Source organism: Escherichia sp. MR, assembly GCF_005280595.1.
Lineage (GTDB): Bacteria > Pseudomonadota > Gammaproteobacteria > Enterobacterales > Enterobacteriaceae > Escherichia > Escherichia ruysiae.
This window is the reverse complement of sequence record NZ_SZVK01000005.1, coordinates 57,672-115,342: the sequence shown is the minus strand read 5'-3', so window position 1 is coordinate 115,342 and position 57,671 is coordinate 57,672. Positions and strand designations below refer to the sequence as shown.

The window sequence follows — 57,671 nt, the reverse complement described above, 5'->3', positions numbered from 1 at the left end:
GCGGTCAGACCCCGCTGAAACTGGCACGTGCGCTGGAAGCCGCTGGCGTACCGGTTATCGGCACCAGCCCGGATGCTATCGACCGCGCGGAAGACCGTGAACGCTTCCAGCACGCGGTTGACCGTCTGAAACTGAAACAACCGGCGAACGCTACCGTTACCGCTATTGAAATGGCGGTTGAGAAGGCGAAAGAGATTGGCTACCCGCTGGTGGTGCGCCCATCTTACGTTCTCGGCGGTCGGGCGATGGAAATCGTCTACGATGAAGCCGACCTGCGCCGTTACTTCCAGACGGCGGTGAGTGTCTCTAACGATGCGCCGGTGCTGCTGGATCATTTCCTTGATGACGCGGTAGAAGTTGATGTGGACGCCATCTGCGACGGCGAAATGGTGCTGATTGGCGGCATCATGGAGCACATCGAGCAGGCAGGTGTGCACTCCGGCGACTCCGCGTGTTCTCTGCCTGCGTACACACTGAGCCAGGAAATTCAGGATGTGATGCGCCAGCAGGTGCAGAAACTGGCCTTCGAATTGCAGGTGCGCGGTCTGATGAACGTGCAGTTTGCAGTGAAAAACAACGAAGTTTACCTGATTGAAGTTAACCCGCGTGCGGCGCGTACCGTTCCGTTCGTCTCCAAAGCCACCGGTGTACCGCTGGCAAAAGTGGCGGCGCGCGTGATGGCTGGCAAATCGCTGGCTGAGCAGGGCGTAACTAAAGAAGTTATCCCGCCGTACTACTCGGTGAAAGAAGTGGTGCTGCCGTTCAACAAATTCCCCGGCGTTGACCCGCTGTTAGGGCCAGAAATGCGCTCCACCGGGGAAGTGATGGGCGTCGGTCGCACCTTCGCTGAAGCGTTTGCTAAAGCGCAACTGGGTAGTAACTCCACCATGAAGAAACACGGTCGTGCGCTGCTCTCCGTGCGTGAAGGCGACAAAGAACGCGTGGTTGATCTGGCGGCAAAACTGCTGAAACAGGGCTTCGAGCTGGATGCGACCCACGGCACGGCGATTGTGCTGGGGGAAGCGGGTATTAATCCGCGTCTGGTGAACAAGGTGCATGAAGGTCGTCCGCACATTCAGGATCGTATCAAGAATGGCGAATATACCTACATCATCAACACCACGTCAGGTCGTCGCGCGATTGAAGACTCCCGCGTGATTCGTCGCAGCGCGCTGCAATATAAAGTACATTACGACACCACCCTGAACGGCGGTTTTGCTACTGCGATGGCACTGAATGCCGATGCGACCGAAAAAGTTATTTCGGTACAGGAAATGCACGCGCAGATCAAATAATAGCGTGTCATGGCAGATATTTTTTATCCGCCAATTTGATCGAATAACTAATACGGTTCTCTGATGAGAACCGTTTTTTTTACCAGTAAGGATAATCTTTCCGGGAAACTCTATTTTTGATGATGTAAGCAGGATTTAGCTCACACTTATTGACAGGGAAGTTGCATACTATCGATATATCCACAATTTTAATATGGCCTTGTTTGATTGCTTCAAAACGAGTCATAGCCAGACTTTTAATTTGTGAAACTGGAGTTCGTATGTGTGAAGGATATGTTGAAAAACCACTCTATTTGTTAATCGCCGAATGGATGATGGCTGAAAATCGCTGGGTGATAGCAAGAGAGATCTCTATTCATTTCGATATTGAACACAGCAAGGCGATTAATACCCTAACTTATATTCTGTCGGAAGTCGCAGAAATAAGCTGCGAAGTTAAGATGATCCCTAATAAGCTGGAAGGGCGGGGATGTCAGTGCCAGCGACTGGTTAAAGTGGTCGATATTGATGAGCAAATTTACGCGCGCCTGCGCAATAACAGCCGGGAAAAATTAGTCGGCGTAAGAAAGACGCCGCGTATTCCTGCCGTCCCGCTCACAGAACTTAACCGTGAGCAGAAGTGGCAGATGATGTTGTCGAAGAGTATGCGTCGTTAATTTAATTTCGTTGATACCGTGCGGCCTGGTTGCCGGATGCGATGCTGGCGCATCTTATCCGGCCTACGGTTGCGCTCCTGGTTGGTCGGATAAGGCGTTTACGCCGCATCCGATGATGTTACCGCTTTGGCGTCACATCCGTCGTCCCCTGCAAACGGGGACGATTTTCCTCCATTTGCCTCAACGGTTGCGTTTCATGTAACGCTGCATGGCAGCGCCCGACAAGATCCTGATACTCTTTGGTATTCAATTGCTTCCAGTGCAACTCGTCATCGCTGACGCTGCGCACGGCACGGGCTGGCGTGCCCATCAACAACTGGCGTTTCTCGCCGCGAAAGCCTGCTTTGACAAAGCTCATGGCGGCAACAATGCTCTCTTCACCAATGACCGCGCCATCCATAATCACGCTGTTCATCCCGACCAATGCATCACGACCGATCACACAGCCATGCAGGATCGCGCCATGACCGATATGACCGTTTTCCCCGACAATGGTGTCAGTATCGCTGTAGCCATGCATAATGCAGCCATCCTGAATATTGGCTCCCGCTTGCACAATCAGTCGTCCGTAATCACCACGCAGCGAGGCGAGGGGACCGATGTAGACACCGGCTCCCACAATTACATCGCCAATCAATACCGCACTGGGATGGACAAACGCCGTCGGGTGAACCACCGGAATTAATCCCTCAAAGGCGTAATAGCTCACGGTTATTAACGCCCTTTCCACACCGGATCGCGCTTCTCAGCAAACGCCAGCGGCCCCTCAATGGCATCTTCCGAATGCAGAACTGAGGGATAGTTTTTCAACACACCGCTGCGAATATAGCGATATGCCTCTTCAACCGGCATTTCGCTGGTGGTGCGATAGATCTCTTTCAGTGCCGCAATCGCCAGCGGGGCGCTGTTAACCAGCTGCTGCGCCAGTTCGCGGGCGTTATCCATCAGTTCGGTCTGGCTAACCACGCGGTTGACTATCCCCCAACGCAGCGCCTCTTCTGCGTCCATTCGTCTGCCGGTCATCACCATTTCATTGACGATGGCAGGTGGCAGGATCTTCGGCAGACGCAGCACGCCGCCGCTGTCCGGGACAATACCCAGTTTGGCTTCCGGCAGGGCGAAGCTGGCATTATCGGCACAAACAATAAAATCTGCCGCCAGCGCCAGTTCAAAGCCGCCGCCAAAGGCGTAGCCGTTCACGGCTGCGATAACCGGTTTATCGAGATTGAAAATTTCGGTTAACCCAGCAAATCCGCCTGGCCCGAAATCAGCATCCGGCGCTTCGCCTTCTGCTGCCGCTTTTAAATCCCAGCCGGCGGAAAAGAATTTCTCTCCGGCTCCGGTAATAATAGCGACGCGCAATTGCGGATCGTCACGGAAATTAAGAAATACTTCGCCCATCTCAAAGCTGGTTTTTGCATCAATAGCATTGGCTTTTGGACGATCAAGGGTAATTTCCAGAATTGATCCATTGCGGGTCAGATGTAATGATTCACTCATTCCTTTTCTCCATTTTTATTTTTTCAGGGACGACAACATCCCTGCAAAGAATGCATTTTTTTTTAGAGCGTGATTATTAGCTGGCAGGATAATTCCCTGCCATTATGTTTATTTCAGATTCTTTCTGATTATTTTCCCCGAGCAATTACGCGGCAGATCTTTTCTGATCTCCAGATAAGAAGGCACTTTAAATTTCGCCATATTTTGTTCACAGAAGCAGAAAAATTCTTCCTCGCTCAATGTTTCACCTTCATTCAGCACCACAAAGGCCTTGATAGCTTCATCGCGAATAGAATCTTTAATACCAACAACCACGATATCCTGAATTTTCGGATGGGTGGCGATGATATTTTCCAGCTCCACGCAGGAAACATTCTCGCCACCGCGTTTGATCATGTTGCAGCGACGATCGACGAAATAAAAAAAGCCCTCTTCGTCGCGGTATCCGGTATCGCCAGTATGAAGCCAGCCATCGGCTTCCAGGACTTTGGCGGTGGCTTGCGGGTTGAGAAAGTACTCTTTGAAGATGGTTTTCCCCGGTTCGCCTTTAATGCAGATTTCGCCGATCTCTCCCGCCGGGAGCGGACGATTGTGATCGTCGCGGATCTCCGCTTCGTAGCAAAATCCCGCCCGGCCAATCGACGGCCAGCGCCGTTTATCGCCAGGACGGTCGCCGATAATGCCAACGATGGTTTCCGTCATCCCATAAGACGTCAGCAAACGAACGCCGAAGCGTTCACAAAAAGCGTCTTTTTCCTGCTCCGACAGGTTGAGATAAAACATCACTTCCCGCAGGCAGTGTTGTCGGTCGTTCGCAGAAGGCGGCTGCACCATCAACGTACGAATCATCATCGGAATACATTCGGTAACGGTGACATGGTACTTCTGTACCTGTCCCCAGAAGGCGCGGGCGCTGTATTTCTCGACCAGCACAAAGGTGGCTCCGGCAGAAAACGCCGCCATCGCCGCAGTGCACTGGCAATCGATATGAAATGCAGGCATTACCGTCAGGTAGACGTCATCGTCACGCAGGGCGCACTGCCAGGCGGAGTAATATCCGGCGAAGCGCAGATTGTAATGGGTAATCACCACCCCTTTCGGTCGGGAGGTGGTGCCGGAGGTAAAGAGAATTTCCGCCGTATCGTCGGTCGATAGCGGCGGCGCATAGCACAAGGTGGCAGGTTGTTGCTCTTTCAGTTGAGTAAACGAACTGACGCCATCATCAGCGGGAAGCGCCACATCGGTCAGGCAAATGTGCCGTAGCTGCGTGGTATCTTCCTGCTGAATCTGTTGATACATGGAGTAGAATTGCGCACTGGTCACCAGCAGGCACGCCTGGCTGTTTTGCAGGATCCACGCACTTTCTTCGCGCAGCAGGCGGGCGTTAATCGGCACCATAATCGCGCCAATTTTTGCCAGCCCGAACCAGCAAAAGAGAAATTCCGGGCAGTTGTCCAGATGCAGCGCGACCTTGTCGCCTTTGCGGATCCCCAGCGTATAAAACAGGTTTGCCGTGCGGTTAATCTCCTGATTTAACACAAGATAACTGTACCGGTTAACGACTCCGCCGCTGGATTCACAAATCAGCGCCGTTTTATGACCGTAAACGTCCGCCAGATCGTCCCACATTTGACGTAGATGTTGTCCGCCAATGATATCCATTGCACCTCTATCCATTTTGTTCGTTTGTTATTGAGCGGGCGCTAGTCGGGTAACCCGACCTACGCCACGCGTTTAATCCTCAACTTTGGCCAGACCTTTGCTGATCAACTCCTGAATGTCGTTTTCGCTGTAGCCGATATTTTTCAAAATGGCAGCCGTGTCCATGCCGTGCGATGGCATTCCGCGCCAGATTTGGCCGGGGTTATTTTTGAATTTCGGCATGATGTTCGGTCCTTTGCAGGTGCGACCATCCATCGTTTGCCACTGGGTGATTGATTCGCGGGCAACGTACTGTGGATTGCTTTCCAGTTCCGGTACGGTCAGTACTTTGGCACAGGCGATATTCAGTTCGGCAAAGCGTTCTTTAACTTCTGCGATGGTGTGTGCTGCCAGCCAGGTATCGAGTTTCTCTTCAACCAGCGGGCCGTAAGGGCATTCGATACGGTGGATAAGCTGAGTGCCTTCCGGGATTTCCGGCGTACCAAGCAGATGCGCAAGACCAATATCTTTAAAGCACTCTGCGATCTGAGTAATACCCACCAGTTCCATCACAATGTAGCCGTCGGCGCATTTGTACAGACCGCAACCGGCGTAGTAGGGATCTTTACCTTTGGTCATGCGCGGGCACATTTCGCCACCGTTGAAGTAATCCATCATGAAGTACTGACCCATGCGCAGCATCACTTCATACATGGCGATGTCGATACTTTCGCCTTTACCGGTTTCGCGCACTTTGTGCAGTGCCGCCAGCGCCGCCGTGGTGGCGGTCAGGCCGGAGAAGTAATCGGCGGTATACGGGAAGGCAGGCATTGGCTGGTCAACATCACCGTTCTGAATCAGGTAACCACTGAAGGCCTGGGCGATGGTGTTATAGGCCGGAAGGTTGGTGTACTCCTCGGTGCCGTACTGACCAAAACCGGACAGGTGAGCGATAACCAGTTTCGGGTTGTGCTGCCACAGGACTTCATCAGTAATGCCACGGCGGGCAAAGGCTGGGCCTTTACTGGCTTCGATGAAGATATCGGTGGTTTCCATTAATTTCAGAAACGCTTCGCGGCCTTCATCTTTGAAGATATTTAATGACAGCGCGTGCAGGTTGCGACGAGAAAGCTGCGGGTAGTTTGGTTGAACGCGAATGGTGTCGGCCCAGGCGACGTTCTCGATCCAGATAACTTCCGCACCCCATTCTGCGAACATTTGCCCGGCGAATGGCCCGGCGATTTCGATACCGGAGAAGACAACCCGTAATCCGGCTAGCGGCCCGAATTTCGGCATGGGTAGATGATCCATATTAGCTCCTGAAAAATTTATGTAGCGCATGACTGCCGGATGCGGCGTAAACGCCTTATCCGGCCAACCGTAGGCCTGATAAGACGCGGCAAGCGTCGCATCAGGCAGCGCACGGACTTAGCGGTATTGCTTCAGCACCGCACGACCCAGCGTCAGGATCTGCATTTCGTCAGATCCCCCGGAGACGCGGTCTACACGCAGGTCACGCCAGAAGCGGCTGATGCGGTGGTTACCCGCAATCCCGACGCCGCCCAGCACCTGCATTGCGCTGTCCACCACTTCAAATGCCGCATTGGCGCAGAAGTATTTGCACATCGCAGCATCGCCAGAGGTGATGGTGCCGTTGTCTGCTTTCCACGCTGCTTCATACAGCATGTTTTTCATGGAGTTTAATTTGATCGCCATGTGGGCGAATTTTTCCTGAATCAACTGGAAACGACCAATAGCCTCGCCAAACTGCACTCGCTGATTGGCGTAGCGCGCCGCATCTTCAAAGGCGCACATCGCCGTACCGTAGTTGGTGAGGGCTACCAGGAAACGTTCGTGGTCGAACTCTTCTTTCACGCGGTTAAAGCCGTTACCTTCCCGACCGAACATGTCTTTCTCGTCCAGTTCCACATCGTCAAAGGTGATTTCACAGCAGCTATCCATACGCAGACCGAGCTTCTCAAGTTTGGTCACTTTGATGCCCGGTTTGCTCATATCAACAAACCATTCGGTGTAGACAGGTTTGTCCGGAGAAGCCCCGTCGCGCGCCATCACCACGATGTACGGGGTGTAGGCGCTGCTGGTAATAAAACACTTACTACCATTAAGATAAATCTTACCATTTCTACGGGTATAAGTCGTTTTCAGGCTACCCACGTCGGAGCCCGCGCCCGGTTCGGTAATCGCTGAGTTCCACATCTGCTTACCCGTGCCACGGAACGCCATAATCTTGTCGATCTGCTCTTGTGTGCCTTCGCGCAGGAAGGTGTTAAACCCACCCGGCAACTGGTACAGCACGTAGGTTGGCGCCCCCAGACGCCCCAGTTCCATCCACACGGTGGCGAGGGTGACGAATCCTGCGTCCAGACCACCGTGTTCTTCGGGGATCAGCAGGCTATCGATACCCATATCCGCCAGTGCTTTAACAAATCGTTCCGGGTAGACGCTGTCACGGTCGCACTCGGCAAAATAGGCTTCCCAGTTTTCACTGGCCATCAGTTCACGGATACCGGCGACAAACAGTTCCTGCTCATCATTTAAATTAAAATCCATCTTTCAACCTCTTGATTTTTTTGGGGATTAATTAATCTTTCCAGTTCTGTTTCGCGTCTTTAATAAAGGAGAGCGTCACCATAATGTTGACGAAGAACAGCGGGCATCCTCCGGCGATAATGGCGGTTTGAATCGGTTTCAGGCCGCCGAGCGCCAGCAGAACAATGCCGATAATGCCAACCAGAATTGACCAGCCGATACGCACCAGCAGCGGCGGCTCTTCGCCGTCGCGTACTTCGCGGCAGGTGGACATCGCCAGGGTATAAGAGCAGGCGTTAACCAGCGTAACGGTGGCAATAAAGCAAAGAATGAAGAAGCCCCACATGGTGGCTGTGCTGAGCGGCAGAGCGGCCCAGGTTTCGATGATGGCGCGCGCCACACCGTACTGTTCGATCAGATTTGGAATGTTGATGATGTTTTTATCCATCAACAGCAGAGTGTTACTACCGAGTACAGTCCACAGGATCCACGTTGACGCTGTCAGCCCCAGCACCATGCCGAAGCACAGTTCACGCACGGTACGACCACGGGAAATACGCGCCAGGAAGATACTCATCTGGATAGCGTAAATCACCCACCATGCCCAGTAGAAAACCGTCCAGCCCTGCGGGAAGCCGCCTTTGGCGATAGGATCGGTATAGAACAACATGCGCGGCAGATACATCAGCAACATCCCCACCGAGTCGGTGAAGTAGTTCATGATGAAGCTGGCACCACTGACGATAAACACCCAACCCAGCATTAGGAAGCTCAGGTAGCTACGCACATCACTGGCGATACGTACCCCTTTTTGCAGGCCGCAGGCGACGCAAATGGCGTTGAGGATAATCCAGCAGGTAATGATGATGGCGTCCAGTTGCAGGGTATGCGGAATGCCAAACAACCACTGCATACACTCGGTCACCAGCGGTGTGGCAAGGCCGAGACTGGTGCCCATCGCGAAGATCAAGGCGACGAGATAGAAGTTGTCGACGATAGTGCCGAACAACCCTTTGGCGTGTTTTTCACCTACCAGCGGCACCAGGGTGGAGCTGGGGCGAATCACTTCCATTTTGCGGACAAAGAAGAAGTAAGCGAAGGCGACTGAAAGGAAGCTGTAAGTGGCCCACGGCAGAGGCCCCCAGTGGAACAAGCTGTAAGCCAGCCCCAGCTCTTTCGCGCCGGTTGAGTTAGGTTCTAAGCCAAACGGCGGGGTGGAGATGTAGTAGTAGATCTCAATAGAGCCCCAGAACAGTACGGCAGCAGACATACAGGAGGCGAACATCATAAAGATCCAACTGGCGGTACTAAATTCAGGCGGTTCGTTACCTAAACGCTTTTTGGCATACGGGCCAAACACCAGCCAGAACCAGCCGAAAAGCATCACCACCATATACCATTCAAATGCCCATCCCCATACATTGGTGACGTAACTGAATACAGCATTAATAACGACATTCGCCGCATCAAGATCTCTGACTGTAAGCCAGCAAAGTATGCCAACGATTATTAACGGCGGAAAGAATACCTTCGGTTCTATTCCCGTTTTTCTCTTTTTATCTTTCATGAGTTAATTCCACTGTGAAAACGAATATTTATTTTGCGTTCCCGTTTGTTTTATTTTTGTTAACATTTAATATAATTATTATTAACCTCGTGGACGCGTTAATGGCTAACTCATAATGGGTATTCAATTGGCTGTATTCTGTGATTTGAATCACATTTTTCTATCGGGTAAAAACAAGAGCTTTTGATGTTAATATTATTTATTAATCAATTAGTTATGTTTGGTTGTGCGTAAAAAAATAGCATCTGACTTTCAATATTGGTGATCCATAAAACAATATTGAAAATTTCTTTTTGCTACGCCGTGTTTTCAATGTTGGTGAGGAACTTAACAATATTGAAAGTTGGATTTATCTGCATGTGACATTTTCAATATTGGTGATTAAAGTTTTATTTCCAAATTAAATAGCGTGATATCTGTAATTAACACCACCGATATGAACGACGTTTCCTTCATGATTTCTGGAGATGCAATGAAGATTATTACTTGCTATAAGTGCGTGCCTGATGAACAGGATATTGCGATCAATAATGCTGATGGTTCATTAGACTTCAGTAAAGCCGATGCCAAAATAAGCCAATACGATCTCAACGCTATTGAAGCGGCTTGCCAGTTAAAACAGCAGGCGGCAGAGGTGCAGGTGACGGCCTTAAGTGTGGGTGGTAAAGCCCTGACCAACGCCAAAGGGCGTAAAGATGTGTTGTCGCGCGGCCCGGATGAACTGATTGTAGTGATTGATGATCAGTTCGAGCAGGCACTGCCGCAACAAACTGCGACCGCACTGGCTGCGGCTGCCCAGAAAGCAGGCTTTGATCTGATCCTCTGCGGCGATGGTTCTTCCGACCTTTATGCCCAGCAGGTTGGTTTGCTGGTGGGCGAAATCCTCAATATTCCGGCAGTTAATGGCGTGGGCAAAATCCTCTCCCTGACGGCAGATACCCTCACCGTTGAACGCGAACTGGAAGATGAAACAGAAACCTTAAGCATTCCGCTGCCTGCGGTCGTTGCGGTTTCCACTGATATCAACGCCCCACAAATTCCTTCGATGAAAGCCATTCTCGGCGCGGCGAAAAAGCCAGTTCAGGTGTGGTCGGCGGCGGATATCGGTTTTAACGCAGAGGCAGCCTGGTCAGAACAACAGGTTGCCGCACCGAAACAGCGCGAGCGTCAGCGCATCGTGATTGAAGGCGACGGCGAAGAACAGATCGCCGCATTTGCTGAAAATCTTCGCAAAGTCATTTAATTACAGGGGATGCTATGAACACGTTTTCTCAAGTCTGGGTATTCAGCGATACCCCTTCTCGTCTGCCGGAACTGATGAACGGTGCGCAGGCTTTAGCTAATCAAATCAACACCTTTGTCCTCAATGATGCCGACGGCGCACAGGCAATCCAGCTTGGCGCTAATCATGTCTGGAAATTAAGCGGCAAACCGGACGATCGGATGATTGAAGATTACGCCGGTGTCATGGCTGACACTATTCGCCAGCACGGCGCAGACGGCCTGGTGCTGCTGCCGAACACCCGTCGCGGCAAGTTACTGGCGGCGAAACTGGGTTATCGCCTCAAAGCGGCGGTGTCTAACGATGCTAGCACCGTCAGCGTACAGGACGGTAAAGCGACAGTGAAACACATGGTTTACGGTGGTCTGGCGATTGGCGAAGAACGCATTGTCACGCCGTATGCGGTACTGACCATCAGCAGCGGCACGTTCGATGCGGCTCAGCCAGACGCGTCACGTACTGGCGAAACGCACACCGTGGAGTGGCAGGCTCCGGCTGTGGCGATTACCCGCACGGCAACCCAGGCGCGCCAGAGCAACAGCGTCGATCTCGACAAAGCCCGCCTGGTGGTCAGCGTCGGTCGCGGTATTGGCAGCAAAGAGAACATTGCGCTGGCAGAACAGCTTTGCAGGGCGATAGGTGCGGAGTTGGCCTGTTCTCGTCCGGTGGCAGAAAACGAAAAATGGATGGAGCACGAACGCTATGTCGGTATCTCCAACCTGATGCTGAAACCTGAACTGTACCTGGCTGTGGGGATCTCCGGGCAGATCCAGCACATGGTTGGCGCTAACGCGTCGCAAACCATTTTCGCCATCAATAAAGATAAAAATGCGCCGATCTTCCAGTACGCGGATTACGGCATTGTTGGCGACGCCGTGAAGATCCTTCCGGCGCTGACCGCAGCTTTAGCGCGTTGATCCACTCTGGCAGGGCTGCATTTCGGCCCTGCCGCTGACAGGGAGCTCTTATGTCCGAAGATATCTTTGACGCCATCATCGTCGGTGCAGGGCTTGCCGGTTCGGTTGCCGCACTGGTGCTCGCCCGCGAAGGGGCGCAAGTGTTAGTTATCGAGCGTGGCAATTCCGCAGGTGCCAAGAACGTCACCGGCGGGCGTCTCTATGCCCACAGTCTGGAACACATTATTCCAGGTTTCGCCGAATCCGCCCCCGTAGAACGCCTGATTACCCATGAAAAACTCGCGTTTATGACGGAAAAGTCAGCGATGACTATGGACTACTGCAACGGTGACGAAACCTCGCCATCCCAGCGTTCTTACTCTGTTTTGCGCAGTAAATTTGATGCCTGGTTAATGGAGCAGGCCGAAGAAGCGGGCGCGCAGTTAATTACCGGGATTCGTGTCGATAACCTCGTACAGCGCGATGGCAAAGTCGTCGGTGTAGAAGCCGATGACGATGTAATTGAAGCGAAAACGGCGATCCTTGCCGACGGGGTGAACTCCATCCTTGCCGAAAAGCTGGGGATGGCAAAACGCGTCAAACCGACGGATGTGGCGGTTGGCGTGAAGGAACTGATCGAGTTACCGAAGTCGGTTATTGAAGACCGTTTTCAGTTGCAGGGTAATCAGGGGGCGGCTTGCCTGTTTGCGGGTTCCCCCACCGATGGCCTGATGGGCGGCGGTTTTCTTTATACCAATGAAAACACCCTGTCGCTGGGGCTGGTTTGTGGTCTGCATCATCTGCATGACGCGAAAAAATCGGTGCCGCAAATGCTGGAAGATTTCAAACAGCATCCGGCAGTTGCACCGCTGATTGCAGGCGGCAAGCTGGTGGAATATTCCGCTCACGTAGTGCCGGAAGCAGGCATCAACATGCTGCCGGAGTTGGTTGGTGACGGCGTATTGATTGCGGGTGATGCCGCCGGAATGTGTATGAACCTCGGTTTTACCATTCGCGGTATGGATCTGGCGATTGCCGCCGGGGAAGCAGCAGCAAAAACCGTGCTTTCAGCGATGAAAAGCGACGATTTCGGTAAGCAAAAACTGGCGGAATATCGTCAGCATCTTGAGAGTGGCCCGCTGCGCGATATGCGCATGTACCAAAAACTACCGGCGTTCCTTGATAACCCACGCATGTTTAGCGGCTACCCGGAACTGGCGGTGGGCGTGGCGCGTGACCTGTTCACCATTGACGGCAGCGCGCCGGAACTGATGCGCAAGAAAATCCTCCGCCACGGTAAGAAAGTGGGCTTCATCAATCTAATCAAGGATGGCATGAAAGGAGTGACCGTTTTATGACTTCTCCCGTCAATGTGGACGTCAAACTGGGCGTCAATAAATTCAATGTCGATGAAGAGCATCCGCACATTGTTGTGAAGGCCGATGCCGATAAACAGGCGCTGGAGCTGCTGGTGAAAGCGTGCCCCGCAGGTCTGTACAAGAAGCAGGATGACGGCAGTGTGCGCTTCGATTACGCCGGATGTCTGGAGTGCGGCACCTGTCGCATTCTGGGGCTGGGGTCGGCGCTGGAACAGTGGGAATACCCGCGCGGCACCTTTGGTGTGGAGTTCCGTTACGGCTGATGTTGGTTTGATACGTAACGCCGTACTGACTCTCATTGCAAAAAAACAGGAATAATCCATGCAACCGTCCAGAAACTTTGACGATCTTAAATTCTCCTCTATTCACCGCCGCATTTTGCTGTGGGGAAGCGGTGGTCCGTTTCTGGATGGTTATGTACTGGTAATGATTGGCGTGGCGCTGGAGCAACTGACCCCGGCACTGAAACTGGATGCAGACTGGATTGGCTTGCTGGGCGCGGGAACGCTCGCCGGGCTGTTCGTCGGCACATCGCTGTTTGGCTATATCTCCGATAAAGTCGGACGGCGCAAAATGTTCCTCATTGATATTATCGCCATTGGCGTGATATCGGTGGCGACGATGTTTGTCTCATCCCCCGTCGAACTGCTGGTGATGCGGGTACTCATCGGCATTGTCATCGGCGCGGATTATCCCATCGCCACCTCGATGATCACCGAGTTCTCCAGCACCCGTCAGCGTGCGTTTTCCATCAGCTTTATTGCTGCCATGTGGTATGTCGGCGCAACCTGTGCCGATCTGGTCGGCTACTGGCTTTATGATGTGGAAGGTGGCTGGCGCTGGATTTTGGGCAGCGCGGCGATCCCCTGTTTGTTGATTTTGATTGGTCGATTCGAACTGCCTGAATCTCCCCGCTGGTTGTTACGCAAAGGGCGAGTGAAAGAGTGCGAAGAGATGATGATCAAACTGTTTGGCGAACCGGTGGCTTTCGATGAAGAGCAGCCGCAGCAAACCCGTTTTCGCGATCTGTTTAACCGCCGCCATTTTCCGTTTGTCCTGTTTGTTGCCGCCATCTGGACTTGCCAGGTGATCCCAATGTTCGCCATTTACACCTTTGGTCCGCAAATCGTTGGTTTGTTGGGATTGGGTGTTGGCAAAAACGCGGCACTGGGGAACGTGGTGATTAGCCTGTTCTTTATGCTCGGCTGTATTCCGCCGATGCTGTGGCTAAACACTGCCGGACGGCGTCCATTGTTGATTGGCAGCTTTGCCATGATGACGCTGGCGCTGGCGGTTTTGGGGCTGATCCCGGATATGGGGATCTGGCTGGTGGTAATGGCCTTTGCGGTGTATGCCTTTTTCTCTGGCGGGCCAGGTAATTTGCAGTGGCTTTATCCTAATGAACTTTTCCCGACGGATATCCGCGCCTCTGCCGTGGGCGTGATTATGTCCTTAAGCCGTATTGGCACCATTGTTTCGACCTGGGCACTGCCGATCTTTATCAATAATTACGGTATCAGTAACACGATGCTAATGGGGGCGGGGATCTCGCTGTTTGGCTTGTTGATTTCCGTAGCGTTTGCCCCGGAAACACGTGGGATGTCACTGGCGCAGACCAGCAATATGACGATCCGCAGGCAGCGAGCGGGGTAATTTATTCAGATTTCTCTCTTTTCTGAATCAATATTATTGACTATAAGCCGCGTGAATATGTGACTACACTTTGTGGGAAAATAAAGGCGTAAACACGCGGGCTAATAACTATGATCCTCATAATTTATGCGCATCCGTATCCGCATCATTCCCATGCGAATAAACGGATGCTTGAACAGGCAAGGACGCTGGAAGGCGTCGAAATTCGCTCTCTTTATCAACTCTATCCTGACTTCAATATCGATATTGCCGCCGAGCAGGAGGCGCTGTCTCGCGCCGATCTGATCGTCTGGCAGCACCCGATGCAGTGGTACAGCATTCCACCGCTCCTTAAACTTTGGATCGATAAAGTCCTCTCGCACGGCTGGGCTTACGGTCACGGCGGTACGGCGCTGCATGGCAAACACTTGCTGTGGGCGGTGACGACCGGCGGCGGGGAAAGCCATTTTGAAATAGGTGCGCATCCGGGCTTTGATGTGCTGTCGCAGCCGCTACAGGCGACGGCAATCTACTGCGGGCTGAACTGGCTGCCGCCGTTTGCCATGCACTGCACCTTTATTTGTGACGACGAAACCCTCGAAGGGCAGGCGCGTCATTATAAGCAACGTCTGCTGGAATGGCAGGAGGCACATCATGGATAGCCATACGCTGATTCAGGCGCTGATTTATCTCGGTTCGGCGGCGCTGATTGTACCCATTGCGGTACGCCTCGGTCTGGGATCGGTACTTGGCTACCTGATCGCGGGCTGCATTATTGGCCCGTGGGGGCTGCGACTGGTGACCGATGCCGAATCTATCCTGCACTTTGCTGAAATCGGCGTGGTGCTGATGCTGTTTATTATCGGCCTCGAACTCGATCCACAAAGGCTGTGGAAGCTGCGTGCGGCAGTGTTCGGCGGTGGCGCATTGCAGATGGTGATTTGTGGCGGCCTGCTGGGGCTGTTCTGTATGTTACTTGGGCTGCGCTGGCAGGTAGCGGAATTGATCGGCATGACGCTGGCGCTCTCCTCTACGGCGATTGCTATGCAGGCGATGAATGAACGTAATCTTATGGTGACGCAAATGGGCCGCAGTGCCTTTGCGGTGCTGCTGTTCCAGGATATCGCCGCGATCCCTCTGGTAGCGATGATCCCACTACTGGCGGCGAGCAGTGCCTCGACGACGATGGGCGCATTTGCTCTCTCGGTGTTAAAAGTGGCGGGCGCGCTGGTGCTGGTGGTACTGCTTGGGCGCTATGTCACGCGTCCGGCGCTGCGTTTTGTTGCCCGCTCTGGCTTGCGGGAAGTGTTTAGTGCCGTGGCGTTATTCCTCGTGTTTGGCTTTGGTTTGCTGCTGGAAGAGGTTGGCTTGTCGATGGCGATGGGCGCGTTTCTGGCGGGCGTACTGCTGGCAAGCTCGGAATACCGTCATGCGCTGGAAAGCGATATCGAACCATTTAAAGGTTTGCTGCTGGGGCTGTTTTTCATCGGTGTTGGCATGTCGATAGACTTTGGCACGCTGCTTGAAAACCCATTGCGCATTGTCATTTTGCTGCTTGGTTTCCTCATCATCAAAATCGCCATGCTGTGGCTGATTGCCCGACCGTTGCAGGTGCCAAATAAACAGCGTCGCTGGTTTGCGGTGTTGTTAGGGCAGGGCAGTGAGTTTGCCTTTGTGGTATTTGGCGCGGCGCAGATGGCGAATGTGCTGGAGCCGGAGTGGGCGAAATCGCTGACCCTGGCGGTGGCGCTGTCGATGGCGGCAACGCCGATTCTGCTGGTGATCCTCAATCGCCTTGAGCAATCTTCTACTGAAGAAGCGCGTGAAGCCGATGAGATCGATGAAGAACAGCCGCGCGTGATTATCGCCGGATTCGGTCGTTTTGGGCAGATCACCGGACGTTTACTGCTCTCCAGTGGGGTAAAAATGGTGGTGCTCGATCACGATCCTGACCATATCGAAACGTTGCGCAAATTCGGCATGAAAGTCTTTTACGGTGATGCCACGCGGATGGATTTACTGGAATCTGCGGGAGCGGCGAAAGCGGAAGTGCTGATTAACGCCATCGACGATCCGCAAACCAATCTGCAACTGACGGAGATGGTGAAAGAACATTTTCCGCATTTGCAGATTATTGCCCGCGCCCGCGATGTCGATCACTACATCCGTTTGCGACAGGCTGGCGTTGAAAAGCCGGAGCGTGAAACCTTTGAAGGTGCGCTGAAAACCGGGCGTCTGGCGCTGGAAAGTTTAGGTCTTGGGCCATATGAAGCGCGAGAACGTGCCGATGTGTTCCGTCGCTTTAATATTGAGATGGTGGAAGAGATGGCAATGGTTGAGAACGACACCAAAGCCCGCGCGGCGGTCTATAAACGCACCAGCGCGATGTTAAGCGAGATCATTACCGAGGATCGTGAACATCTGTCATTAATTCAACGGCATGGCTGGCAGGGAACCGAGGAAGGAAAACATACCGGCAACATGGCGGATGAGCCAGAAACTAAGCCATCGTAATCAGAAAGTGTGGTGTAGCACGCACTTTACAACTAACTGTTTGTTTTTGCGCAACTGTAATGAGGCGAGTCCACGGACATAGCGTGGACTCGCCAGCAGAATATAAAATTTTCCTCAACATCATCCTCACACCAGTCGACGACGGTTTACGCTTTACGTATAGTGGCGACAATTTTTTTTATCGGGAAATCTCAATGATCAGTCTGATTGCGGCGTTAGCGGTAGATCGCGTTATCGGCATGGAAAACGCCATGCCGTGGAACCTGCCTGCCGATCTCGCCTGGTTTAAACGTAACACCTTAAATAAACCCGTGATTATGGGGCGCCATACCTGGGAATCCATCGGCCGCCCGCTGCCAGGACGCAAGAATATTATCATCAGCAGCCAGCCGGGTACGGACGATCGCGTAACGTGGGTGAAATCGGTGGATGAAGCCATCGCGGCGTGTGGTGACGTACCGGAGATTATGGTGATTGGCGGCGGTCGCGTTTATGAGCAGTTCCTGCCCAAAGCGCAAAAACTGTATCTGACGCATATCGACGCGGAAGTGGAAGGCGACACCCATTTCCCGGACTATGAGCCGGATGACTGGGAATCGGTGTTCAGCGAATTCCACGACGCCGATGCGCAGAACTCTCATAGCTATTGTTTTGAGATTCTGGAACGGCGGTAAGTTTGTATAGAATTTACGGCTAGTGCCGGATGCGACGCCGGTCGCGTCTTATCCGGCCTTCCTGTATCAGGCTGTGTTTAAGACGCCGCCGCTTCGCCCATATCCTTATGCCGGTTCGATGGCTGGACGAAATACTGCTTATCTTCCCAGCGCAGGCAGGTTAATGTCCCACCCCAGCAGCATCCGGTATCCAGCGCGTAAATACCTTCCGGCGTACCTTTTCCTTCCAGCGATGCCCAGTGACCAAACACAATATTGTATTCTTCGCTAACTGGCCCTGGAATGGTAAACCACGGTTTCAATGGTGCTGGCGCGTCTTCTGGCGACTCTTTGCTGTACATATCCAGTTGACCGTTCGGGAAGCAAAAACGCATACGGGTAAAAGCGTTGGTGATAAAACGCAGTCGTGCCAGTCCGCGTAACTCTGGCGTCCAGTTGTTTGGCATGTCGCCGTACATGGCGTCGAGGAAGAAAGGATAGGAGTCACTCGACAATACTGCTTCTACGTCGTGAGCACACTCTTTAGCAGTCTCTAAGTCCCACTGCGGCGTGATCCCCGCGTGAGCCATCACCAGCTTTTTCTCTTCGTCGATTTGCAGCAGAGGTTGGCGACGCAGCCAGTTAAGCAGCTCATCAGCGTCGGGCGCTTCCAGCAGCGGTGTCAGGCGGTCTTTCGGTTTATTACGGCTGATCCCGGCGAATACCGCCAGCAGATGCAGATCGTGATTACCCAGCACCAGACGCACGCTGTCGCCTAAGGATTTTACATAGCGCAGAACATCAAGCGAACCAGGCCCGCGAGCGACCAGGTCACCCGTCAGCCAGAGGGTATCTTTCCCAGGGGTAAATTCTATTTTATGCAGCAAAGCGATCAGTTCATCGTAACAACCATGAACGTCGCCAATAAGGTATGTCGCCATATTATTTTAATGAATGAGTATTGGAACGGAGAGTCGAAATACAGGAATGTCGATGCTGAATGGAACGCCATTTTCATCGATCATTTCGTAGTGACCCTGCATGGTGCCCATCGGTGTTTCGATTATCGCACCGCTGGTGTACTGGTACTCTTCGCCAGGGGCGATATGCGGCTGAACGCCCACCACACCTTCGCCCTGGACTTCGGTTTCACGGCCATTGCCGTTGGTGATCAGCCAGTAACGCCCCAACAACTGCACTGGCGCTCGCCCCAGGTTGCGTATGGTTACGGTATAAGCAAAAACGTAACGTTCATTATCAGGTGAAGATTGTGCTTCAATGTAAACACTTTGAACCTGAATACACACTCGGGGCGAATTGATCATCGTTAACTCTCCTGCAAAGACGCGTTCTCCGCCAGATAGTTCGCCATCTGGCAATATTGCGCGACAGAGATATTTTCCGCTCGCATCGCCGGGTCGATGCCCATTCCCGTTAACACCTCGACGCTAAACAGGTTGCCGAGGCTGTTACGAATGGTTTTACGACGCTGGTTAAAGGCTTCGGTGGTGATACGGCTTAACACGCGAACATCTTTAACCGGGTAAGGCATCGTTGCATGAGGAACCAGGCGCACGACGGCGGAATCCACTTTTGGTGGTGGTGTAAAGGCCGATGGCGGTACTTCCAGCACCGGGATCACGTTGCAATAATATTGCGCCATGACGCTTAATCGACCATACGCTTTGCTGTTCGGTCCTGCAACCAGACGATTCACCACCTCTTTTTGCAACATAAAGTGCATGTCGGCAATGGCATCAGTATAGCTAAACAGATGGAACATCAACGGCGTGGAGATGTTATACGGCAGGTTACCGAAAACTCGTAGCGGCTGACCCATTTTCTCAGCCAGCTCACCGAAGTTAAAGGTCATCGCATCCTGCTGATAAATCGTCAGTTTCGGGCCTAAGAATGGATGCGTTTGCAGACGTGCCGCCAAATCGCGGTCAAGTTCGATGACTGTCAGTTGATCCAGACGTTCGCCGACTGGCTCGGTCAACGCTGCCAGACCGGGGCCGATTTCGACCATCGCCTGGCCCTTCTGCGGGTTAATGGCAGAAACAATGCTGTCGATCACGAACTGATCGTTGAGAAAGTTTTGCCCGAAGCGTTTACGGGCTAAGTGGCCCTGGTGGACTCGTTTATTCATTGGGTATTAACAATCATTTTGATGGCGAGATTAAGCGCCGTAATAAAACTGCCGACATCGGCTTTGCCACGTCCCGCCAGTTCCAGCGCGGTGCCGTGGTCCACTGATGTGCGAATAAAGGGCAGGCCCAGCGTAATATTCACACCGCGCCCGAAGCCCTGGTATTTTAGCACGGGAAGACCCTGATCGTGGTACATCGCCAGCACCGCGTCGGCGTTGTCGAGATATTTAGGCTGAAACAGGGTATCGGCAGGCAAAGGCCCGTTGAGTTTCATACCCTGCGCCCGTAACTCGTCGAGCACCGGAATGATGGTGTCTATCTCTTCCGTGCCCATATGACCGCCTTCGCCCGCGTGCGGATTCAGGCCACAGACCAGAATGCGCGGCTCAGCAATACCAAATTTGGTTTGCAAATCGTGATGCAAAATAGCAATCACTTCATGCAGCAGGGGCGGGGTGATGGTGTCAGCGATATCGCGCAGCGGTAAATGCGTCGTTGCCAGCGCCACGCGAAGTTCTTCGGTTGCCAGCATCATCACGACTTTTTTTGCCTGCGAACGCTCTTCGAAAAACTCGGTATGACCGGTAAACGGAATACCAGCGTCGTTAATGACGCCTTTATGCACGGGGCCGGTAATCAGCGCGGCAAATTCACCGTTCAGACAGCCATCACACGCTCGCGCCAGCGTCTCTACCACGTAATGCCCATTTTCAACCGTTAATTGCCCCGCAGTCACAGGTGCACGTAGCGCGACAGGAAGTAGCGTTAATGTGCCCGCAGTTTGCGGTTGTGCAGGGGAGTCTGGGGAGTAAGGGCGGAGAGTAAGCGGCAAACCGAGCATCGCTGCCCGGTCAGTAAGGAGAGTGGCATCGGCACAAACAACCAGTTTGACCGGCCACTCACGCTGTGCAAGCTGGACAACTAAGTCCGGGCCAATCCCGGCTGGCTCGCCGGGAGTGATCACAACACGTTGGGTTTTAACCATTAGTTGCTCAGGATTTTAACGTAGGCGCTGGCGCGTTGTTCCTGCATCCAGCTTGCTGCTTCTTCCGAGAACTTACGGTTCATCAGCATACGATAAGCACGATCTTTCTGCGCAGCGTCGGTTTTATCGACATTACGGGTATCCAGCAGTTCGATTAAATGCCAGCCGAATGAAGAGTGAACCGGTGCGCTCATTTGACCTTTGTTCAGGCGGGTCAACGCGTCACGGAAGGCCGGATCGAAAATATCTGGCGTAGCCCAGCCGAGATCGCCGCCCTGGTTGGCAGAGCCTGGATCTTGAGAGAACTCTTTCGCCGCAGCGGCAAACGTGGTTTTACCACTCTTGATGTCCGCTGCAATTTGCTCCAGTTTTACGCGAGCCTGTTCGTCAGTCATGATCGGCGACGGTTTCAGCAGAATATGGCGAGCATGAACTTCGGTTACCGAAATATTTTTGCTTTCGCCGCGCAGATCGTTAACTTTCAGGATATGGAAGCCAACGCCAGAACGAATCGGACCAACAATATCGCCTTTCTTCGCGGTGCTTAATGCCTGGGCGAAAATTCCCGGCAGTTCCTGAATGCGACCCCAGCCCATCTGGCCGCCGTTCAGCGCCTGCTGATCGGCAGAGTGAGCGATCGCCAGTTTACCGAAATCAGCGCCATTACGCGCCTGATCGACAATGGCACGCGCCTGTGTTTCCGCTTCGTTTACCTGCTCAGAAGACGGGTTTTCCGGCAGCGGGATCAGGATGTGGCTTAAGTTCAGCTCAGTGCTGGCATCGTTTTGATTACCGACTTGTTGCGCCAGAGCTTCAACTTCCTGCGGCAGGATGGTGATGCGACGACGCACTTCGTTGTTACGCACTTCAGAGATAATCATCTCTTTGCGGATCTGGTTACGATAGGTGTTGTAGTTCAGACCATCGTAGGCCAGACGGCTGCGCATCTGATCCAGCGTCATATTGTTCTGTTTGGCAATATTGGCAATCGCCTGATCGAGCTGCTCATCGGAGATTTTCACTCCCATTTTCTGCCCCATCTGCAAGAGGATTTGATCCATGATCAAACGCTCCATGATTTGGTGGCGCAGCGTCGCGTCATCAGGAAGTTGCTGCCTTGCCTGGGCGGCATTCATTTTTACCGACTGCATTAATCCATCAACGTCGCTTTCCAGCACGACGCCGTTATTGACGACGGCTGCGACTTTATCGACTACCTGGGGGGCAGCGAAACTGGTATTCGCGATCATGGCGATACCGAGAAGCAGCGTTTTCCAGTTCTTCATACTTTTTCCATTTCAATTAACCGCACTGCGGATTACGTGGTAAATCAACAAATCACAAAGTGTTTTGATACGGCAGAATGTTCGAACGCAGCATCTCTTGCGTACCCAGACCGTAGTTGGAGCTCAGGCCGCGAAGTTCGATGTTAAAGCCGATTGCGTTGTCATATACCGCATGTTGTTTATCGTTATCCCAACCGTTCAGCTTCCGCTCGTAACCGACGCGAATCGCATAGCAGCAGGAGCTGTATTGCACGCCTAACATTGAGTCGGCTTGCTTGTTCGCATTGGTGTCGTAGTAGTAAGCCCCGACAATTGACCAACGATCGGCGATTGGCCAGCTGGCGACTGCGCCTACCTGCGAAATACCGTTTTTGTACTGCTCGGCGGTGGAATAGTACTTAGGCAGCGTAGCCTGAATATATTCCGGGCTGGCGTAGCGGTAGTTCAGCTGTACCAGACGGTCTTCATCCCGACGGTATTCAATGCTGGTGTTACTGGTGGCTACGTTATCCAGACGAGTATCGTACTGAATGCCGCCACGCAATCCCCAGCGTTCGGAGATGCGCCAGTAGGTATCGCCTGCCCATACCAGTGAGCCCGTTTTGTCGTCATTCTCCCATGTTATGTTGTCATCGCCGGTGCGAGACTCCGTGAAGTAGTAGATTTGACCAACGGAAATATTAAAACGTTCAACGGCTGCGTCATCATATACGCGAGTTGTGACGCCGGTCGTTACCTGGTTAGCCGAAGCAATACGGTCAAGACCACCGTAAGTCCGGTCCCGGAACAGGCCAGAGTAGTCAGATTGCAGCAGAGACGAGTCGTAGTTGTAGATATCGCTCTGATCGCGATACGGCACATACAGGTATTGTGCGCGCGGTTCCAGCGTCTGGGTGTAACCCGGCGCCAGCATTTCCATATCGCGTTCAAAGACCATTTTGCCGTCAACTTTGAATTGCGGCATTACACGGTTAACAGAATCTGCCAACTTATTGTTTTGTGGGTTGCTGTTATACCAGTCAAGATTGGTCTGTTGATAATGCGTCGCCATCAGTTTGGCTTCGGTATTCAGACTCCCCCAGTTATTCGACAACGGAAGATTGATTGTCGGTTCAAGGTGCAGACGTGTGGCTTCTGGCATATTGCTATTGGTATTTACAAAATGCACAGCCTGACCATAGATGCGGGTATCAAACGGACCGAGATCGTTATGGTAGTAATTGACGTCTAACTGCGGTTCAGCGGCGTAGCTGTTGCCACTGGTATCATCAAAAACCTGGAATTGTTTATGCGAAAGCGTGGCGTCAAAGTTCTGCACTGCATAGCCAACGCTGAATTTTTGCGTTGCGTAGCCGTCAGTACTGGAACCGTACTTGTTATCGAAGTCATTGAAATAGCTGGGATCGCTGACTTTGGTGTAGTCAATGTTAAAGCGCCAAACCTGGTCCATCACTCCGGAGTGTTGCCAGTAGAACAACCAACGGCGTGAATTGCTATCTTCTGGATGTTCATCTTCATAGACTTTATCCGAAGGCAGATAATCCAGTTCCATCAAGCCTGCGCCTGCCTGGGTGAGATAACGGAATTCGTTCTCCCACATGATGTTGCCACGACGATGCATATAATGCGGCGTGATGGTGGCATCCATATTTGGCGCGATGTTCCAGTAATATGGCAGATAGAACTCAAAGTAGTTGGTGGTGGTGTATTTGGCGTTCGGGATCAAGAAACCAGAACGGCGTTTATCACCCACCGGCAACTGCAAATACGGGCTGTAAAAGATCGGAACCGGACCCACTTTAAAGCGGGCGTTCCAGATCTCCGCAACTTGTTCTTCGCGGTCATGAATAATTTCGCTACCTACCACGCTCCAGGTATCGGAACCTGGCAAACAGGAAGTAAAGCTACCGTTATCCAGAATGGTGTAGCGGTTTTCGCCACGTTGTTTCATCAGGTCCGCTTTACCACGACCCTGGCGACCCACCATCTGGTAATCACCTTCCCAGACGTTGGTATCTTTGGTGTTCAGATTCGCCCAGCCTTTCGGCCCTTTGAGGATCACCTGGTTATCGTCGTAATGGACATTACCGAGCGCATCAACAGTACGTATCGGCTCCGGTTGTCCTGGTGCCTCTTTTTGATGGAGCTGCACTTCGTCGGCCTGCAGACGGCTGTTACCCTGCATGATATCTACGCTGCCAGTAAACACGGCGTCATCGGGGTAATTCCCCTTTGCGTGGTCAGCATTAATCGTCACGGGTAAGTCGTTAGTCTCGCCCTGTACCAGAGGACGGTCATAGCTTGGCACGCCCAACATGCACTGTGAGGCGAGGTCGGCTGCCAGTCCCTGTTGACTATAAAGGGCGGTGGCAATCATGGTGGCCAGGAGAGTGGGGATACGTTTTTTCATACGTTGATTTTATTGTTCCATCATCGGTAACGTTGCGCGTGACAAACGGTCAGAGACTAACGTACTCGTCATCTCTACGCTAGTGTTAATCCTGTCCGAATAGCGTCAGTGGTGTTAGGCACGGCATTGAATGACAGGTATGATAATGCAAATTATAGGCGATGTCCCACAATTGACCGCAGCCGGAAAACGGTAAAAGCATCTTTATATTGTGGGAGATAGCCCTGATATCCGTGTGTCGATTTGGGGAATATATGCAGTATTGGGGAAAAATCATTGGCGTGGCCGTGGCCTTACTGATGGGCGGCGGCTTTTGGGGCGTTGTATTAGGTCTGTTAATCGGCCATATGTTTGATAAAGCCCGCAGCCGCAAAATGGCGTGGTTCGCCAACCAGCGCGAGCGTCAGGCGCTGTTTTTTGCCACCACTTTTGAAGTGATGGGGCATTTAACCAAATCCAAAGGACGTGTTACTGAGGCTGATATTCATATTGCCACATTGCTCATGGATCGGATGAATTTACACGGTGCTTCCCGTACTGCGGCGCAAAATGCATTTCGGGTGGGAAAATCAGACAATTACCCGCTGCGCGAAAAGATGCGTCAGTTTCGCAGTGTTTGCTTTGGTCGTTTTGACTTAATTCGTATGTTTCTGGAGATCCAGATTCAGGCGGCGTTTGCTGATGGTTCACTTCACCCGAATGAACGGGCGGTGCTGTATGTGATTGCTGAAGAGTTAGGGATCTCCCGCGCCCAGTTTGACCAGTTTCTGCGCATGATGCAGGGTGGGGCGCAATTTGGCGGCGGTTATCAGCAGCAATCTGGCGGTGGTAACTGGCAGCAAGCGCAGCGTGGCCCGACACTGGAAGATGCCTGTAACGTGCTGGGCGTGAAGCCGACGGACGATGCAACCACCATTAAACGAGCCTACCGTAAGCTGATGAGCGAACACCATCCGGATAAGCTGGTGGCGAAAGGTTTGCCGCCAGAGATGATGGAGATGGCGAAGCAGAAAGCGCAGGAAATTCAGCAGGCGTATGAGCTGATTAAGCAGCAGAAAGGGTTTAAATAAGTTTCAGAGCGAGTAAGAAATTGTAGGCCGGATAAGACGCGCCAGCGTCGCATCCGGCGATCAGCATCCGGCGGCACAAATTGCCGGATGCGGCGTGAACGCCTTATCCGGACTACCGGACTGCGCCGTCGTCACTATCAAAAATCCGCTGGCGCCTTAAACGTCATACTATTGCCATATGCCGGATGGGTAATCGTCAACATCTCTGCATGTAGCAGCAAACGCGGTGCCATCGCCCTGGCTTCTGGTGAAGCATAAAAACGATCGCCGAGAATCGGATGCCCCAGCGCCAGCATATGCACACGTAGCTGATGCGAACGTCCGGTAATCGGCTTTAACACCACTCTTGCCGTGTTATCCGCCGCATAATCCACGACTTCATATTCTGTCTGCGCAGGCTTACCCGTTTCGTAACAGACTTTCTGTTTCGGGCGGTTTGGCCAGTCGCAAATCAACGGCAGATCCACCAGACCTTCCGCAGGGGATGGATGCCCCCAGACGCGAGCCACATACTGTTTTTTCGGCTCGCGCTCGCGGAACTGGCGTTTTAATTCCCGCTCCGCAGCTTTAGTCAGCGCCACTACAATCACGCCGCTGGTGGCCATATCCAGACGATGCACCGATTCCGCCTGCGGATAATCACGCTGAATGCGCGTCATCACGCTGTCTTTGTGCTCTTCCAGGCGCCCCGGCACAGACAACAAACCGCTCGGCTTGTTGACCACTATAATGTGATCATCCTGATACAGGACAACCAGCCAGGGTTCCTGCGGCGGATTGTAGTTTTCCATCCCCATCTTCGGCTCCGTTACTGATGCGTCACAACGATTAAACGCAGGGCATCCAGACGCCAGCCTGCCTGATCCAGACTTTCCATTACCTGCTGACGGTTGCTTTCAATGGCGGCCAGTTCGTCGTCACGAATGTTCGGGTTCACTGCGCGCAGTGCTTCCAGACGCGACAGTTCCGCAGACAGTTTTTCGTCAGCTTCGTTACGCGCCGCATCGATCAGTGCACGGGCAGACTTCTCAATCTGCGCTTCACCCAGTTGCAGGATAGCGTGAACCTCTTGCTGTACGGCGTTAACCAGCTTGCTACCGGTGTGGCGATTCACTGCGTTAAGCTGACGGTTAAAGGTTTCAAACTCTACCTGTGCCGCCAGGTTGTTGCCGTTTTTATCCAACAGCATACGTACCGGCGTCGGCGGCAGGAAGCGGTTAAGCTGCAACTGCTTCGGCGCTTGTGCTTCAACCACGTAAATCAGCTCCACCAACAGCGTACCTACCGGCAACGCTTTGTTTTTCAACAATGAAATCGTGCTGCTACCAGTATCGCCAGAAAGGATCAGATCCAGACCGTTGCGGATCAGCGGATGTTCCCAGGTAATAAACTGCGCATCTTCACGCGCCAGCGCCACTTCACGGTCGAAGGTGATGGTAATACCGTCTTCCGACAGCCCCGGGAAGTCCGGCACCAGCATATGATCGGACGGCGTCAGCACGATCATGTTGTCGCCGCGATCGTCCTGATTAATACCGATAATATCGAACAGGTTCATGGCGAAGGCGATCAGGTTGGTATCGTCATCCTGCTCTTCAATGCTTTCTGCCAGTGCCTGGGCTTTTTCGCCACCGTTGGAGTGGATCTCCAGCAGGCGGTCACGACCCTGCTCCAGTTGTGCTTTCAGGGCTTCGTGTTGCTCGCGGCAGTTTTTGATCAGATCGTCAAAGCCTTCGGTTTGATCGGGTGAAGCCAGGTAGTTAATCAGATCGTTGTACACGCTATCGTAGATAGTACGTCCGGTCGGGCAGGTGTGCTCGAACGCATCCAGACCTTCGTGATACCAGCGCACCAGCACCGACTGAGCGGTTTTTTCCAGATAAGGTACGTGGATCTGAATATCGTGCGCCTGACCGATACGATCCAGACGACCAATACGCTGCTCCAGTAGGTCTGGGTTGAACGGCAGATCGAACATTACCATGTGGCTGGCGAACTGGAAGTTACGCCCTTCAGAACCGATTTCCGAGCACAGCAGCACCTGTGCGCCGGTATCTTCTTCGGCGAACCAGGCGGCTGCGCGGTCACGTTCGATAATCGACATGCCTTCGTGGAACACCGCTGCGCGAATACCTTCACGTTCGCGAAGCACCTGCTCTAGTTGCAGCGCGGTGGCGGCTTTGGCGCAGATCACCAACACTTTCTGTGAGCGATGACTGGTCAGATAGTCCATCAGCCACTCAACGCGCGGATCAAAGTTCCACCAGGTGGCGTTATCGCCTTCAAATTCCTGATAAATACGCTCCGGATAGAGCATATCGCGGGCGCGGTCTTCCGCACTTTTACGTGCGCCCATAATGCCGGACACTTTAATAGCCGTCTGATACTGCGTCGGCAGCGGCAGCTTAATGGTGTGCAGCTCGCGTTTCGGGAAGCCTTTTACGCCGTTACGGGTGTTACGGAACAGCACGCGGCTGGTGCCGTGGCGATCCATCAGCATCGAAACCAGTTCCTGACGGGCGCTCTGGGCATCTTCGCTGTCGCTGTTTGCTGCTTGCAACAGCGGCTCGATATCCTGTTCGCCGATCATCTCACCGAGCATGTTCAGTTCGTCATTGCTCAGTTTGTTACCTGCCAGCAGCATGGCAACGGCGTCCGCAACCGGACGATAATTTTTCTGCTCTTCAACGAATTGCGCAAAATCGTGGAAACGGTTCGGGTCCAGCAGACGCAGACGGGCGAAGTGGCTTTCCATCCCCAGCTGTTCCGGGGTTGCGGTCAGCAGCAGAACGCCCGGCACATGCTCTGCCAGTTGTTCAATGGCCTGATATTCACGGCTCGGCGCATCTTCGCTCCACACCAGGTGATGCGCTTCATCGACCACCAGCAGGTCCCACTCGGCTTCACAGAGATGTTCCAGACGCTGTTTGCTACGACGGGCAAAATCCAGCGAGCAAATCACCAGCTGTTCGGTATCGAACGGGTTGTAAGCATCGTGCTGAGCTTCGGCATAACGCTCATCATCAAACAGAGCAAAACGCAGGTTGAAACGGCGCAGCATTTCTACCAGCCACTGATGCTGTAAGGTTTCCGGGACGATAATTAGCACACGTTCAGCAGCGCCAGAGAGCAACTGCTGATGCAGGATCATCCCAGCTTCAATGGTTTTCCCTAAACCCACTTCGTCAGCCAGCAGAACGCGCGGCGCGTGGCGGTGACCAACATCATGAGCGATGTTGAGCTGGTGCGGGATCAGACTGGTACGCTGACCGCGCAGGCCGCTGTACGGCATACGGAACTGTTCGCTGGAATACTTACGCGCGCGATAACGCAGCGCAAAGCGGTCCATACGGTCAATCTGCCCGGCAAACAGGCGGTCTTGCGGTTTGCTGAACACCAGTTTGCTATCAAGGAAAACTTCGCGCAGGGCCACGCCGGCTTCTTCAGTATCTAGGCGAGTACCGATATAGGTCAGCAAGCCATTTTCTTCTTTTACTTCTTCGACTTGCATCTGCCAGCCATCGTGGCTGGTAATGGTATCACCAGGGTTGAACATCACGCGGGTCACGGGGGAATCACTGCGTGCGTACAGACGGTTTTCACCCGTAGATGGGAAAAGCAGAGTGACAGTTCGCGCATCCACCGCGACAACGGTTCCAAGTCCCAATTCGCTTTCTGTATCGCTGATCCAGCGTTGACCAAGTGTAAAAGGCATATGTGTTCGGCTCTATATCTTTAATTGCAGGCAATAACTACCCGCTACCGGGCTTATGTGGTAGTGGCGTTATTCAGGTCCAGGAATGGAAAGGGCGCTATGGTACTGGATGGCAAAGGATTCGTCACGCATCAAAATGGTATCTGACGAACTCTTTTTTTGCTCAAAATAGCCCAAGTTGCCCGGTCATAAGTGTAGCAAAATTATCCTCAATAAAAGGGAGTATTCCTTCCGCCACCGGTTGAAGCTGGCGAGTCAGATAGTGTTCGTAATCCAGCGGTGAACGTTGATAGTCCAGCGGTTCCGGGCCGTTAGTGGTCCAGACATATTTAATGGTGCCACGGTTCTGATATTGCAAAGGACGACCACGCTTTTGGTTTTCTTCATCGGCAAGGCGTGCGGCGCGTACATGAGGCGGCACATTACGCTGATATTCGCTCAGCGGACGTCGAAGGCGTTTACGATAAACCAACCGCGCATCCAGTTCACCAGCCATCAGTTTGTCGATGGTCTCGCGGATATAATCCTGATATGGCTCGTTGCGAAAGATGCGCAAATACAGCTCCTGCTGAAACTGCTGAGCCAGTGGCGTCCAGTCGGTGCGCACCGTTTCCAGCCCTTTAAATACCATCCGCTGTTTGTCACCCTCCTGAATCAGCCCGGCATAACGCTTTTTACTGCCGGTATCGGCTCCGCGAATGGTTGGCATCAGAAAACGGCAGAAATGAGTTTCATACTCCAGTTCCAGTGCGCTGGTCAGCCGTTGTTTTTGCAGCGTTTCAGCCCACCAGGCGTTAACGTACTGCACCAGTGTACGACCGATTTTCGCCGCCTCTTCTTCCGAATGTGCGCCTTTCAGCCAGACAAACGTTGAGTCGGTGTCGCCGTAGATCACGTCATAGCCTTGCGCTTCAATTAACGCTTTGGTTTGCCGCATGATCTGATGTCCGCGCATGGTGATCGACGACGCCAGGCGCGGATCGAAGAACCGGCAGGCGGTCGTACCAAGCACGCCATAAAAGGCATTCATAATGATCTTCAGCGCCTGCGACAGCGGCTTATTGCCCTGACGTTTGGCTTCATCGCGTCCATGCCAGATGTTAGTTACGATCTCTGGCAGGCAATGTTTTTCCCTCGAGAACCAGGCTTCGAGAAAACCTTCGGTACTGTGCTCTGGATCGGGGTGCGCCATGCCTTCCACCAGCCCGACGGGATCAATCAGAAAGGTGCGGATGATCGACGGGTACAGGCTTTTGTAGTCCAGCACCAGCACCGAATCATACAGCCCTGGTCGCGAATCCATCACGTAGCCGCCAGGGCTGGCGTGCGGCGGCACTTCGCCGAGATTAGGCGCGACATAACCAGCGCGATGCATTCGCGGAAAATAGAGATGACCAAACGCCGCCACCGAACCCCCGTGGCGATCTACAGGCAGGCCGTTAACCGTCGCCCGTTCGAGTAAAAACGGCATGATTTCGGTTTTGTGGAAGATCTGGGTGACCAGCTCGCAATCTTTCAGGTTATAAGTCGCAAGCGAAGGTTTATCTTCGGCGAAACGGCGGTCAATCTCGTCCATCCGATCCCACGGGTTATCGATAGATTTGCCTTCGCCTAACAGCTCCTGAGCGACAGTTTCCAGCGAGAATGAAGAGAAATTCCAGAACGCGGATTTTAGCGCCTCGATACCGTCGATAATTAGCCGGCCTTTGGCCTGGGCAAAAAAGACGCCGTTTTTAAAGCCGTGCTCACGCCACTCCAGCTCGCTGTTATCACGCCCCAGACGCAGCGGAATGCGGTATCTCTCAGCATGTTTTTGCAGCATTCGCAGATCGAACTGCACCACGTTCCAGCCGATGATCACATCGGGATCGTGGTTGGCAAACCAGGCGTTGAGTTTTTCCAGTAGCTGCGGGCGGCTGGCGACGTATTCCAGTTCGAAATCGAGCGAGGAGGCGTCGCCATTCTCTGGCCCCAGCATATAAACGATGCGCTGCCCGCAACCTTCCAGGCCGATGCAGTACAGCTCACCGTGGCGGGTGGTTTCAATATCTATAGAGACCCACTTGAGCGGCGGGCGGTAGTCGGGATGCGGTTTCAGGCGAGCATTAACGATAGCGCCATCACGCAAATCACCCTCGACCCACACCGGAGCGGTAATAAACCGTTCCATCAGATAGCGTTCTGGCGGGCGCACATCGGCCTCGTAAACGGTAACGCCAGCTTCACGCAGGCGCTTTTCGTAATTCATCAACTGGCGATGGGCGCGACAATAAAGGCCATACACCGGCTGGCGGTGAAAATCCTTTAACGCCAGCGGCGTCAGGCGAAATCCTTGCTCGCCCTGCAAAATATGTTGAGTGCGGGGAACGTGATCAGCGGGAATAAACGCCACGGACTCTTGCGGCGCAAGCGTGACCTGCAACGGCCCGTTGTCCGTCGCTAACCAAAAGGAAACTTCGGTTCCTTGCGGGGTGTCCCGCCAGTGTCGGGTTAAGATAAAACCTGCCTGCGCCACGCTGAAAATCCAATAAAAAACCAGGCTTGAGTATAGCCTGGTTTTGGTTGACTGGCTGTGGTTTTATACAGCCATTACTGGCCGTAATAGGCTTTTGCGCCATGCTTACGCAGATAGTGCTTATCCAGCAATGTTTGTTGCATATCCGGTAACTGCGGTGCTAACTGACGGCAGAAAATCCCCATATAAGCGACTTCTTCCAGTACGATGGCGTTGTGCACCGCATCTTCGGCATTTTTACCCCACGCAAACGGACCGTGAGAATGCACCAGCACGCCAGGCATTTGCGCCGCGTCGATCCCCTGTTTTTTGAAGGTTTCAACGATGACGTTACCGGTTTCCCACTCATATTCGCCGTTGATTTCCGCATCAGTCATTTTACGCGTACAGGGAATGGTGCCGTAGAAATAGTCGGCGTGGGTGGTGCCGGTTGCCGGAATCGACTGACCTGCCTGCGCCCAGATGGTGGCATGGCGGGAGTGCGTATGCACAATGCCACCAATGGACGGGAATGCCTGATAGAGCAACCGGTGAGTTGGCGTGTCGGAGGAGGGCTTTTTCGTACCTTCAACCACTTCACCGGTTTCGATGCTGACCACAACCATATCGTCAGCGGTCATGACGCTGTAATCGACGCCGGAAGGTTTGATCACAAAGACGCCGCGCTCGCGATCAACGGCGCTGACGTTGCCCCAGGTGAGCGTGACCAGGTTGTGTTTTGGCAGCGCCAGATTGGCTTCTAATACCTGGCGTTTGAGATCTTCTAACATGTTGACTCCAGAGAGGTCATTTCCCCTCACCCCGGCCCTCTCCCCAAAGGGGCGAGGGGGAAAAGAATGCCGGATGCGCTTTGCTTATCCGGCCTACAAAATCGCAGCGTGTAGGCCTGATAAGACGCGCTAGCGTCGCATCAGGCGTTACATACCTGATGCGGCTACTTAGCGACGAAATCCGTAATACACTTCGTTCCAGCGCAGCGCGTCTTTAAACGCAGGCAGGCGGGTGTCGTTATCAATCACCGTGATTTCAATGTCGTGCATCTCGGCAAACTGGCGCATATCGTTCAGGTTCAGCGCATGGCTGAAGACGGTATGGTGCGCGCCACCAGCGAGGATCCACGCTTCGGAAGCAGTTGGCAGATCTGGCTGCGCTTTCCACAGCGCATTCGCCACCGGTAGTTTCGGCAAGGAGTGCGGGGTTTTCACCGTGTCGATGCAGTTAACCAGCAGACGGTAACGATCGCCGAGATCAATCAAGCTGGCGACAATCGCAGGGCCGGTTTGGGTGTTGAAGATCAGGCGGGCAGGATCGTCTTTACCGCCAATGCCAAGGTGCTGAACGTCGAGGATCGGTTTCTCTTCTGCGGCGATCGACGGGCAGACTTCCAGCATATGGGAGCCGAGCACCAGATCATTACCTTTCTCGAAGTGATAGGTGTAGTCCTCCATAAAGGAGGTGCCGCCCTGCAGACCGGTTGACATCACCTTCATGATGCGAAGCAGGGCGGCAGTTTTCCAGTCGCCTTCGCCCGCAAAGCCGTAACCCTGCTGCATCAGACGCTGTACGGCGAGACCCGGAAGCTGTTTCAGGCCGTGCAAATCTTCAAAGGTGGTGGTGAACGCGTGGAAGCCACCTTGTTCCAGGAAACGCTTCATCCCCAGCTCAATACGTGCCGCTTCCAGCACGTTCTGCCGTTTTTCGCCGTGGATTTGTGTGGCAGGCGTCATGATGTAGCTGCTTTCGTACTCATCGACCAGCGCGTTAACATCGCCATCGCTGATGGAGTTCACCACCTGCACCAGATCGCCAACCGCCCAGGTATTCACCGAGAAACCGAACTTGATCTGTGCGGCAACTTTATCGCCGTCAGTGACCGCCACTTCACGCATGTTGTCGCCAAAACGGCAGACTTTCAGATGACGGGTATCCTGTTTAGATACCGCCTGGCGCATCCAGGAGCCGATACGCTCATGCGCTTGCTTATCCTGCCAGTGACCGGTAACGACGGCATGTTGCTGACGCATACGCGCGCCGATGAAGCCGAACTCGCGGCCGCCGTGCGCGGTCTGGTTCAGGTTCATAAAATCCATGTCGATGCTGTCCCACGGCAGCGCCGCGTTGAACTGGGTGTGGAATTGCAGCAACGGTTTGTTGAGCATGGTCAGGCCGTTGATCCACATTTTTGCCGGGGAGAAAGTGTGCAGCCACACCACCAGACCGGCGCAACGATCGTCGTAATTGGCGTCGCGGCAAATAGCGGTGATTTCATCCGGCGTGGTGCCCAGCGGTTTCAGCACCAGTTTGCAGGGCAGTTTCGCTTCAGTATTCAGCGCATTAACGACGTGCTCGGCATGTTGGGTGACCTGACGCAGAGTCTCTGGGCCGTAAAGATGTTGGCTGCCAATGACAAACCACACTTCATAATTATCAAAAATCGTCATAGTCGTGTCCTTATAGAGTCGGAACGGCCTGGGCAGCCTGTGCCGGGGCGGAAGTTGGAAGATAGTGTTGTTCGGCGCTCATCGCCCATTGCTGATAGCGGCGATAAAGCTGTTCAAAGCGTTGTGCCTGTTCGGTGCGCGGTTGCAGGGTTTTTTCTACCGTACTGGCCATTTTTTGCTGTGCTGATGGGATGTCTGCGTGCACTTTCGCGGCGACGGCAGCGAAAATCGCCGCACCGAGCGCACAGCACTGATCAGAGGCAACAATTTGCAGCGGGCGATTCAGCACGTCGCTGCAGGCCTGCATAATGACCTGGTTTTTCCGCGCGATGCCGCCCAGCGCCATCACGTTATTGACGGCGATCCCCTGACCGGTGAAGCATTCCATAATCGCGCGAGCGCCAAAGGCGGTGGCGGCAATCAAACCGCCGAACAGCGCCGGGGCGTCGGTAGCGAGATTGAGATCGGTAATCACCCCTTTCAGGCGTTGGTTCGCGTTCGGTGTGCGGCGGCCGTTAAACCAGTCGAGCACCACCGGCAGGTGATCCAGAGACGGATTTTTGGCCCACGCCTCGGTCAGCGCCGGAAGCAGTTGTTTCTGGCTGGCGTTGATTTGCTCTTTCAGTTCCGGATGCTGGGCGGCAAGCTGTTCCAGCGGCCAGCCGAGTACGCGACCAAACCAGGCGTAGATATCACCAAAGGCCGATTGGCCTGCTTCCAGACCGATAAATCCAGGCACCACGCTGCCATCAACCTGGCCGCAAATACCTTTCACCGCGCGTTCACCGACGCTGTGTTTGTCGGCAATCAGAATGTCGCAGGTGGAAGTGCCGATAACTTTTACCAGCGCGTTAGGCTGTGCGCCTGCGCCAACTGCGCCCATATGGCAGTCAAACGCGCCGCCGGAAATCACCACGCTTTCAGGCAGGCCGAGACGCTGCGCCCATTCCGGACATAAGGTGCCCACCGGAATATCGGCAGTCCAGGTATCAGTGAATAGCGGGGAGGGTAAATGACGGTTGAGGATCGGGTCCAGCTCATCAAAGAAACTGGCTGGTGGCAGGCCGCCCCAGCTTTCATGCCACAGTGATTTATGCCCGGCGCTGCAACGTCCGCGACGGATATCCTGCGGGCGCGTGGTGCCGGAAAGCAGGGCAGGCACCCAGTCGCACAGCTCAATCCACGATGCGGCAGATTGTGCCACGGCGCTGTCCTGGCGAGTCACATGCAGGATTTTTGCCCAGAACCATTCGCTGGAATAAATACCGCCAATATAGCGGGAGTAGTCAACGTTGCCCGGTGTGTGACATAAGCGGGTGATCTCTTCTGCTTCTTCAACCGCAGTGTGGTCTTTCCACAATACGAACATCGCGTTCGGGTTTTCGGCAAACTCCGGGCGCAGCGCCAGCACGTTACCGTCAGCGTCAATCGGTGCGGGCGTCGAGCCGGTGCTGTCCACGCCAATTCCGACCACAGTTGCGCGCTGTTCGGCGCTAAGCTCTGCAAGCACGGTTTTCAGCGCCGCTTCCATTGACTCAATGTAGTCACGCGGATGATGACGGAACTGGTTATTCGGGGCATCACAAAATTGCCCTTTCTGCCAACGGGGATACCACTCTACGCTGGTGGCGATCTCTTCACCGGTGGCGCAGTCCACCGCCAAAGCTCGCACAGAATCACTGCCAAAATCGAGGCCAATTGCAATCGCCATCGTTTCACTCCATCCAAAAAAAACGGGTATGGAGAAACAGTAGAGAGTTGCGATAAAAACAGTCAGGCAGTATTCGCTAATCTTATGGATAAAAATGCTATTGCATAGCAAAGTGTGACGCCGTGCAAATAATCAATGTGGACTTTTCTGCCGCGATTATAGACACTTTTGTTACGCGTTTTTGTCATGGCTTTCGTCCCTCCTTGTTACAAAATGCTTTTCACAAGCGGGGTTGCCGGTTGGATTAGTGAAGATAGCCCACCAGAGACGCAATGCTGATGATGTTTAATGCAATATGGACAATTGGTTTCTTCTCTGATTGGCGGGAGTATGAAAAGTATGGCTGAAGCGCAAAATGATCCCCTGCTGCCGGGTTACTCGTTTAACGCCCATCTGGTGGCGGGTTTAACGCCGATTGAGGCCAACGGTTATCTCGATTTTTTTATCGACCGGCCGCTGGGAATGAAAGGCTATATTCTCAACCTCACCATTCGTGGACAGGGTGTGGTGAAAAATCAGGGACGAGAATTTGTCTGCCGGCCGGGCGATATTTTGCTGTTCCCGCCGGGAGAAATTCATCACTACGGTCGTCATCCGGAGGCTCGTGAATGGTATCACCAGTGGGTTTACTTTCGTCCGCGCGCTTACTGGCATGAATGGCTTAACTGGCCGTCAATATTTGCCAATACCGGTTTCTTTCGCCCGGATGAAGCGCACCAGCCGCATTTCAGCGATCTGTTCGGGCAAATCATTAATGCCGGACAAGGGGAAGGGCGCTATTCGGAATTGCTGGCGATAAATCTTCTTGAGCAATTGTTACTGCGGCGTATGGAAGCGATTAATGAGTCGCTCCACCCGCCGATGGATAATCGGGTACGCGAGGCTTGTCAGTACATCAGCGATCACCTGGCGGACAGCAATTTTGATATCGCCAGCGTCGCGCAGCATGTCTGCCTGTCGCCGTCGCGTCTGTCGCATCTGTTCCGCCAGCAGTTAGGGATTAGCGTCTTAAGCTGGCGCGAGGACCAGCGCATTAGTCAGGCGAAGCTGCTTTTGAGCACCACCCGGATGCCTATCGCCACCGTCGGGCGCAATGTTGGCTTTGACGATCAACTCTATTTCTCGCGAGTATTTAAAAAATGCACCGGGGCGAGCCCTAGTGAGTTCCGTGCTGGTTGTGAAGAAAAAGTGAATGATGTAGCTGTCAGGTTGTCATAACTGGTAACGAATCAGACAATTGATGGCTTGACGGAGTGGCAATGGGTTTGCAGAATCCCTGCTTCGTCCCTTTGACAGGCACATTATGCAAGCATTGCTGGAACACTTTATTACCCAATCCACCGTGTACTCATTGATGGCGGTGTTATTGGTGGCTTTTCTGGAGTCGCTGGCGCTGGTCGGGTTGATTCTACCCGGTACGGTGCTGATGGCGGGGCTGGGGGCGCTGATTGGCAGTGGCGAGTTAAGTTTCTGGCACGCCTGGCTGGCAGGGATTATTGGCTGCCTGATGGGCGACTGGATCTCCTTCTGGCTGGGCTGGCGTTTTAAAAAGCCGTTGCATCGTTGGTCATTTCTGAAGAAAAACAAAGCACTACTCGACAAAACCGAACATGCGCTGCATCAGCACAGCATGTTCACCATTCTGGTCGGTCGTTTTGTTGGCCCGACGCGTCCGCTGGTGCCAATGGTGGCGGGAATGCTGGATCTGCCGGTGGCTAAATTTATTACGCCGAATATTATCGGCTGCCTGCTGTGGCCGCCGTTTTACTTCCTGCCAGGGATTCTGGCGGGCGCGGCGATCGATATTCCTGCCGGAATGCAGAGCGGTGAGTTTAAATGGTTGCTGCTGGTGACGGCGGTGTTTTTGTGGGCTGGTGGTTGGCTGTGCTGGCGGTTATGGCGCAGCGGCAAAGCAACCGATCGTTTAAGTCATTATTTGCCGCGCGGTCGTTTGTTGTGGCTGACGCCGTCGATTTCTGCCATCGGCGTGGTGGCGCTGGTGGTGTTAATTCGCCACCCGTTGATGCCGATGTATATCGATATTTTGCGTAAAGTGGTTGGGGTTTAGGGGATAGTTTGCACCGGCGCTGGTTTGTTCCCCTCACCCTAACCCTCTCCCCAGAGGGGCGAGGGGACTGTCCGTGCGCTTTTAACCTTTAATTCCCAACAGAGGCGAAGCACTCGCCTTACCGCTCAATAATTCTTCGGTCTTACCCTGCCAGGCGATACGCCCGTCGGCGACCACCACCGAGCGCGTGGCGATCCGCGCCGCATCTTCCACGCTGTGCGATACCATCAACAGCGTCATTTTTTGCTGCTGGCAGCTCGTGCTCACCAGCGTCAACATCTCCTGACGTAACGCCGGATCGAGCGCGGAGAACGGTTCATCAAGCAATAAAATCGGCTGTTCGCGTACCAGACAACGCGCTAACGCTACGCGCTGCCGCTGACCGCCGGAAAGCTCGCCAGGCAACCGCGCCATTAAATTATCAATCCCCATCTGACGGGCGATAGCGTGCATTTTCTCCTGTTGTACCGCGTTCAACTTCAATCCCGGATTCAAACCCAGCCCGATGTTCTGCGCGACCGTCAGGTGACTGAACAGGTTGTTTTCCTGAAACAGCATTGACACCGGACGGCGTGACGGCGGCGTCGTGGTGTGCTCAACGCCGTCGATAGTCAGCGAACCGCTGGCTGGCGTCAGAAAACCGGCGATCAAATTCAGCAGGGTACTTTTACCTGCTCCGCTTGGCCCGAGGATCGCCACCTGCTCGCCGCGTTCCACCGTTAAGCTAAAACGCATCGGCAAATGGTGGTAAAGCCAGGTGATATCAGTCAGTTTTAACATTTCGCCCCGGTAGTTTTTCAATCACGGTAAACAGCAGAAAACAGAGCAGCAGCAGAATTAACGCGGTGACCGCACCGTCCTGGCTGCGATAAGAGCCAATTTGCTGGTAGAGATAAAACGGCAGGGTGCGGAAATCGTCGTTACCGAACAACGCCACCACGCCAAAATCACCAATCGACAGCACGCAGGCAAAGGCCAACGCCTGCGCCAGCGGGCGTTTCAGCGCCCGAAACTCGACCACTTTTAAGCGCGACCAGCCTTCAATGCCCAGCGACTGACACAACATGCTGTAGCGGGTGGTGATATCGCGCATCGGATTTTCCAGCACCTTCAGCGCGTAAGGGATCGCCATTAACGCATTGGTGAAAATCACAATGCCGTCAGCAGATTGCGGCAGGCCAGTCGTATTGTTGAGCAGCAAAAAGAAACCCGTTGCCAGTACAATACCCGGCATGGCGAGGATCAACATGCCGCTCATCTCCAGCGCCTGACCCGCCAGCATTTTTTGCCGCGCCCGCAGTTCGCGACTGCTCCATAGCAGCATCATGGTCAGCACTACACACAATACACCTGCCGCCAGCGCAATACGCAACGAGGTCCACAGCGCCTGCCACAGCACCGGTTGTGCCAGCACTTCCGGCAACTGGCGATTTACCCCATCGACGATCACCGCCAGTAACGGTGGCAGCAACAGCAGCAGCGCCAGCACAATTAACACAGTGTCGCAAATGCGGCTATGCAGACGATCGTCCGGGTCGCGCCAGCCTTGCAGCAGCGTGGTGCCGGGCGCAATGGCCTTACTTAGTCGTTGACTCAACAGCACCAGCCCAAGGCAGCACACCATCTGGATCAGCGCCAGCATCGCCGCGCGGGCGGGATCGTAGTCGTAGCTCAGCGCCTGATAGATTGCCAGTTCGATAGTCGTCGCCTGTGGCCCGCCGCCCAGCGACAGCACGGTGGCGAAGCTGGCGAAACAGAGCATAAAGATCAGCGCAGCAACCGGCGGGATTTGTCGCCGTAACCACGGCCATTCGACGAAACGAAAGAAGTGCCAGCCGCGCATCCCAAGCTGTGCGGCAAGCTGGCGCTGCTCGCCGGGAATATTTTCCAGTGCCTGAAGTAATAAACGGCTCGCCATCGGCAGATTAAAAAATACGTGCGCCAGCAAAATGCCTTGCAGGCCGTAGGGGGAAAATGTCCATTCCAGACCAAGCGTTTGCCAGAGTGATGCCAGCCAGCCCTGGCGACCATAGACGCTAAGAATGCCGAAAACGGCGACCAGCACCGGCAGGATCAAGGTCATTGCGCACAGACGTAACAGCGCCAGCCGACCCGGAAAGCGCCTGCGATAGAGCGCGCGGGCAAGGAATATCGCGGGCACGACAGAGAGCAGCGCCGAGAGAAACGCCTGCCAGAAGGAGAAGCGCACCACATGCCACAGGTAGCTGTCCTGCCAGATTGTCGCCCAGTCACCCTGCGGCGCGTTCCACCACAGCGCGAGAAACGCCGCCAGTGCAACTGCTACCACCAGCGTGGCGGCGCTTACGCCTGGAATTAACCAGCCGGGAATTAACGGCTGACGGCGCGTTGCCATTCGCTAATCCATGCCTGACGTTGTGCCGCCACTTCGGCTGGCGTGAATTCCAGCGTGGTTGCTGGTTTGGTCAGTTGTTCAAAACCGGCAGGCAGCGTGACGTTTGCCACCGGATACATCCAGTTGCCGGTTGGGATCGCATTCTGGAAAGCCGGAGAAACCATAAACTGAAGGAACTTTTGCGCCAGCTCCGGCTGCTTGCTGGCAGCGGTGCGGGCGGCGACTTCCACTTGCAGATAGTGACCTTCGCTGAAGTTCGCGACGGCGTAGTTATCTTTCTTCTCTTCGAGAATGTGATAAGCCGGAGAGGTGGTGTAACTCAGTACCAGATCGCTTTCGCCTTTTAAAAACAGGCCGTAGGCTTCGCTCCAGCCCTTCGTTACCGTGACGGTTTTTTTCGCCAGTTTCTGCCAGGCTTGCGGGGCGTTATTGCCATAGACTTTTTGCATCCACAACAGCAGACCCAGCCCCGGCGTACTGGTACGCGGATCTTCATAAATCACTCGCCAGTTCTGATCGCTCTCAACCAGCTCTTTCAGGCTTTGCGGCGGATTTTTTAGTTTGTTCTTGTCATAGACGAAGGCGAAGTAGCCGTAATCAAATGGTACGAAAGTGTCATTATTCCAGCCGCCGGGAACGTTAACGGCATCGGCTGCCACGCCGCTTTTGGCAAACAGTCCGGTTTTGCTGGCGGCATCTAACAGGTTGTTATCCAGCCCCAGCACCACATCGGCTTTGCTGTTTTTGCCTTCCATCCGCAGACGGTTGAGCAGTGAGACACCATCTTCCAGCGCCACCAGTTTCAGTTCGCAGTTACAGTCGGCTTCAAAGGCTTTTTTAACCACCGGACCAGGCCCCCAGTCGGCGGCGAAGGAGTCGTAGGTATAAACAGTCAGAACGGGTTTAGCGAAAACGGGCGCTGTGCACAGCAACAGCAGGGGAAGACATTTTTTTAACACTTTGCACCTCAAAAAAGAGTGGCAAAGGACTTGAGAAGGAGCCTCAAATCCCTTCGCCGGCGTTATCCGGATCAGGTTCGACGGGTATTTTCTCAGCGCACGCGTCTGCGTGGCACCCCGTTGAGAACGGCGTTAGTGTAGTGATTTTGTTATCAACCAGCAATCATGGATCCGGCGGCGCAAACCACGCCGATTTAAAATCGAACCAACCGAGGGTATTCATGCGCAGGCCGCGCATACTGCGTTGCCCCTGAATAATCAGCCAGTGATGGATCAGCGGCACCATTGCTTTGCTGGCGACCAGTTGCTGGCACCAGTTCGCCAGATTCATCTCGCCATTGCGCCAGCGGGCGGCGTCGGCTTGCCAGTCGATCTGAATACAGTGTTGTAGCAACGGCACCTCGCACAAGTGCGCGAACAGCGAAAAATCTAGCGGTAGCGTAAAGTTGGCGCTGTTAAGCCAGATGTCGCTTTCAATCTCACCTTCGTGCCACTGATCGTAGCTGATCTCTTTGATTTCCAGCGTGACATGGTGACTTGCCAGAATCTGCTGCATGATCCTGGCAATGACCCGATGTTCAATATGATCCTGGTAAAAGGTCAGGGTGAGATGTTCCAGTCCGGCTGGTTTTTCGCAATGTGTCGGGCGGGCATGGTGCCAGCGGGGGAGCATTCCATAAGCCGGGAACCACAGTTGCTGGTACTGTTCCTCGGCGAAATAAACCAGATTGGTCGGAGAAAGCACATAGCTTACCCAGTTTCTGACTTGCTGATTCGCCCCGCGATGGGTGCGGCTGTCGAACAGTAAATAGTAGCAACCTTCCTCCAGACGGCTTTCAATCTCTTTTTCCTCGCCCTGTGGTCCTTTCAGCATCAGCCCTCCGGCTGGCTCGTCGGCAATTTCCGGCAAGACCCAGACGTTAACCTCGTCGATTAGCGCGCGATAACCGAAGAAGTCATCGAATGCCTGAATTTTCAGTTGATTGGCGCTGTTACGCATTACCGCATACGGACCGGTGCCGATGGGATGGCTGGCAAAGTTGCTGAGGGTTTCCCATTCACGCGGCAGGATCATCGCCGGAACTTGCCCCAGCAGTAACGGCAACCAGCGGTCTGGCTGCGTGAGATGGATATCCAGCGTCCAGGGCGTCGGCGATACAATTTCAGCAATATGCGAATAGAGCGGCAGCGTATTGATCCGTTTCAATGAGGCGATCACGTCGTCCATTTCCAGTTCACGACCATGATGAAAATGAACTCCCGGGCGTAAAAAGAAACGCCAGTGAAGCGGGGAAATTTGTTGCCAGTGGTGGGCGATGTCCGCTTCCAGTTCCCCATTTTCCTCATTTATGCGGGTTAACGCGCTGAAGATTTGCCGGGCGATATGCGTTTCGGAACGGCGTAATGCGCTGCCAGGCAGCAGGTTGCGCAACGGACGATAGTAGAGGACGCGCAGGATGTGCCGTCCCTGGCGGAAGCTACGCCCCAGATGAGAAACCAGCATTTGCCGCACGGCGGTTTTATCACCGACAAGTTGTACCAGTTGGTCGATGCGATCCTGCTCCAGCAGATCCTCTGCCCGCTGTTGTTGTAGCGCCAGCCCGGTATAGAGGAACGTTAAACGCGAGCGTTTGCCGCGCCCGACTTCCGCTTCCCACGTCAGCCAGCCGCGATCCTGCATGGTGTTGAGCAGGGTGCGCATATGACGACGGGAGCAGCTCAATAACTCCGCCAGTTCGTTCAGCGTTGTCTCCTGAGATTTACCCTCACAGCATTGCCACAGGCGGATGAACTGTTGTTGCAGACGAGCAGATGGCATAAAAGGGGAACTCCTGCGCAAAAGTCAGCAATTTTATTTTCCCTATATTAAGTCAATAATTCTTAACGATGAAGCAATGAGGTATCCCATGCGTCAGTTTTAGCGGCACTATTTTATCGTGACAGAGAAGATGTGCTGGCTTCGCGGGTTAAGCGTTCTACAACGTTTAGCTATGCCTGAAGAACAAGATGCAGTGGGAGGGGAGTGATTCTGACTACTGATTTGCAGACATCATGTGTGACTGAGTATTGGTGTTAATCGCCACGCCAGCAGTGAATACCTGCTGGCTTTTTTCTTTTTAGCGATTGAGTGCCGGACGGTGTACAAACTAACGCATAAACGCCGGTTGCTTCTCTTCATAAGCCGCAATGGCGTCGTCGTGCTGCAGGGTCAGACCGATGCTGTCCAGACCATTCATCATGCAGTGGCGGCGGAAGGCATCGATGGTAAAGCGATAGGTTTTCTCTCCCGCTTTCACCTCTTGCGCCTCCAGATCCACATCGAAGTGAATCCCCGGATTGGCTTTCACCAGGGCAAACAGCTCGTCCACTTCTTCATCGCTTAATTTCACCGGCAGCAACTGGTTATTAAAGCTGTTGCCGTAAAAGATATCGGCGAAACTCGGCGCAATCACCACTTTAAAACCGTAATCGGTCAACGCCCACGGCGCGTGCTCACGCGAGGAACCGCAGCCGAAGTTTTCTCGCGCCAGCAAAATGGAAGCCCCTTGATATTGCGGGAAGTTCAGCACAAAGTCCGGGTTTGGCTGTTGGCCTTTTTCATCGAGAAAACGCCAGTCGTTAAACAGATGCGCGCCAAAACCAGTGCGCGTCACTTTCTGCAAAAACTGTTTCGGGATAATCGCATCGGTATCGACATTGGCGGCATCCAGCGGAACCACCAGGCCTGTGTGTTTGATAAATTTCTCTGCCATAGTATGCTCCTTATTTGATGTTGCGAATGTCGGCGAAATGTCCGGTCACGGCAGCGGCGGCCGCCATTGCCGGGCTGACCAGATGCGTGCGCCCGCCGCGCCCCTGGCGGCCTTCAAAGTTACGGTTGCTGGTAGAGGCACAACGCTCGCCCGGATTCAGACGGTCGTTGTTCATCGCCAGACACATTGAGCAGCCAGGCAAGCGCCATTCAAAACCGGCTTCAATAAAGATTTTGTCCAGACCTTCTGCTTCTGCCTGGGCTTTTACCGGACCGGAGCCGGGAACCACCAGTGCCTGTACGCCTGGCGCGACTTTCCGGCCTTTGGCGATTTGCGCCGCCGCGCGTAAATCTTCAATACGTGAGTTGGTACAGGAGCCGATAAACACTTTGTCGATAGCCACTTCGGTCAGCGGAATACCCGGTTTCAGCCCCATATAGGCCAACGCTTTTTCTGCCGACGCGCGTTCAACCGGATCGGCAAACGAAGCGGGATCAGGGATATTCTCGTTAACGGAGATCACCTGTCCTGGGTTAGTTCCCCAGGTCACCTGTGGGGCTATCTCTTCTGCTTGCAGAGTGATAACGGTATCGAAAGTTGCGCCTTCGTCGGTTTGCAGGGTTTTCCAGTAGGCGACGGCGTCGTCGAAATCTTTGCCTTTCGGCGCATGAAGACGGCCTTTGACATAGTTAAAGGTGGTTTCGTCCGGCGCAACCAGACCAGCTTTCGCACCCATTTCGATTGCCATATTGCACAGAGTCATGCGGCCTTCCATGCTTAAATCACGGATTGCTTCGCCGCAAAACTCCACCACATGCCCGGTGCCGCCTGCGCTGCCGGTTTTACCGATGATCGCCAGCACGATATCTTTCGCGGTAATGCCAGGCGCAGCTTTGCCCTGGACTTCAATTTTCATGGTCTTCGCACGACCCTGTTTCAGGGTTTGCGTTGCCAGTACGTGTTCAACTTCGGAAGTACCGATACCAAACGCCAGTGCGCCAAACGCGCCGTGAGTGGCGGTATGTGAGTCACCGCAAACAATGGTCATCCCCGGCAAGGTGACACCCTGTTCTGGCCCCATCACGTGGACGATTCCCTGATACGGGTGATTCAGGTCATACAGCTCAACGCCAAACTCTTTGCAGTTTTTGATCAGTTCCTGCATCTGGATGCGCGCCATTTCACCGCAGGCATTAATGTCTTTGGTCTGGGTAGAGACGTTGTGATCCATGGTGGCGAAGGTTTTACCTGGCTGACGCACCGGGCGGCCGTGGGCGCGCAGGCCATCGAACGCCTGCGGTGAGGTCACTTCATGTACCAGATGGCGGTCGATATATAACAGAGGGGTTTCGTTTTCAGCTTCGTAGACTACGTGAGCGTCGAACAATTTTTCGTATAACGTCTTAGCCATGATTACACCCCTTCAGCCACATAGCGGGCAATGATATCGCCCATTTCATCGGTACTAACGGCGGCAGCGCCACGGGCTAAATCCCCGGTGCGAATGCCTTCTTCTAATGCGCGGTTAATGGCGCGTTCAATGGCGGAAGCCGCATCATCGGCATCCAGGCTGTAGCGCAGCAGCAGCGCCAGTGACAGAATTTGCGCAATCGGGTTGGCGATATTTTTGCCTGCGATATCTGGTGCCGAGCCGCCCGCCGGTTCATACAGTCCAAAACCTTGTTCGTTCAGGCTGGCGGAAGGCAACATCCCCATCGAGCCAGTGATCATCGCGCACTCATCAGAAAGAATGTCGCCAAACAGGTTGGAGCACAGCAGAACGTCAAACTGCGATGGATCTTTAATCAGCTGCATGGTGGCATTGTCGATGTACATATGCGCCAGTTCGACATCCGGATATTCAATGGCGATCTCGTTAACGATCTCCCGCCATAAAATAGAGGATTGCAGCACGTTGGCTTTATCGATCGACGTCACTTTGTGGCGACGCTTGCGGGCAGATTCAAACGCGATGCGAGCGATACGTTCGATCTCAAAACGGTGATACACCTCGGTATCAAATGCTTTTTCATATTGTCCGCTACCTTCGCGGCCTTTGGGCTGACCGAAATAGATGCCGCCGGTCAGTTCGCGCACGCACAGGATGTCGAAGCCGTTAGCGGCAATGTCTGCTCGCAGCGGGCAGAACGCTTCCAGTCCCTGATACAGTTTTGCCGGACGCAGGTTGCTGAATAATTTGAAGTGCTTACGCAAAGGCAGCAGCGCGCCGCGTTCCGGTTGCTGGTCTGGTGGTAAATGTTCCCACTTCGGGCCACCAACTGAGCCAAACAGCACAGCATCGGCTTGCTCACAACCTTCAACCGTCGCAGGCGGCAGTGGTTGCCCGTGGTTATCAATGGCTGCGCCGCCTACATCGTAATGGCTGGTGGTGATGCGCATCGCAAAGCGGTTGCGCACGGCGTCCAGCACTTTCAGCGCCTGGGTCATCACTTCCGGCCCGATCCCATCTCCGGGCAATACGGCAATATGATAATTCTTCGACATCACACGGTTTCCTTGTTGTTTTCGTTGTGTTGAGCTTTGCGTTGCAACTCTTTTTCGACTTCTGCGGCGCGCCAGATATTGTTCAGCACGTGTACCATCGCTTTGGCGGAGGACTCGACAATATCAGTGGCCAGGCCGACGCCGTGGAAGCGGCGACCATTGTAGTTGGCGACAATATCCACCTGACCCAGCGCATCTTTACCGTGACCTTTGGCGGTCAGGCTGTATTTCACCAGTTCGACGTTGTAGTCAGTGATGCGGTTAATTGCCTGGTAGACGGCATCGACCGGGCCGTTGCCGTTGGCGGCTTCCGCTTTTACTTCCTCGCCACAGACCAGTTTGACGGCGGCGGTGGCGATATCGTTAGAGCCAGACTGCACGCTGAAGTAATCCAGACGGAAATGCTCCGGTTCTTCTTGCTGTTTACCGATGAAGGCCAGCGCCTCCAGGTCGTAATCAAACACCTGACCTTTCTTATCTGCCAGTTTCAGGAACGCGTCGTACAGGTTGTCTAAATTATATTCACTTTCTTTATATCCCATCTCATCCATGCGGTGTTTCACCGCCGCACGACCGGAACGAGAGGTCAAATTCAACTGGATTTGGTTCAGACCAATAGATTCTGGTGTCATGATTTCGTAGTTTTCGCGGTTTTTCAGCACACCATCCTGGTGAATACCTGAGGAGTGTGCGAACGCACCGCTGCCGACAATGGCTTTGTTTGCCGGGATCGGCATATTACAAATCTGGCTAACTAGCTGGCTGGTGCGCCATATTTCCTGGTGATTAATGGCGGTGTGGACGTTGAGAATATCCTTACGTACCTTAATCGCCATGATCACTTCTTCCAGCGAACAGTTACCGGCACGCTCGCCGATCCCGTTCATCGCGCCTTCTACCTGCCGCGCTCCGGCATGTACCGCCGCCAGTGAGTTGCCGACCGCCAGGCCTAAGTCGTCGTGGGTATGCACGGAAATAATGGCTTTATCGATGTTCGGTACACGTTCATACAGGCCGCTGATGATTCCGGCGAACTCAAACGGCATGGTGTAGCCCACGGTATCCGGAATGTTGATGGTGGTGGCGCCGGCGTTAATTGCCGCTTCGACCACTCGCGCCAGGTCGGCAATCGGTGTGCGTCCGGCATCTTCACAAGAAAACTCAACGTCATCAGTGTAATTACGTGCGCGTTTCACCATATAAATAGCACGTTCGATAACCTCATCCAGCGTACTGCGCAGCTTGGTGGCGATGTGCATTGGGGAGGTAGCAATAAAGGTATGAATACGGAAGGCTTCGGCGACTTTCAGGGATTCGGCCGCCACGTCGATATCTTTTTCCACGCAGCGGGCTAACGCACATACGCGGCTATTTTTGATCTGGCGGGCGATGGTTTGCACCGATTCAAAATCGCCCGGCGAAGAGACGGGGAAACCAACTTCCATCACGTCAACCCCCATACGCTCAAGACCCAGCGCAATTTGCAGTTTTTTTTTCACACTCAAGCTTGCCTGTAACGCCTGTTCACCGTCGCGCAATGTGGTATCGAAAATAATGACTTGCTGGCTCATGGTTTGGGTCCTTATCTCTTTTAGAGCGCCTCGCTTCGGGCATAAAAAAACCCGCGCAATGGCGCGGGTTTTTTGTTTGACTGCGTGCTGGCTTAATGCTGAATGCCGCTCACTCGTCTACCGCGCAAAGAAGATGCGTTTAGTAGTAGTAGACCGATAAAGCGAACGATGTGAGTCATTAAATCAGCTCCAGATGAATGCGATATGCTTTTAGAGTTACTGGATACAAAAACGGATGTCAACCCTGACGCAACAAAAACGTCCCGTCAGTGTGAGTTCTGCATGAGTTGAATTAGCTAATTGTGCTGCGCGGGTTAAAACAGTCGATATTAATTTCTGCTTAACAACACATACCTTTCATTGGTGGACATACTTCAGAATAATTTATGGCATTTAATCAATGAGGTAAGAAGGAGGGAAATTTATTCTTTACCCTATCTATCCTGATGATTTGTATTGAATTATATTTTGAGTGAATGTTTTGATATTGATTTTATGAATATTATTGATCGATTAATGTTAAGAATTAATGCATCAAATATATAAATGAATTATTAAATGCGCACGTTTAATCCATTTTTTGGATGATTGAGTATTCGCGGAACTTATGATTAGATTGTTTTCGCAACAAAAACATTATGGATTATTATGCTGTGGTGAATGACTCTTCGCACGGCAATGGATTCTGTTTTTATCAGAACCCGTATCTTTATGTTTTCCTAATTTTACGCATTTTTCTTTTTCTTATTTTATATGCATGGTAAATCATATTTTTCAGGATTATTTCTCTGCATTCCAATAAGGGAAAGGGAGTTAAGTGTGACAGTGGAGTTAACTATGTCAGAGGTAAAAACAGATCATCCAGAAATTGCGGAGTTAAGCAAGCCACAGCTACGCATGGTCGATCTAAACTTATTAACCGTTTTCGATGCCGTGATGCAGGAGCAGAACATTACCCGTGCCGCGCATGTTCTGGGCATGTCGCAACCTGCGGTCAGTAACGCTGTTGCACGCCTGAAGGTGATGTTTAATGACGAGCTTTTTGTTCGTTATGGGCGTGGTATCCAACCGACTGCCCGCGCTTTTCAACTTTTTGGCTCTGTGCGTCAGGCGCTGCAATTAGTGCAAAATGAATTACCAGGTTCAGGTTTTGAGCCGGCCAGCAGCGAACGTGTATTCCATCTTTGCGTTTGCAGCCCGTTAGATAGCATTCTTACCTCGCAGATTTATAATCACATTGAGCAAATCGCGCCAAATATTCATGTGATATTCAAGTCTTCATTAAATCAGAACACCGAACATCAGCTACGTTATCAGGAAACGGAGTTTGTTATTAGTTATGAAGACTTCCATCGTCCTGAATTTACCACTGTGCCATTATTTAAAGATGAAATGGTGCTGGTAGCCAGCAAGAACCATCCGACTATTAAAGGCCCATTACTGAAACATGACGTTTATAACGAACAACATGCGGCGGTTTCGCTTGATCGTTTCGCGTCATTTAGTCAACCGTGGTATGACACGGTAGATAAGCAAGCCAGTATCGCGTATCAGGGCATGGCAATGATGAGCGTTCTTAGCGTGGTGTCGCAAACGCATCTGGTTGCTATTGCGCCGCGTTGGCTGGCTGAAGAGTTCGCTGAGTCCTTAGAGTTACAGGTATTACCGCTGCCATTAAAACAAAATAGCAGAACCTGTTACCTCTCCTGGCATGAGGCTGCCGGGCGTGATAAAGGCCATCAATGGATGGAAGAGCAATTAGTCTCTATTTGTAAACGTTAAACAAAGGCAGAATAAATCAGGCGCGTAATTCTGGTTTATTCTGCATTTTTTATTAAATGTAGAATTTTATTCTGAATACATGTTTGCCCTGATTTTAGAAATAATGAAAAAATAGAGAAATTGCTGTAACTGGTCGAATTTGACCGATTTATTATCAATTCTGTCCGCCATTCTGGATTATTTTATCGTTTATTTTCTCCTTTCCTCCTGTTTATTCTTATTTCTTCACGCTTGTGACTCTGCTTGTCAATTGCTTAAGCAAGATCGGACGGTTAATGTGTTTTACACATTTTTTCCGCCAAATAGTGAGGCAAGCCATGGAGATGTTGTCTGGAGCCGAGATGGTCGTCCGATCGCTTATCGATCAGGGCGTTAAGCAAGTATTCGGTTATCCCGGAGGCGCGGTCCTTGATATTTACGATGCATTGCATACCGTGGGCGGTATTGATCACGTATTAGTTCGTCATGAGCAGGCAGCGGTACATATGGCCGATGGCCTGGCGCGGGCGACCGGAGAAGTGGGCGTTGTGCTGGTGACATCGGGTCCTGGAGCCACCAACGCAATTACCGGTATCGCCACCGCCTATATGGACTCCATTCCGCTGGTTATCCTTTCCGGGCAGGTGGCAACCTCGCTGATAGGTTACGATGCCTTTCAGGAGTGTGACATGGTGGGAATTTCCCGGCCGGTGGTTAAACACAGTTTTCTGGTTAAGCAAACGGAAGACATTCCGCAGGTGCTGAAAAAGGCTTTCTGGCTGGCGGCAAGCGGGCGTCCTGGTCCGGTGGTGGTTGATTTACCGAAAGATATTCTTAATCCGGCGAACAAATTACCTTACGTCTGGCCGGAATCGGTCAGTATGCGCTCGTATAACCCTACAACGTTGGGTCATAAAGGGCAGATTAAACGTGCACTACAAACGCTGGCTGCGGCGAAAAAACCGGTCGTTTACGTAGGCGGTGGCGCAGTGACTGCGGCTTGCCATCAACAACTCAAACAGATTATTGAGCAACTTAATCTTCCTGTCGTCTCGTCATTAATGGGATTAGGCGCGTTTCCGGCAACGCATCGTCAGGCGCTGGGAATGTTGGGAATGCACGGCACTTACGAAGCCAATATGACGATGCATAATGCGGATGTGATTTTTGCCGTTGGTGTACGCTTTGACGATCGCACTACTAACAATCTGGCAAAGTACTGCCCGAATGCGACGGTGTTACATATTGATATTGATCCAACCTCTATCTCAAAAACCGTGACCGCCGACATCCCGATCGTTGGCGATGCGCGGCTGGTGTTGGATCAAATGCTGGAGTTGCTGGCACAAGAAACGGCTCACCAACCGTTGGATGAGATCCGCGACTGGTGGCAGAAAATTGAACAGTGGCGCGCTCGCCAGTGCCTGAAATACGACACTCAGAGCGAAAAGATTAAACCGCAGGCGGTGATAGAGACGCTCTGGCGACTGACGAAGGGGGACGCTTACGTTACGTCCGACGTCGGGCAGCACCAGATGTTCGCCGCACTTTATTATCCTTTCGACAAACCGCGTCGCTGGATCAACTCCGGTGGCCTCGGCACCATGGGGTTTGGTTTACCTGCGGCGCTGGGCGTCAAAATGGCGTTGCCGGAAGAAACTGTGGTCTGCGTTACTGGCGACGGCAGTATTCAGATGAATATTCAGGAGCTGTCTACAGCCTTGCAATACGAGCTTCCGGTGCTGGTGGTGAATCTTAATAACCGCTATCTGGGGATGGTGAAACAGTGGCAGGACATGATCTATTCCGGCCGTCATTCACAATCTTATATGCAATCTCTGCCAGATTTCGTCCGCCTGGCAGAAGCCTATGGTCATGTTGGTATCCAGATTTCGCGCCCGGATGAGCTGGAAAGTAAACTTGGCGAGGCGCTGGAACAGGTACGAAATAATCGCCTGGTATTTGTTGATGTCACCGTCGATGGCAGTGAGCACGTTTATCCGATGCAGATTCGCGGGGGCGGAATGGATGAAATGTGGTTAAGCAAAACGGAGAGAACCTGATTATGCGCCGGATATTATCAGTATTACTCGAAAATGAATCAGGCGCGTTATCCCGCGTGATCGGCCTTTTTGCCCAGCGTGGCTATAACATTGAAAGCCTGACCGTTGCGCCAACCGACGATCCGACATTATCGCGCATGACTATCCAGACCGTGGGCGATGAAAAAGTGCTTGAGCAAATCGAAAAGCAATTACACAAGCTGGTCGATGTGTTGCGCGTGAGCGAGCTAGGGCAGGGCGCACACGTTGAGCGGGAGATTATGCTGGTGAAAATTCAGGCCAGCGGCTATGGACGTGACGAAGTGAAACGCAATACGGAAATATTTCGTGGGCAAATCATTGATGTCACGCCTTCGCTTTATACCGTTCAACTGGCAGGCACCAGCGATAAACTCGACGCATTTTTAGCATCGATTCGCGATGTGGCGAAAATTGTTGAAGTTGCCCGCTCCGGCGTCGTCGGTCTTTCGCGCGGCGATAAAATAATGCGTTGAGAATGATCTCAATGTGCAATTTGCAGCCCAATAAGTCACGTTGGGCTTTTTTTGCGAATTTAGTAGGAACCTGGAATAAAAGCAGTTGCCGCAGTTAATTTTCTGCGCTTAGATGTTAATGAATTTAATCCATACCAGTACAATGGTTATGGTTTTTACATTTTACGCAAGGGGCAATTGTGAAACTGGATGAAATCGCTCGGCTGGCGGGAGTGTCGCGGACCACTGCAAGCTATGTTATTAACGGCAAAGCGAAGCAATACCGTGTGAGCGACAAAACCGTTGAGAAAGTCATGGCCGTGGTGCGTGAGCACAATTACCACCCGAATGCCGTGGCGGCTGGGCTTCGTGCTGGACGCACACGTTCTATTGGTCTTGTTATCCCCGATCTTGAGAACACAAGTTATACCCGCATTGCTAACTATCTTGAACGCCAGGCGCGTCAACGCGGCTATCAGCTACTCATTGCTTGTTCCGAAGATCAGCCAGACAACGAAATGCGTTGTATTGAGCATCTTTTACAGCGTCAGGTCGATGCCATCATTGTTTCGACTTCGCTGCCGCCAGAGCATCCTTTCTATCAACGCTGGGCTAATGACCCGTTCCCAATTGTCGCGCTGGATCGCGCCCTCGATCGTGAACATTTCACCAGCGTGGTTGGTGCCGACCAGGATGATGCCGAAATGTTGGCGGAAGAGTTACGTAAGTTTCCGGCCGAAACAGTACTTTATCTTGGCGCGCTGCCGGAGCTTTCTGTCAGCTTCCTGCGTGAGCAGGGTTTCCGAACTGCCTGGAAAGATGATCCGCGCGAAGTGCATTTCCTTTATGCCAATAGCTATGAGCGGGAAGCTGCTGCCCAGTTATTCGAAAAATGGCTGGAAACGCATCCGATGCCGCAGGCGCTGTTCACAACCTCTTTTGCATTGTTGCAGGGAGTGATGGATGTCACGTTGCGTCGCGATGGTAAACTGCCTTCCGATCTGGCGATTGCCACCTTTGGCGATAACGAATTGCTCGACTTCTTACAATGTCCTGTGCTGGCCGTGGCTCAGCGTCATCGGGATGTCGCTGAGCGCGTGCTGGAGATTGTCCTGGCGAGTCTGGACGAGCCGCGTAAGCCAAAACCAGGCTTAACGCGCATCAAACGAAATCTCTATCGTCGCGGCGTACTCAGTCGTAGCTAAACGTTAAACAAAAAATGATGCGCCGGTTGATTGCGGCTGGCGCATTGAGTACGTAATTGGACATCAATATCCTTTATGTAAATAAGACTATTCCTGACTATTATCCATAAGACCTTCTAAATATCTCACCAATTAACTTCATTCGATGTGCTTAATGATAATTAAGTCGTAACGATGGATTGCGATTGCATTATTTTGTTACATGCAAATCGGCAATTGCCGATTAAACAAACACTTTTCTAATCTTTTACGCAAAGTCGCTGACGTCAGGCATGGCGCGTGCGCAACAGGGACTGTTATCCGGGGGCGATATGTCCTAAAATGCCGCTCGCGTCGCAAACTGACACTTTATATTTTCATTAAGGAAAAAGAAGTCGTTTTTAAAACGGTAATGATGAGTGGGATTTTTTCTTACAACTATTCATAACGTTAATTTGCTTCGTTCTTTGGGCGATTTTTAAACAATGCAGATATTAGTCGTAAACATCGGGTTTTTTGCTTCGGTAAGGAATGTTCCTGGCTTGACAAGCTTTTCCTCCGCTCCGTAAACTCCTTTTAGTGGGAATTTGTGGGATAAAGTGGTAATTGGGGGAAGACTGGCATGTTCCGGGGAGCAACGTTAGTCAATCTCGACAGTAAAGGGCGCTTATCGGTGCCCACCCGTTATCGGGAAGAGCTGCTCGGGAACGCTGCCGGTCAAATGGTGTGTACCATTGACATTCATCACCCATGTCTGCTGCTTTACCCCCTTCCTGAATGGGAAATTATCGAGCAAAAATTATCGCGTCTGTCGAGCATGAACCCGGTTGAGCGCCGTGTGCAGCGCCTTCTGTTAGGTCATGCCAGCGAATGTCAGATGGATGGCGCAGGTCGATTGTTAATCGCGCCAGTACTGCGGCAACATGCCGGGCTGACAAAAGAAGTGATGTTGGTTGGACAGTTCAATAAGTTTGAACTGTGGGATGAAACAACCTGGCATCAACAAGTCAGGGAAGATATCGACGCAGAACAGTTGGCTACCGAAAACTTATCGGAGCGGCTGCAGGACTTGTCTCTATAAAATGATGGAAAACTATAAACACACTACGGTGCTGCTGGATGAAGCCGTAAATGGCCTCAATATCCGTCCTGACGGTATCTACATTGATGGAACTTTTGGTCGCGGTGGTCACTCACGTCTGATCCTCTCGCAGCTTGGCGAAGAGGGACGTTTGCTGGCGATCGATCGCGATCCGCAGGCTATTGCCGTTGCGAAGACTATTGATGATCCGCGCTTCTCCATCATACATGGACCTTTCTCCGCGCTGGGCGAATACGTCGCCGAGCGTGATCTTATCGGCAAGATTGATGGCATTCTCCTCGATCTTGGCGTCTCTTCACCGCAGCTCGATGATGCTGAACGCGGTTTTTCCTTTATGCGCGATGGCCCGCTGGACATGCGTATGGATCCGACGCGCGGTCAATCCGCTGCTGAATGGCTACAAACTGCCGAAGAAGCCGATATCGCCTGGGTATTGAAAACGTATGGCGAAGAACGTTTCGCTAAACGTATTGCGCGCGCCATTGTCGAGCGTAACCGCGAACAGCCGATGACACGCACCAAAGAACTGGCAGAAGTGGTGGCGGCGGCAACGCCGGTGAAGGACAAATTCAAACATCCCGCGACCCGTACCTTCCAGGCGGTGCGCATCTGGGTAAACAGTGAACTGGAGGAGATAGAGCAGGCGCTAAAAAGCTCGCTCAACGTGCTGGCGCCAGGTGGGCGGCTTTCGATCATCAGTTTTCATTCGCTGGAAGACCGTATTGTGAAACGCTTTATGCGTGAAAACAGTCGTGGTCCGCAGGTTCCGGCAGGATTACCGATGACCGAAGAGCAGCTCAAAAAACTGGGTGGCCGTCAGTTGCGAGCACTAGGCAAGTTGATGCCGGGCGAAGAAGAGGTGGCAGAGAACCCTCGCGCCCGTAGTTCAGTTCTGCGTATTGCAGAGAGGACGAACGCATGATCAGCAGAGTGACAGAAGCTCTAAGCAAAGTTAAAGGATCGATGGGAAGTCACGAGCGCCATGCCTTGCCTGGCGTCATTGGTGACGATCTTTTGCGATTTGGGAAGCTGCCACTCTGCCTGTTCATTTGCATTATTTTGACGGCGGTGACTGTGGTGACCACAGCACACCATACCCGTTTGCTGACCGCTCAGCGCGAACAATTGGTGCTGGAGCGAGACGCTTTAGACATTGAATGGCGCAACCTGATTCTTGAAGAGAATGCGCTCGGCGACCATAGCCGGGTGGAAAGGATCGCCACGGAGAAGCTGCAAATGCAGCATGTCGATCCATCACAAGAAAATATCGTAGTGCAAAAATAAGGATAAACGCGACGCATGAAAGCAGCGGCGAAAACGCAGAAACCAAAACGTCAGGAAGAACATGCCAACTTTATCAGTTGGCGTTTTGCGTTGTTATGCGGCTGTATTTTACTGGCGCTGGCTTTTCTGCTCGGGCGCGTAGCGTGGTTACAGGTTATCTCCCCGGATATGCTGGTTAAAGAGGGCGACATGCGCTCTCTTCGCGTTCAACAAGTATCCACCTCACGCGGCATGATTACTGACCGCTCTGGTCGCCCATTAGCAGTAAGTGTGCCGGTAAAAGCGATCTGGGCTGACCCAAAAGAAGTGCATGACGCTGGTGGTATCAGCGTCGGTGACCGCTGGAAGGCGCTGGCTAACGCGCTTAACATTCCGCTGGATCAGCTCTCAGCCCGCATTAACGCCAACCCGAAAGGACGCTTTATTTATCTGGCGCGTCAGGTAAACCCTGACATGGCGGACTACATCAAGAAACTAAAACTACCGGGGATTCATCTGCGTGAAGAATCTCGCCGTTATTATCCGTCTGGCGAAGTGACCGCTCACCTCATCGGCTTTACCAACGTCGATAGTCAGGGGATTGAGGGTGTCGAGAAGAGTTTCGATAAATGGCTTACCGGGCAGCCGGGCGAACGCATTGTGCGAAAAGACCGCTACGGTCGCGTAATTGAAGATATTTCTTCCACCGACAGCCAGGCAGCGCACAACCTGGCGCTGAGTATTGATGAACGCTTGCAGGCGCTGGTTTATCGCGAACTGAACAACGCGGTGGCCTTTAACAAGGCGGAATCCGGTAGTGCCGTGCTGGTGGATGTCAACACCGGTGAAGTGCTGGCGATGGCTAACAGCCCGTCATATAACCCAAACAATCTGAGTGGCACGCCGAAAGAGGCGATGCGTAACCGTACCATCACCGACGTGTTTGAACCAGGTTCAACCGTCAAGCCGATGGTGGTGATGACTGCGCTGCAACGCGGCGTCGTGCGGGAAAACTCGGTACTGAATACCGTTCCTTATCGAATTAACGGCCACGAAATCAAAGACGTGGCGCGCTACAGCGAATTAACCCTGACCGGGGTATTACAGAAGTCGAGTAACGTCGGTGTTTCCAAGCTGGCGTTAGCGATGCCGTCCTCAGCGTTAGTAGACACTTACTCACGTTTTGGACTGGGAAAAGCGACCAATTTGGGGTTGGTCGGAGAACGCAGTGGCTTATATCCTCAAAAACAACGGTGGTCTGACATAGAGAGGGCCACCTTCTCTTTCGGCTACGGGCTAATGGTAACACCGTTACAGTTAGCGCGAGTCTACGCAACTATCGGCAGCTACGGCATTTATCGCCCGCTGTCGATTACTAAAGTTGACCCCCCGGTTCCCGGTGAACGTGTCTTCCCGGAATCCATTGTTCGCACCGTGGTGCATATGATGGAAAGCGTGGCGCTACCGGGCGGCGGTGGCGTGAAGGCGGCGATTAAAGGCTATCGTATCGCCATTAAAACCGGTACTGCGAAAAAGGTCGGGCCGGATGGTCGCTACATCAATAAATATATTGCTTATACCGCAGGCGTTGCGCCTGCGAGTCAGCCGCGCTTCGCGCTGGTTGTTGTTATCAACGATCCGCAGGCGGGTAAATACTACGGCGGCGCCGTTTCCGCGCCGGTCTTTGGTGCCATCATGGGCGGCGTATTGCGCACCATGAACATCGAGCCGGATGCGCTGACAACGG

Annotated in this window: 49 protein-coding genes, 1 pseudogene and 1 riboswitch (2 of these 51 cut by a window edge); of the genes and pseudogenes, 23 read left to right on the top strand and 27 right to left on the bottom strand. The window is 52.9% G+C overall.

The window, feature by feature from the left end; all coding sequences use genetic code 11:
• Together carB and caiF are read left to right on the top strand one after the other, a co-directional pair.
• Positions 1 to 1,295, top strand: the final stretch of a protein-coding gene (carB, locus tag FC814_RS03955; RefSeq protein ID WP_001126394.1) for a carbamoyl-phosphate synthase large subunit. It extends 1,927 nt beyond the left edge of the window; only the last 1,295 of its 3,222 coding nucleotides appear in the window; its start codon lies off the left edge, out of view; it ends in the stop codon at positions 1,293 to 1,295.
• A gap of 260 nt (positions 1,296 to 1,555) precedes the next feature.
• Complete coding sequence (gene caiF, locus FC814_RS03950) at positions 1,556 to 1,951, top strand: carnitine metabolism transcriptional regulator CaiF (RefSeq protein ID WP_000333116.1); 396 nt, start codon at positions 1,556 to 1,558, stop codon at positions 1,949 to 1,951.
• A 118-nt stretch (positions 1,952 to 2,069) separates the two neighbouring features.
• On the opposite strand, the gene caiE is transcribed toward caiF, so the two are convergent.
• From caiE to caiT, 6 genes are all read right to left on the bottom strand, one after another.
• The gene (gene caiE, locus FC814_RS03945; protein ID WP_085460304.1) at positions 2,070 to 2,660 is read right to left on the bottom strand and encodes a carnitine operon protein CaiE; all 591 of its coding nucleotides are present in this window, start codon (positions 2,658 to 2,660) and stop codon (positions 2,070 to 2,072) included.
• Positions 2,661 to 2,665: 5 nt separating this feature from the next.
• Entirely contained in the window at positions 2,666 to 3,451 is a 786-nt protein-coding gene (gene caiD / locus FC814_RS03940; protein WP_000004395.1) for a crotonobetainyl-CoA hydratase, read from the bottom strand.
• Positions 3,452 to 3,559: 108 nt separating this feature from the next.
• Positions 3,560 to 5,113 (bottom strand): crotonobetaine/carnitine-CoA ligase, encoded by a 1,554-nt coding sequence (gene caiC / locus FC814_RS03935; protein WP_137325558.1) that lies wholly within the window; start codon positions 5,111 to 5,113, stop codon positions 3,560 to 3,562.
• 72 nt (positions 5,114 to 5,185) lie between these two features.
• A complete protein-coding gene (gene caiB / locus FC814_RS03930) occupies positions 5,186 to 6,403 on the bottom strand; it encodes an L-carnitine CoA-transferase (RefSeq protein ID WP_137325550.1) in 1,218 nt (405 codons plus the stop codon).
• A 117-nt stretch (positions 6,404 to 6,520) separates the two neighbouring features.
• Complete coding sequence (gene caiA / locus FC814_RS03925) at positions 6,521 to 7,663, bottom strand: crotonobetainyl-CoA dehydrogenase (protein ID WP_137325549.1); 1,143 nt, start codon at positions 7,661 to 7,663, stop codon at positions 6,521 to 6,523.
• A 31-nt stretch (positions 7,664 to 7,694) separates the two neighbouring features.
• Positions 7,695 to 9,209, bottom strand: coding sequence for an L-carnitine/gamma-butyrobetaine antiporter (caiT, locus tag FC814_RS03920; RefSeq protein ID WP_137325548.1), 1,515 nt, complete (start codon positions 9,207 to 9,209; stop codon positions 7,695 to 7,697).
• A 472-nt stretch (positions 9,210 to 9,681) separates the two neighbouring features.
• Between caiT and FC814_RS03915 the strand changes: the two genes are divergently transcribed.
• The 8 genes from FC814_RS03915 (at position 9,682) to folA (ending at position 17,586) form a co-directional block, all read left to right on the top strand.
• Complete coding sequence (locus FC814_RS03915) at positions 9,682 to 10,452, top strand: electron transfer flavoprotein FixA (RefSeq protein WP_137325547.1); 771 nt, start codon at positions 9,682 to 9,684, stop codon at positions 10,450 to 10,452.
• A 14-nt stretch (positions 10,453 to 10,466) separates the two neighbouring features.
• Entirely contained in the window at positions 10,467 to 11,408 is a 942-nt protein-coding gene (locus FC814_RS03910) for an electron transfer flavoprotein subunit alpha/FixB family protein (RefSeq protein ID WP_137325546.1), read from the top strand.
• A 50-nt stretch (positions 11,409 to 11,458) separates the two neighbouring features.
• Positions 11,459 to 12,745, top strand: coding sequence for an FAD-dependent oxidoreductase (locus FC814_RS03905; protein WP_137325545.1), 1,287 nt, complete (start codon positions 11,459 to 11,461; stop codon positions 12,743 to 12,745).
• A complete protein-coding gene (gene fixX / locus FC814_RS03900; RefSeq protein ID WP_000203741.1) occupies positions 12,742 to 13,029 on the top strand; it encodes a ferredoxin-like protein FixX in 288 nt (95 codons plus the stop codon). The genes FC814_RS03905 and fixX overlap by 4 nt, the downstream gene beginning before the upstream one ends.
• A 58-nt stretch (positions 13,030 to 13,087) precedes the next feature.
• Positions 13,088 to 14,419, top strand: coding sequence for an MFS transporter (locus tag FC814_RS03895; RefSeq protein ID WP_137325544.1), 1,332 nt, complete (start codon positions 13,088 to 13,090; stop codon positions 14,417 to 14,419).
• Between the two features lie 110 nt (positions 14,420 to 14,529).
• Positions 14,530 to 15,060, top strand: coding sequence for a glutathione-regulated potassium-efflux system oxidoreductase KefF (kefF, locus tag FC814_RS03890; RefSeq protein WP_000600737.1), 531 nt, complete (start codon positions 14,530 to 14,532; stop codon positions 15,058 to 15,060).
• Positions 15,053 to 16,912: a glutathione-regulated potassium-efflux system protein KefC gene (kefC, locus tag FC814_RS03885; protein ID WP_137325543.1), complete on the top strand. Its 1,860-nt coding sequence runs from the start codon at positions 15,053 to 15,055 to the stop codon at positions 16,910 to 16,912. The genes kefF and kefC overlap by 8 nt, the downstream gene beginning before the upstream one ends.
• A 194-nt stretch (positions 16,913 to 17,106) precedes the next feature.
• Complete coding sequence (gene folA / locus FC814_RS03880) at positions 17,107 to 17,586, top strand: type 3 dihydrofolate reductase (protein WP_024212612.1); 480 nt, start codon at positions 17,107 to 17,109, stop codon at positions 17,584 to 17,586.
• 77 nt (positions 17,587 to 17,663) lie between these two features.
• On the opposite strand, the gene apaH is transcribed toward folA, so the two are convergent.
• From apaH to lptD, 6 genes are read right to left on the bottom strand one after another with little or no spacing between them, the layout of a single operon-like run.
• The gene (gene apaH / locus FC814_RS03875) at positions 17,664 to 18,506 is read right to left on the bottom strand and encodes a bis(5'-nucleosyl)-tetraphosphatase (symmetrical) ApaH (RefSeq protein ID WP_000257166.1); all 843 of its coding nucleotides are present in this window, start codon (positions 18,504 to 18,506) and stop codon (positions 17,664 to 17,666) included.
• A 6-nt stretch (positions 18,507 to 18,512) separates the two neighbouring features.
• Complete coding sequence (apaG, locus tag FC814_RS03870; RefSeq protein ID WP_000610899.1) at positions 18,513 to 18,890, bottom strand: Co2+/Mg2+ efflux protein ApaG; 378 nt, start codon at positions 18,888 to 18,890, stop codon at positions 18,513 to 18,515.
• 2 nt (positions 18,891 to 18,892) lie between these two features.
• The gene (gene rsmA / locus FC814_RS03865; protein ID WP_001042779.1) at positions 18,893 to 19,714 is read right to left on the bottom strand and encodes a 16S rRNA (adenine(1518)-N(6)/adenine(1519)-N(6))-dimethyltransferase RsmA; all 822 of its coding nucleotides are present in this window, start codon (positions 19,712 to 19,714) and stop codon (positions 18,893 to 18,895) included.
• Entirely contained in the window at positions 19,711 to 20,700 is a 990-nt protein-coding gene (pdxA, locus tag FC814_RS03860) for a 4-hydroxythreonine-4-phosphate dehydrogenase PdxA (protein WP_137325542.1), read from the bottom strand. The genes rsmA and pdxA overlap by 4 nt, the downstream gene beginning before the upstream one ends.
• On the bottom strand, positions 20,700 to 21,986 hold the full coding sequence (gene surA, locus FC814_RS03855) for a peptidylprolyl isomerase SurA (protein ID WP_000800488.1): 1,287 nt from the start codon (positions 21,984 to 21,986) through the stop codon (positions 20,700 to 20,702). The genes pdxA and surA overlap by 1 nt, the downstream gene beginning before the upstream one ends.
• A gap of 52 nt (positions 21,987 to 22,038) precedes the next feature.
• Entirely contained in the window at positions 22,039 to 24,396 is a 2,358-nt protein-coding gene (gene lptD / locus FC814_RS03850) for an LPS assembly protein LptD (protein WP_137325541.1), read from the bottom strand.
• 254 nt (positions 24,397 to 24,650) lie between these two features.
• Between lptD and djlA the strand changes: the two genes are divergently transcribed.
• Positions 24,651 to 25,466: a co-chaperone DjlA gene (gene djlA / locus FC814_RS03845; protein WP_001200584.1), complete on the top strand. Its 816-nt coding sequence runs from the start codon at positions 24,651 to 24,653 to the stop codon at positions 25,464 to 25,466.
• A gap of 137 nt (positions 25,467 to 25,603) precedes the next feature.
• Here djlA and rluA read toward each other — a convergent pair whose 3' ends face one another.
• From rluA to araB, 6 genes are all read right to left on the bottom strand, one after another.
• Positions 25,604 to 26,263, bottom strand: a complete 660-nt coding sequence (gene rluA / locus FC814_RS03840; RefSeq protein WP_137325540.1) for a bifunctional tRNA pseudouridine(32) synthase/23S rRNA pseudouridine(746) synthase RluA — start codon at positions 26,261 to 26,263, stop codon at positions 25,604 to 25,606.
• An 11-nt stretch (positions 26,264 to 26,274) separates the two neighbouring features.
• Complete coding sequence (rapA, locus tag FC814_RS03835; RefSeq protein ID WP_137325539.1) at positions 26,275 to 29,181, bottom strand: RNA polymerase-associated protein RapA; 2,907 nt, start codon at positions 29,179 to 29,181, stop codon at positions 26,275 to 26,277.
• 163 nt (positions 29,182 to 29,344) lie between these two features.
• Entirely contained in the window at positions 29,345 to 31,696 is a 2,352-nt protein-coding gene (gene polB, locus FC814_RS03830; protein ID WP_137325538.1) for a DNA polymerase II, read from the bottom strand.
• Positions 31,697 to 31,770: 74 nt separating this feature from the next.
• Positions 31,771 to 32,466 carry an L-ribulose-5-phosphate 4-epimerase gene (gene araD, locus FC814_RS03825; RefSeq protein WP_097413431.1) on the bottom strand — a complete coding sequence of 232 codons (696 nt, stop codon included), beginning with the start codon at positions 32,464 to 32,466 and terminating at the stop codon, positions 31,771 to 31,773.
• A gap of 168 nt (positions 32,467 to 32,634) precedes the next feature.
• Positions 32,635 to 34,137, bottom strand: coding sequence for an L-arabinose isomerase (gene araA, locus FC814_RS03820; protein WP_000151749.1), 1,503 nt, complete (start codon positions 34,135 to 34,137; stop codon positions 32,635 to 32,637).
• Between the two features lie 10 nt (positions 34,138 to 34,147).
• Positions 34,148 to 35,848: a ribulokinase gene (gene araB / locus FC814_RS03815; RefSeq protein ID WP_137325537.1), complete on the bottom strand. Its 1,701-nt coding sequence runs from the start codon at positions 35,846 to 35,848 to the stop codon at positions 34,148 to 34,150.
• Between the two features lie 339 nt (positions 35,849 to 36,187).
• Here araB and araC point away from each other — a divergent pair, with 339 nt between their 5' ends.
• Both araC and FC814_RS03805 read left to right on the top strand, forming a co-directional pair.
• The gene (gene araC / locus FC814_RS03810) at positions 36,188 to 37,066 is read left to right on the top strand and encodes an arabinose operon transcriptional regulator AraC (RefSeq protein ID WP_016159393.1); all 879 of its coding nucleotides are present in this window, start codon (positions 36,188 to 36,190) and stop codon (positions 37,064 to 37,066) included.
• An 85-nt stretch (positions 37,067 to 37,151) separates the two neighbouring features.
• Positions 37,152 to 37,916, top strand: a complete 765-nt coding sequence (locus tag FC814_RS03805) for a DedA family protein (RefSeq protein WP_137325536.1) — start codon at positions 37,152 to 37,154, stop codon at positions 37,914 to 37,916.
• Positions 37,917 to 37,997: 81 nt separating this feature from the next.
• On the opposite strand, the gene thiQ is transcribed toward FC814_RS03805, so the two are convergent.
• From thiQ to sgrR, 4 genes are all read right to left on the bottom strand, one after another.
• Complete coding sequence (thiQ, locus tag FC814_RS03800; RefSeq protein WP_137325535.1) at positions 37,998 to 38,696, bottom strand: thiamine ABC transporter ATP-binding protein ThiQ; 699 nt, start codon at positions 38,694 to 38,696, stop codon at positions 37,998 to 38,000.
• Entirely contained in the window at positions 38,680 to 40,290 is a 1,611-nt protein-coding gene (thiP, locus tag FC814_RS03795; RefSeq protein WP_137325534.1) for a thiamine/thiamine pyrophosphate ABC transporter permease ThiP, read from the bottom strand. The genes thiQ and thiP overlap by 17 nt, the downstream gene beginning before the upstream one ends.
• A complete protein-coding gene (gene thiB / locus FC814_RS03790) occupies positions 40,266 to 41,249 on the bottom strand; it encodes a thiamine ABC transporter substrate binding subunit (protein ID WP_137325533.1) in 984 nt (327 codons plus the stop codon). Before thiB ends, thiP begins: the two co-directional genes overlap by 25 nt.
• A 30-nt stretch (positions 41,250 to 41,279) precedes the next feature.
• Positions 41,280 to 41,379, bottom strand: a riboswitch (TPP riboswitch).
• Positions 41,380 to 41,412: 33 nt separating this feature from the next.
• Entirely contained in the window at positions 41,413 to 43,068 is a 1,656-nt protein-coding gene (gene sgrR / locus FC814_RS03785) for a DNA-binding transcriptional regulator SgrR (RefSeq protein WP_085460318.1), read from the bottom strand.
• Between the two features lie 115 nt (positions 43,069 to 43,183).
• Here sgrR and FC814_RS23425 point away from each other — a divergent pair.
• A pseudogene (locus FC814_RS23425) lies at positions 43,184 to 43,289 on the top strand (glucose uptake inhibitor SgrT).
• A 107-nt stretch (positions 43,290 to 43,396) separates the two neighbouring features.
• Here FC814_RS23425 and leuD read toward each other — a convergent pair.
• The 5 genes from leuD to leuL all read right to left on the bottom strand — a co-directional run bounded on the left by leuD (position 43,397) and on the right by leuL (position 48,257).
• Positions 43,397 to 44,002 carry a 3-isopropylmalate dehydratase small subunit gene (gene leuD, locus FC814_RS03775; RefSeq protein ID WP_000818244.1) on the bottom strand — a complete coding sequence of 202 codons (606 nt, stop codon included), beginning with the start codon at positions 44,000 to 44,002 and terminating at the stop codon, positions 43,397 to 43,399.
• Between the two features lie 10 nt (positions 44,003 to 44,012).
• Entirely contained in the window at positions 44,013 to 45,413 is a 1,401-nt protein-coding gene (gene leuC, locus FC814_RS03770) for a 3-isopropylmalate dehydratase large subunit (protein ID WP_137325532.1), read from the bottom strand.
• Positions 45,414 to 45,415: 2 nt separating this feature from the next.
• Positions 45,416 to 46,507 (bottom strand): 3-isopropylmalate dehydrogenase, encoded by a 1,092-nt coding sequence (gene leuB / locus FC814_RS03765; RefSeq protein ID WP_000042349.1) that lies wholly within the window; start codon positions 46,505 to 46,507, stop codon positions 45,416 to 45,418.
• Positions 46,507 to 48,078: a 2-isopropylmalate synthase gene (gene leuA, locus FC814_RS03760; protein WP_137325531.1), complete on the bottom strand. Its 1,572-nt coding sequence runs from the start codon at positions 48,076 to 48,078 to the stop codon at positions 46,507 to 46,509. The genes leuB and leuA overlap by 1 nt, the downstream gene beginning before the upstream one ends.
• 92 nt (positions 48,079 to 48,170) lie before the next feature.
• The gene (gene leuL / locus FC814_RS03755; RefSeq protein ID WP_001300467.1) at positions 48,171 to 48,257 is read right to left on the bottom strand and encodes a leu operon leader peptide; all 87 of its coding nucleotides are present in this window, start codon (positions 48,255 to 48,257) and stop codon (positions 48,171 to 48,173) included.
• Positions 48,258 to 48,915: 658 nt separating this feature from the next.
• Between leuL and leuO the strand changes: the two genes are divergently transcribed.
• The 9 genes from leuO to ftsI all read left to right on the top strand — a co-directional run.
• Positions 48,916 to 49,860 (top strand): transcriptional regulator LeuO, encoded by a 945-nt coding sequence (leuO, locus tag FC814_RS03750; RefSeq protein WP_137325530.1) that lies wholly within the window; start codon positions 48,916 to 48,918, stop codon positions 49,858 to 49,860.
• A gap of 317 nt (positions 49,861 to 50,177) precedes the next feature.
• On the top strand, positions 50,178 to 51,902 hold the full coding sequence (gene ilvI, locus FC814_RS03745) for an acetolactate synthase 3 large subunit (protein WP_032224415.1): 1,725 nt from the start codon (positions 50,178 to 50,180) through the stop codon (positions 51,900 to 51,902).
• Positions 51,903 to 51,904: 2 nt separating this feature from the next.
• Positions 51,905 to 52,396 carry an acetolactate synthase small subunit gene (ilvN, locus tag FC814_RS03740; protein WP_010355142.1) on the top strand — a complete coding sequence of 164 codons (492 nt, stop codon included), beginning with the start codon at positions 51,905 to 51,907 and terminating at the stop codon, positions 52,394 to 52,396.
• 11 nt (positions 52,397 to 52,407) lie between these two features.
• Entirely contained in the window at positions 52,408 to 52,494 is an 87-nt protein-coding gene (locus FC814_RS03735; RefSeq protein WP_032224418.1) for a hypothetical protein, read from the top strand.
• Positions 52,495 to 52,575: 81 nt separating this feature from the next.
• A complete protein-coding gene (gene cra, locus FC814_RS03730) occupies positions 52,576 to 53,580 on the top strand; it encodes a catabolite repressor/activator (RefSeq protein WP_000762401.1) in 1,005 nt (334 codons plus the stop codon).
• A gap of 601 nt (positions 53,581 to 54,181) precedes the next feature.
• Positions 54,182 to 54,640 carry a division/cell wall cluster transcriptional repressor MraZ gene (mraZ, locus tag FC814_RS03725; RefSeq protein WP_000488288.1) on the top strand — a complete coding sequence of 153 codons (459 nt, stop codon included), beginning with the start codon at positions 54,182 to 54,184 and terminating at the stop codon, positions 54,638 to 54,640.
• A 1-nt stretch (position 54,641) separates the two neighbouring features.
• Positions 54,642 to 55,583 carry a 16S rRNA (cytosine(1402)-N(4))-methyltransferase RsmH gene (rsmH, locus tag FC814_RS03720; RefSeq protein ID WP_000970479.1) on the top strand — a complete coding sequence of 314 codons (942 nt, stop codon included), beginning with the start codon at positions 54,642 to 54,644 and terminating at the stop codon, positions 55,581 to 55,583.
• A complete protein-coding gene (gene ftsL / locus FC814_RS03715) occupies positions 55,580 to 55,945 on the top strand; it encodes a cell division protein FtsL (protein WP_000625658.1) in 366 nt (121 codons plus the stop codon). The genes rsmH and ftsL overlap by 4 nt, the downstream gene beginning before the upstream one ends.
• A 15-nt stretch (positions 55,946 to 55,960) precedes the next feature.
• Positions 55,961 to 57,671: the 5' portion of a peptidoglycan glycosyltransferase FtsI gene (ftsI, locus tag FC814_RS03710; RefSeq protein WP_000642204.1), read on the top strand. Its footprint extends 56 nt past the window's final position; the window shows 1,711 of its 1,767 coding nt (coding positions 1-1,711); its start codon is at positions 55,961 to 55,963; the stop codon falls past the right edge of the window.

Excerpts from the sequence above, each read along its gene's own strand:
- leuB (WP_000042349.1), bottom strand. The coding sequence starts at position 46,507 with ATGTCGAAGAATTATCATATTGCCGTATTGCCCGGAGATGGGATCGGG.
- leuC (WP_137325532.1), bottom strand. The coding sequence starts at position 45,413 with ATGGCTAAGACGTTATACGAAAAATTGTTCGACGCTCACGTAGTCTAC.
- FC814_RS03910 (WP_137325546.1), top strand. The coding sequence starts at position 10,467 with ATGAACACGTTTTCTCAAGTCTGGGTATTCAGCGATACCCCTTCTCGT.
- ilvI (WP_032224415.1), top strand. The coding sequence starts at position 50,178 with ATGGAGATGTTGTCTGGAGCCGAGATGGTCGTCCGATCGCTTATCGAT.
- rluA (WP_137325540.1), bottom strand. The coding sequence starts at position 26,263 with ATGGGGATGGAAAACTACAATCCGCCGCAGGAACCCTGGCTGGTTGTC.
- caiF (WP_000333116.1), top strand. The coding sequence starts at position 1,556 with ATGTGTGAAGGATATGTTGAAAAACCACTCTATTTGTTAATCGCCGAA.
- lptD (WP_137325541.1), bottom strand. The coding sequence starts at position 24,396 with ATGAAAAAACGTATCCCCACTCTCCTGGCCACCATGATTGCCACCGCC.
- FC814_RS03805 (WP_137325536.1), top strand. The coding sequence starts at position 37,152 with ATGCAAGCATTGCTGGAACACTTTATTACCCAATCCACCGTGTACTCA.
- folA (WP_024212612.1), top strand. The coding sequence starts at position 17,107 with ATGATCAGTCTGATTGCGGCGTTAGCGGTAGATCGCGTTATCGGCATG.
- apaH (WP_000257166.1), bottom strand. The coding sequence starts at position 18,506 with ATGGCGACATACCTTATTGGCGACGTTCATGGTTGTTACGATGAACTG.
- thiP (WP_137325534.1), bottom strand. The coding sequence starts at position 40,290 with ATGGCAACGCGCCGTCAGCCGTTAATTCCCGGCTGGTTAATTCCAGGC.
- caiA (WP_137325549.1), bottom strand. The coding sequence starts at position 7,663 with ATGGATTTTAATTTAAATGATGAGCAGGAACTGTTTGTCGCCGGTATC.
- kefC (WP_137325543.1), top strand. The coding sequence starts at position 15,053 with ATGGATAGCCATACGCTGATTCAGGCGCTGATTTATCTCGGTTCGGCG.
- rsmA (WP_001042779.1), bottom strand. The coding sequence starts at position 19,714 with ATGAATAAACGAGTCCACCAGGGCCACTTAGCCCGTAAACGCTTCGGG.
- ilvN (WP_010355142.1), top strand. The coding sequence starts at position 51,905 with ATGCGCCGGATATTATCAGTATTACTCGAAAATGAATCAGGCGCGTTA.
- rapA (WP_137325539.1), bottom strand. The coding sequence starts at position 29,181 with ATGCCTTTTACACTTGGTCAACGCTGGATCAGCGATACAGAAAGCGAA.
- sgrR (WP_085460318.1), bottom strand. The coding sequence starts at position 43,068 with ATGCCATCTGCTCGTCTGCAACAACAGTTCATCCGCCTGTGGCAATGC.
- caiD (WP_000004395.1), bottom strand. The coding sequence starts at position 3,451 with ATGAGTGAATCATTACATCTGACCCGCAATGGATCAATTCTGGAAATT.
- surA (WP_000800488.1), bottom strand. The coding sequence starts at position 21,986 with ATGAAGAACTGGAAAACGCTGCTTCTCGGTATCGCCATGATCGCGAAT.
- FC814_RS03895 (WP_137325544.1), top strand. The coding sequence starts at position 13,088 with ATGCAACCGTCCAGAAACTTTGACGATCTTAAATTCTCCTCTATTCAC.
- caiT (WP_137325548.1), bottom strand. The coding sequence starts at position 9,209 with ATGAAAGATAAAAAGAGAAAAACGGGAATAGAACCGAAGGTATTCTTT.
- araD (WP_097413431.1), bottom strand. The coding sequence starts at position 32,466 with ATGTTAGAAGATCTCAAACGCCAGGTATTAGAAGCCAATCTGGCGCTG.
- rsmH (WP_000970479.1), top strand. The coding sequence starts at position 54,642 with ATGATGGAAAACTATAAACACACTACGGTGCTGCTGGATGAAGCCGTA.
- fixX (WP_000203741.1), top strand. The coding sequence starts at position 12,742 with ATGACTTCTCCCGTCAATGTGGACGTCAAACTGGGCGTCAATAAATTC.
- caiB (WP_137325550.1), bottom strand. The coding sequence starts at position 6,403 with ATGGATCATCTACCCATGCCGAAATTCGGGCCGCTAGCCGGATTACGG.
- FC814_RS03905 (WP_137325545.1), top strand. The coding sequence starts at position 11,459 with ATGTCCGAAGATATCTTTGACGCCATCATCGTCGGTGCAGGGCTTGCC.
- kefF (WP_000600737.1), top strand. The coding sequence starts at position 14,530 with ATGATCCTCATAATTTATGCGCATCCGTATCCGCATCATTCCCATGCG.
- leuO (WP_137325530.1), top strand. The coding sequence starts at position 48,916 with ATGTCAGAGGTAAAAACAGATCATCCAGAAATTGCGGAGTTAAGCAAG.
- ftsL (WP_000625658.1), top strand. The coding sequence starts at position 55,580 with ATGATCAGCAGAGTGACAGAAGCTCTAAGCAAAGTTAAAGGATCGATG.
- araC (WP_016159393.1), top strand. The coding sequence starts at position 36,188 with ATGGCTGAAGCGCAAAATGATCCCCTGCTGCCGGGTTACTCGTTTAAC.
- araA (WP_000151749.1), bottom strand. The coding sequence starts at position 34,137 with ATGACGATTTTTGATAATTATGAAGTGTGGTTTGTCATTGGCAGCCAA.
- djlA (WP_001200584.1), top strand. The coding sequence starts at position 24,651 with ATGCAGTATTGGGGAAAAATCATTGGCGTGGCCGTGGCCTTACTGATG.
- araB (WP_137325537.1), bottom strand. The coding sequence starts at position 35,848 with ATGGCGATTGCAATTGGCCTCGATTTTGGCAGTGATTCTGTGCGAGCT.
- caiC (WP_137325558.1), bottom strand. The coding sequence starts at position 5,113 with ATGGATATCATTGGCGGACAACATCTACGTCAAATGTGGGACGATCTG.
- FC814_RS03735 (WP_032224418.1), top strand. The coding sequence starts at position 52,408 with ATGTGCAATTTGCAGCCCAATAAGTCACGTTGGGCTTTTTTTGCGAAT.
- leuL (WP_001300467.1), bottom strand. The coding sequence starts at position 48,257 with ATGACTCACATCGTTCGCTTTATCGGTCTACTACTACTAAACGCATCT.
- thiQ (WP_137325535.1), bottom strand. The coding sequence starts at position 38,696 with ATGTTAAAACTGACTGATATCACCTGGCTTTACCACCATTTGCCGATG.
- leuA (WP_137325531.1), bottom strand. The coding sequence starts at position 48,078 with ATGAGCCAGCAAGTCATTATTTTCGATACCACATTGCGCGACGGTGAA.
- FC814_RS03915 (WP_137325547.1), top strand. The coding sequence starts at position 9,682 with ATGAAGATTATTACTTGCTATAAGTGCGTGCCTGATGAACAGGATATT.
- leuD (WP_000818244.1), bottom strand. The coding sequence starts at position 44,002 with ATGGCAGAGAAATTTATCAAACACACAGGCCTGGTGGTTCCGCTGGAT.
- pdxA (WP_137325542.1), bottom strand. The coding sequence starts at position 20,700 with ATGGTTAAAACCCAACGTGTTGTGATCACTCCCGGCGAGCCAGCCGGG.
- mraZ (WP_000488288.1), top strand. The coding sequence starts at position 54,182 with ATGTTCCGGGGAGCAACGTTAGTCAATCTCGACAGTAAAGGGCGCTTA.
- apaG (WP_000610899.1), bottom strand. The coding sequence starts at position 18,890 with ATGATCAATTCGCCCCGAGTGTGTATTCAGGTTCAAAGTGTTTACATT.